General features: G+C 65.6%; 49 protein-coding genes, 1 other RNA gene and 2 pseudogenes (1 of these 52 running past the window's edge). 26 read left to right on the top strand and 26 right to left on the bottom strand.

Annotated elements, in window-relative coordinates; all coding sequences use genetic code 11:
* Window positions 1-345 carry the 3' portion of an ABC transporter permease gene (locus ACYCAX_RS23375; protein ID WP_015477826.1) on the top strand. 435 nt of this gene lie to the left of the window's left edge, so the window shows 345 of its 780 coding nt (coding positions 436-780); the start codon falls outside the window, past its left edge; the stop codon is at window positions 343-345.
* A gap of 174 nt (window positions 346-519) precedes the next feature.
* Here the strand turns inward: ACYCAX_RS23375 and ACYCAX_RS23370 are convergent, their stop codons facing one another.
* On the bottom strand, window positions 520-1,836 hold the full coding sequence (locus ACYCAX_RS23370) for a heavy metal sensor histidine kinase (protein WP_460248942.1): 1,317 nt from the start codon (window positions 1,834-1,836) through the stop codon (window positions 520-522).
* Window positions 1,833-2,513 (bottom strand): heavy metal response regulator transcription factor, encoded by a 681-nt coding sequence (locus tag ACYCAX_RS23365; RefSeq protein ID WP_460248941.1) that lies wholly within the window; start codon window positions 2,511-2,513, stop codon window positions 1,833-1,835. Before ACYCAX_RS23365 ends, ACYCAX_RS23370 begins: the two co-directional genes overlap by 4 nt.
* Window positions 2,514-2,629: 116 nt before the next feature.
* Between ACYCAX_RS23365 and ACYCAX_RS23360 the strand changes: the two genes are divergently transcribed.
* From ACYCAX_RS23360 to queF, 5 genes are all read left to right on the top strand, one after another.
* Window positions 2,630-2,761 (top strand): co-regulatory protein PtrA N-terminal domain-containing protein, encoded by a 132-nt coding sequence (locus ACYCAX_RS23360; RefSeq protein WP_460248940.1) that lies wholly within the window; start codon window positions 2,630-2,632, stop codon window positions 2,759-2,761.
* 172 nt (window positions 2,762-2,933) lie between these two features.
* Window positions 2,934-3,485, top strand: a complete 552-nt coding sequence (copI, locus tag ACYCAX_RS23355; RefSeq protein WP_294974600.1) for a copper-resistant cuproprotein CopI — start codon at window positions 2,934-2,936, stop codon at window positions 3,483-3,485.
* Between the two features lie 15 nt (window positions 3,486-3,500).
* Window positions 3,501-5,219 carry a copper resistance system multicopper oxidase gene (locus ACYCAX_RS23350; protein ID WP_294974597.1) on the top strand — a complete coding sequence of 573 codons (1,719 nt, stop codon included), beginning with the start codon at window positions 3,501-3,503 and terminating at the stop codon, window positions 5,217-5,219.
* 9 nt (window positions 5,220-5,228) lie between these two features.
* On the top strand, window positions 5,229-5,936 hold the full coding sequence (locus ACYCAX_RS23345) for a copper resistance protein B (protein ID WP_015477821.1): 708 nt from the start codon (window positions 5,229-5,231) through the stop codon (window positions 5,934-5,936).
* Window positions 5,937-6,137: 201 nt separating this feature from the next.
* Window positions 6,138-6,968 (top strand): NADPH-dependent 7-cyano-7-deazaguanine reductase QueF, encoded by an 831-nt coding sequence (queF, locus tag ACYCAX_RS23340; protein WP_460248939.1) that lies wholly within the window; start codon window positions 6,138-6,140, stop codon window positions 6,966-6,968.
* 66 nt (window positions 6,969-7,034) lie between these two features.
* Here queF and ACYCAX_RS23335 read toward each other — a convergent pair whose 3' ends face one another.
* From ACYCAX_RS23335 to ACYCAX_RS23325, 3 genes are all read right to left on the bottom strand, one after another.
* A complete protein-coding gene (locus tag ACYCAX_RS23335; RefSeq protein WP_015477819.1) occupies window positions 7,035-7,298 on the bottom strand; it encodes a DUF4404 family protein in 264 nt (87 codons plus the stop codon).
* Between the two features lie 76 nt (window positions 7,299-7,374).
* The gene (locus ACYCAX_RS23330) at window positions 7,375-7,956 is read right to left on the bottom strand and encodes a phosphonate degradation HD-domain oxygenase (RefSeq protein WP_294974590.1); all 582 of its coding nucleotides are present in this window, start codon (window positions 7,954-7,956) and stop codon (window positions 7,375-7,377) included.
* Window positions 7,953-8,696 (bottom strand): HAD family phosphatase, encoded by a 744-nt coding sequence (locus ACYCAX_RS23325; RefSeq protein WP_460248938.1) that lies wholly within the window; start codon window positions 8,694-8,696, stop codon window positions 7,953-7,955. The genes ACYCAX_RS23330 and ACYCAX_RS23325 overlap by 4 nt, the downstream gene beginning before the upstream one ends.
* Window positions 8,697-8,807: 111 nt before the next feature.
* On the opposite strand from ACYCAX_RS23325, the gene ACYCAX_RS23320 reads away from it, so the two are divergent.
* The 4 genes from ACYCAX_RS23320 (at window position 8,808) to rssC (ending at window position 12,257) form a co-directional block, all read left to right on the top strand.
* Complete coding sequence (locus ACYCAX_RS23320; protein WP_294974584.1) at window positions 8,808-9,524, top strand: UTRA domain-containing protein; 717 nt, start codon at window positions 8,808-8,810, stop codon at window positions 9,522-9,524.
* A 180-nt stretch (window positions 9,525-9,704) separates the two neighbouring features.
* Complete coding sequence (locus ACYCAX_RS23315) at window positions 9,705-10,409, top strand: MlaA family lipoprotein (protein WP_015477815.1); 705 nt, start codon at window positions 9,705-9,707, stop codon at window positions 10,407-10,409.
* Between the two features lie 184 nt (window positions 10,410-10,593).
* A complete protein-coding gene (gene rssB, locus ACYCAX_RS23310; protein WP_015477814.1) occupies window positions 10,594-11,778 on the top strand; it encodes a two-component system response regulator RssB in 1,185 nt (394 codons plus the stop codon).
* Window positions 11,775-12,257: an anti-sigma factor antagonist RssC gene (gene rssC / locus ACYCAX_RS23305; protein WP_015477813.1), complete on the top strand. Its 483-nt coding sequence runs from the start codon at window positions 11,775-11,777 to the stop codon at window positions 12,255-12,257. The genes rssB and rssC overlap by 4 nt, the downstream gene beginning before the upstream one ends.
* A 64-nt stretch (window positions 12,258-12,321) precedes the next feature.
* Here rssC and tal read toward each other — a convergent pair whose 3' ends face one another.
* Both tal and dusA read right to left on the bottom strand, forming a co-directional pair.
* On the bottom strand, window positions 12,322-13,242 hold the full coding sequence (tal, locus tag ACYCAX_RS23300) for a transaldolase (protein ID WP_460248937.1): 921 nt from the start codon (window positions 13,240-13,242) through the stop codon (window positions 12,322-12,324).
* 62 nt (window positions 13,243-13,304) lie between these two features.
* Complete coding sequence (gene dusA, locus ACYCAX_RS23295) at window positions 13,305-14,294, bottom strand: tRNA dihydrouridine(20/20a) synthase DusA (RefSeq protein WP_460248951.1); 990 nt, start codon at window positions 14,292-14,294, stop codon at window positions 13,305-13,307.
* 268 nt (window positions 14,295-14,562) lie between these two features.
* On the opposite strand from dusA, the gene ACYCAX_RS23290 reads away from it, so the two are divergent.
* The gene (locus ACYCAX_RS23290) at window positions 14,563-16,122 is read left to right on the top strand and encodes a methyl-accepting chemotaxis protein (RefSeq protein WP_460248936.1); all 1,560 of its coding nucleotides are present in this window, start codon (window positions 14,563-14,565) and stop codon (window positions 16,120-16,122) included.
* A gap of 311 nt (window positions 16,123-16,433) precedes the next feature.
* On the opposite strand, the gene ACYCAX_RS23285 is transcribed toward ACYCAX_RS23290, so the two are convergent.
* From ACYCAX_RS23285 to puuE, 5 genes are all read right to left on the bottom strand, one after another.
* Window positions 16,434-17,780 carry a nucleobase:cation symporter-2 family protein gene (locus tag ACYCAX_RS23285; RefSeq protein WP_015477809.1) on the bottom strand — a complete coding sequence of 449 codons (1,347 nt, stop codon included), beginning with the start codon at window positions 17,778-17,780 and terminating at the stop codon, window positions 16,434-16,436.
* A 435-nt stretch (window positions 17,781-18,215) separates the two neighbouring features.
* A complete protein-coding gene (locus tag ACYCAX_RS23280; RefSeq protein ID WP_460248935.1) occupies window positions 18,216-19,541 on the bottom strand; it encodes a urate hydroxylase PuuD in 1,326 nt (441 codons plus the stop codon).
* Between the two features lie 52 nt (window positions 19,542-19,593).
* Complete coding sequence (locus ACYCAX_RS23275) at window positions 19,594-20,100, bottom strand: ureidoglycolate lyase (protein WP_460248934.1); 507 nt, start codon at window positions 20,098-20,100, stop codon at window positions 19,594-19,596.
* 68 nt (window positions 20,101-20,168) lie between these two features.
* The gene (uraD, locus tag ACYCAX_RS23270) at window positions 20,169-20,684 is read right to left on the bottom strand and encodes a 2-oxo-4-hydroxy-4-carboxy-5-ureidoimidazoline decarboxylase (RefSeq protein ID WP_015477806.1); all 516 of its coding nucleotides are present in this window, start codon (window positions 20,682-20,684) and stop codon (window positions 20,169-20,171) included.
* Complete coding sequence (puuE, locus tag ACYCAX_RS23265) at window positions 20,681-21,616, bottom strand: allantoinase PuuE (protein WP_015477805.1); 936 nt, start codon at window positions 21,614-21,616, stop codon at window positions 20,681-20,683. Before puuE ends, uraD begins: the two co-directional genes overlap by 4 nt.
* A gap of 411 nt (window positions 21,617-22,027) precedes the next feature.
* Between puuE and uraH the strand changes: the two genes are divergently transcribed.
* The 5 genes and pseudogenes from uraH to ACYCAX_RS23240 all read left to right on the top strand — a co-directional run bounded on the left by uraH (window position 22,028) and on the right by ACYCAX_RS23240 (window position 26,189).
* Window positions 22,028-22,381 carry a hydroxyisourate hydrolase gene (gene uraH, locus ACYCAX_RS23260; RefSeq protein WP_015477804.1) on the top strand — a complete coding sequence of 118 codons (354 nt, stop codon included), beginning with the start codon at window positions 22,028-22,030 and terminating at the stop codon, window positions 22,379-22,381.
* Between the two features lie 204 nt (window positions 22,382-22,585).
* Window positions 22,586-23,197: pseudogene (locus ACYCAX_RS23255) on the top strand (response regulator); the annotation flags it as partial.
* A complete protein-coding gene (locus tag ACYCAX_RS23250) occupies window positions 23,195-24,367 on the top strand; it encodes a PAS domain-containing sensor histidine kinase (protein ID WP_460248950.1) in 1,173 nt (390 codons plus the stop codon). The pseudogene ACYCAX_RS23255 and the gene ACYCAX_RS23250, both read left to right, overlap by 3 nt.
* Window positions 24,368-24,407: 40 nt before the next feature.
* Window positions 24,408-25,013: pseudogene (locus ACYCAX_RS23245) on the top strand (response regulator); the annotation flags it as partial.
* Entirely contained in the window at window positions 24,990-26,189 is a 1,200-nt protein-coding gene (locus ACYCAX_RS23240; RefSeq protein ID WP_460248949.1) for a sensor histidine kinase, read from the top strand. The pseudogene ACYCAX_RS23245 and the gene ACYCAX_RS23240, both read left to right, overlap by 24 nt.
* Before the next feature lie 142 nt (window positions 26,190-26,331).
* Here the strand turns inward: ACYCAX_RS23240 and ACYCAX_RS23235 are convergent, their stop codons facing one another.
* Window positions 26,332-27,678, bottom strand: a complete 1,347-nt coding sequence (locus tag ACYCAX_RS23235) for an NCS2 family permease (protein WP_015477801.1) — start codon at window positions 27,676-27,678, stop codon at window positions 26,332-26,334.
* Window positions 27,679-28,064: 386 nt separating this feature from the next.
* On the opposite strand from ACYCAX_RS23235, the gene ACYCAX_RS23230 reads away from it, so the two are divergent.
* Window positions 28,065-28,841: a GntR family transcriptional regulator gene (locus tag ACYCAX_RS23230; RefSeq protein ID WP_015477800.1), complete on the top strand. Its 777-nt coding sequence runs from the start codon at window positions 28,065-28,067 to the stop codon at window positions 28,839-28,841.
* Window positions 28,842-28,895: 54 nt separating this feature from the next.
* On the opposite strand, the gene ACYCAX_RS23225 is transcribed toward ACYCAX_RS23230, so the two are convergent.
* The 6 genes from ACYCAX_RS23225 to ACYCAX_RS23200 all read right to left on the bottom strand — a co-directional run bounded on the left by ACYCAX_RS23225 (window position 28,896) and on the right by ACYCAX_RS23200 (window position 36,195).
* Complete coding sequence (locus tag ACYCAX_RS23225; RefSeq protein WP_460248932.1) at window positions 28,896-30,248, bottom strand: MFS transporter; 1,353 nt, start codon at window positions 30,246-30,248, stop codon at window positions 28,896-28,898.
* A gap of 41 nt (window positions 30,249-30,289) precedes the next feature.
* Entirely contained in the window at window positions 30,290-31,483 is a 1,194-nt protein-coding gene (gene lhgO, locus ACYCAX_RS23220; RefSeq protein ID WP_015477798.1) for an L-2-hydroxyglutarate oxidase, read from the bottom strand.
* Between the two features lie 133 nt (window positions 31,484-31,616).
* The gene (locus ACYCAX_RS23215) at window positions 31,617-32,327 is read right to left on the bottom strand and encodes a FadR/GntR family transcriptional regulator (protein ID WP_294974632.1); all 711 of its coding nucleotides are present in this window, start codon (window positions 32,325-32,327) and stop codon (window positions 31,617-31,619) included.
* Between the two features lie 119 nt (window positions 32,328-32,446).
* Window positions 32,447-33,514, bottom strand: a complete 1,068-nt coding sequence (locus ACYCAX_RS23210; protein WP_460248931.1) for an HlyD family secretion protein — start codon at window positions 33,512-33,514, stop codon at window positions 32,447-32,449.
* Window positions 33,515-33,529: 15 nt separating this feature from the next.
* Entirely contained in the window at window positions 33,530-35,113 is a 1,584-nt protein-coding gene (locus ACYCAX_RS23205) for an MFS transporter (protein WP_460248930.1), read from the bottom strand.
* Between the two features lie 158 nt (window positions 35,114-35,271).
* A complete protein-coding gene (locus ACYCAX_RS23200) occupies window positions 35,272-36,195 on the bottom strand; it encodes a LysR family transcriptional regulator (RefSeq protein WP_294979507.1) in 924 nt (307 codons plus the stop codon).
* 163 nt (window positions 36,196-36,358) lie between these two features.
* Here ACYCAX_RS23200 and ACYCAX_RS23195 point away from each other — a divergent pair, with 163 nt between their 5' ends.
* Window positions 36,359-36,784, top strand: coding sequence for a universal stress protein (locus ACYCAX_RS23195; protein WP_294979509.1), 426 nt, complete (start codon window positions 36,359-36,361; stop codon window positions 36,782-36,784).
* Between the two features lie 257 nt (window positions 36,785-37,041).
* Here ACYCAX_RS23195 and guaD read toward each other — a convergent pair whose 3' ends face one another.
* The 5 genes from guaD to ACYCAX_RS23170 all read right to left on the bottom strand — a co-directional run bounded on the left by guaD (window position 37,042) and on the right by ACYCAX_RS23170 (window position 44,838).
* Window positions 37,042-38,346, bottom strand: coding sequence for a guanine deaminase (guaD, locus tag ACYCAX_RS23190; RefSeq protein ID WP_294979512.1), 1,305 nt, complete (start codon window positions 38,344-38,346; stop codon window positions 37,042-37,044).
* 97 nt (window positions 38,347-38,443) lie between these two features.
* Window positions 38,444-39,295, bottom strand: a complete 852-nt coding sequence (xdhC, locus tag ACYCAX_RS23185) for a xanthine dehydrogenase accessory protein XdhC (protein WP_015477791.1) — start codon at window positions 39,293-39,295, stop codon at window positions 38,444-38,446.
* A gap of 206 nt (window positions 39,296-39,501) precedes the next feature.
* Window positions 39,502-41,892, bottom strand: coding sequence for a xanthine dehydrogenase molybdopterin binding subunit (xdhB, locus tag ACYCAX_RS23180; RefSeq protein WP_460248927.1), 2,391 nt, complete (start codon window positions 41,890-41,892; stop codon window positions 39,502-39,504).
* Entirely contained in the window at window positions 41,885-43,348 is a 1,464-nt protein-coding gene (xdhA, locus tag ACYCAX_RS23175; RefSeq protein WP_460248926.1) for a xanthine dehydrogenase small subunit, read from the bottom strand. The genes xdhB and xdhA overlap by 8 nt, the downstream gene beginning before the upstream one ends.
* Before the next feature lie 356 nt (window positions 43,349-43,704).
* Window positions 43,705-44,838, bottom strand: a complete 1,134-nt coding sequence (locus tag ACYCAX_RS23170; RefSeq protein WP_294979520.1) for an alkane 1-monooxygenase — start codon at window positions 44,836-44,838, stop codon at window positions 43,705-43,707.
* A gap of 183 nt (window positions 44,839-45,021) precedes the next feature.
* Between ACYCAX_RS23170 and ACYCAX_RS23165 the strand changes: the two genes are divergently transcribed.
* The 6 genes from ACYCAX_RS23165 (at window position 45,022) to ACYCAX_RS23140 (ending at window position 53,644) form a co-directional block, all read left to right on the top strand.
* The gene (locus ACYCAX_RS23165) at window positions 45,022-45,681 is read left to right on the top strand and encodes a GntR family transcriptional regulator (protein WP_015477787.1); all 660 of its coding nucleotides are present in this window, start codon (window positions 45,022-45,024) and stop codon (window positions 45,679-45,681) included.
* A gap of 17 nt (window positions 45,682-45,698) precedes the next feature.
* Window positions 45,699-49,187 carry a chromosome segregation protein SMC gene (smc, locus tag ACYCAX_RS23160; RefSeq protein WP_460248924.1) on the top strand — a complete coding sequence of 1,163 codons (3,489 nt, stop codon included), beginning with the start codon at window positions 45,699-45,701 and terminating at the stop codon, window positions 49,185-49,187.
* A 297-nt stretch (window positions 49,188-49,484) separates the two neighbouring features.
* Complete coding sequence (gene zipA, locus ACYCAX_RS23155; protein ID WP_294977132.1) at window positions 49,485-50,372, top strand: cell division protein ZipA; 888 nt, start codon at window positions 49,485-49,487, stop codon at window positions 50,370-50,372.
* 129 nt (window positions 50,373-50,501) lie between these two features.
* Entirely contained in the window at window positions 50,502-52,895 is a 2,394-nt protein-coding gene (gene ligA, locus ACYCAX_RS23150) for an NAD-dependent DNA ligase LigA (protein WP_460248923.1), read from the top strand.
* A 39-nt stretch (window positions 52,896-52,934) separates the two neighbouring features.
* The gene (locus ACYCAX_RS23145) at window positions 52,935-53,213 is read left to right on the top strand and encodes an HU family DNA-binding protein (protein ID WP_015477783.1); all 279 of its coding nucleotides are present in this window, start codon (window positions 52,935-52,937) and stop codon (window positions 53,211-53,213) included.
* A gap of 53 nt (window positions 53,214-53,266) precedes the next feature.
* Complete coding sequence (locus tag ACYCAX_RS23140) at window positions 53,267-53,644, top strand: hypothetical protein (protein WP_015477782.1); 378 nt, start codon at window positions 53,267-53,269, stop codon at window positions 53,642-53,644.
* Window positions 53,645-53,650: 6 nt separating this feature from the next.
* On the opposite strand, the gene ACYCAX_RS23135 is transcribed toward ACYCAX_RS23140, so the two are convergent.
* Window positions 53,651-54,019, bottom strand: coding sequence for a fimbrial protein (locus tag ACYCAX_RS23135; protein ID WP_015477781.1), 369 nt, complete (start codon window positions 54,017-54,019; stop codon window positions 53,651-53,653).
* Window positions 54,020-54,259: 240 nt separating this feature from the next.
* Here ACYCAX_RS23135 and ffs point away from each other — a divergent pair.
* An RNA gene (gene ffs / locus ACYCAX_RS23130) (signal recognition particle sRNA small type) lies at window positions 54,260-54,356 on the top strand.
* Window positions 54,357-54,438: 82 nt separating this feature from the next.
* Here ffs and ACYCAX_RS23125 read toward each other — a convergent pair.
* Window positions 54,439-55,161: a type 2 periplasmic-binding domain-containing protein gene (locus tag ACYCAX_RS23125; protein ID WP_015477777.1), complete on the bottom strand. Its 723-nt coding sequence runs from the start codon at window positions 55,159-55,161 to the stop codon at window positions 54,439-54,441.
* A gap of 153 nt (window positions 55,162-55,314) precedes the next feature.
* On the opposite strand from ACYCAX_RS23125, the gene dnaX reads away from it, so the two are divergent.
* A partial coding sequence (dnaX, locus tag ACYCAX_RS23120) for a DNA polymerase III subunit gamma/tau (RefSeq protein ID WP_460248922.1) occupies window positions 55,315-56,654 on the top strand: 1,340 nt, incomplete at its 3' end.

The following is a 56,654-nucleotide window of genomic DNA, read 5'->3' as shown; positions in this document are numbered from 1 at the left end:
GTGCTGGTGGTGGTGCTGACGGCGGCGATCTTCTCGATGGGCGGCTTCGTCAACGCGGTGTTCGCCCGCAATTTCGACGACATCTCGATCATCCCGACCTTCGTGCTGACGCCGCTGACCTACCTGGGCGGGGTGTTCTACTCGATCACGCTGCTGCCGCCGTTCTGGCAGACCGTGTCGCTGGCCAACCCGATCCTGCACATGGTCAACGCCTTCCGCTACGGCATCCTCGGCGTGTCGGACATCCGCATCGGTACGGCGGTGATCTTCATGCTGGTGGCGACCGTGCTGCTCTACGTGTTCTGCATTCGCCTGCTGGTGAGCGGGCGCGGCATGCGGCAGTGAGCGGCGCGTTGCGTTGATGAAAAAGGCCCCGGTTGGGGCCTTTTCTTTTTCGGAGTATTGGGTGCGTTACCGCCGGGGGCATTTGATCTTGCAGGAGCGAGCTTGCTCGCGAACCGCCCCCCGCCGGAGTTACGGGTGACTCTGTTCGTGAGCAAGCTCGCTCCTACAAAAGCGCTATCGCGGGAATTCGATGACGAACCGCGTCCAGCCATCCGCCGATTCGCAGCGAATATCCCCGCCGTGGGCCCGAACGATGGACCGGCAGATCGCCAGCCCCAGCCCGGCGTGCTCGCCCTGGCCCTCCCGGCGAGCGGGATCGGCACGGTAGAAACGGTCGAACAGGCGTGGCAGGCGCTCGGCGGGAATCTCCCGGCCGGGGTTCTCCACGCTCAGCCGGCCGGGCTCCAGGCGCACACGGACGGTACCGTTCTCGGCGGTGAAGCGCAGGGCGTTGTCGAGCAGGTTGGCCAGCACGCGGCGCAGCAGCGGGCGGTCGCCCTGGATCTGCAGCTCACCCTGGCGCTCCAGGCGGATGCCGCGTTCCTCGGCCAGCGGTGCGTAGAACTCCAGCAACGCGTCCACCTCCCCGGCCAGCGCCAGTTTCTGCCGGTGCGGCGCCAGCAGGCCGTGGTCGGCCTTGGCCAGGAACAGCATGTCGTTGACCATCGCGGTCAGCCGCTCCAGCTCTTCCAGATTGCCGTGCAGCGCCTCGCGATAGTCTTCCAGGCCGCGCGAGCGCGACAGCACCACCTGGGTCTGGGTCAGAAGCCCGGTGAGCGGGGTGCGCAGTTCATGGGCGATATCGGCGGAGAATGCCGACAGGCGCTGGAAGGCCTCTTCCAGGCGGGCCAGCATGGCGTTCAGTTCGCCGGCCAGGCCGCGCAGCTCCTGCGGCATCTGGCTGGCGTCGAGGCGGGTGGTCAGCGAGTGCGCCGAAACCCTGGCGGCGACCTCGCTCATGCGCCGCAACGGGCGCAGGCTGCTGCGCGCCGCCCAGGCGCCGAGCAGTGCGGTGGCCAGCGCGGAAAGGCTCATGGTCAGCCAGATCAACTGCTGCATGCGTTGCAGGAAGTGCTGGTGGTGGGTGATGTCGAGCACCAGGGTCAGTTGCGGGCCGCTCGGCGCCTTGGCGTCCAGCGGCGCCTGCAGTTCGCGGAAAGCGGGTGGGCTGTCGGGCATGACCCGCGCCGGCATCTGTTCGAACCAGGCCCGGCCGTCGGCGCCGTTGAGCCGCAGGCCCAGGTCGGGATGGCGCTCCAGTTCGCGGCGCAGCTCGGCGGTGTGCGGCTGCAGTTGGGCCGGGTCGGTGACGTTGCCGAGGATGTCGCGGAAGATCGCCAGCTTGCCGGCCATCACCTGGAGGTCCAGCTCGACGAAATGCGCCTCGCTGGCACGGCTGAAGACGATGCCCGCCAGCAGCGAGACGGCGGCGGTGCAGGCGGCGAACAGCAGGCTCAGGCGTACGCCCAGGGAGAGGCGGGCGGCCATCATGCGTCGCGCTCTTCCAGCACGTAGCCCATGCCGCGCACGGTGTGGATCAGGCGCTGCGGGAACTCGTCGTCGACCTTGGCGCGTAGGCGGCGAATGGCGACCTCGATGACGTTGGTGTCGCTGTCGAAGTTCATGTCCCAGACCTGCGAGGCGATCAGCGACTTGGGCAGCACTTCGCCGTTGCGGCGCAGCAGCAGTTCCAGCAGGGCGAACTCCTTGGCGGTCAGGTCGATGCGCTTGCCGGCGCGCTGTACCCGGCGGCGCAGCAGGTCCAACTCCAGGTCGGCCAGTTGCAGGGTGGTTTCCTGCAACTGCTGGCCACCGCGGCGCAGCAGGGTGCGTATCCGCGCCAGCAGTTCGACGAAGGCGAAGGGCTTCACCAGGTAGTCGTCGGCGCCTTGCTCCAGCCCGCGCACGCGGTCTTCCACCGCATCGCGCGCGGTGAGGAACAGCACCGGCACCGCGCTGCCGGTCTGGCGCACGGCCTGGAGGATCTGCCAGCCGTCGCGGCCGGGCAGCATGACATCGAGGATCAGCAGGTCGTGTTCGCCGGAGAGCGCCAGTTGCAGGCCTTCGTCGCCGTCCTGGCAGAGGTCCACGGCGAAGCCGGCTTCGTTCAGGCCCTGCCGCAGGTACTGGCCGATGCGGGGTTCGTCTTCGACGATCAGGAGTTTCATTTCGGGGGTATCCATTCAGGCGCCAGCGGCGCAGCTGTCGATAGGGTAATCACTGTGTCAGCGCTCTGACAGCCTGGTCCGCGCAGACTGCGGGTACATCCTCCAGGAGACCCACCATGCACCTGTTCATCGCCACGCTGTTCTCCGTCCTGTTGTTCCCCGTCACCCCGGCGCTGGCCGATGGGGGCGGGGATATCACCTTCCAGCGCATGCAGGAGCGCGCCGCCGACGTCAGTCGTCATTGCTGAAACCTGTTCATCGAGAGGTTCCTCGCCCGCCACCCGGCGGGCTTTTTTTCGTCGTCTTTATAAACCCGCCAGCGGCGAAGGGTGCGAAGCTGACAGAACTGTAATCTTCCTGACAGCCAGGCGGCAGGCGGGGAGGGCGAGGATGAGCCAAACCCAATCGAGGAGTTGCGATATGTCCCTGCGTCATCTGTTCTGCGCTTCCGCCCTGGCCATCGCCGCGAGCTTCAGCCTGCCGGCCCTGGCCGATGCCGGGCATGCCTACGACTTCGGCAAGCCGGGCAAGGCCGCCCAGGCCACCCGCACCGTGGAAATCAAGCTGGGGGAAATGTACTTCGACCCGGAAAACATCGACGTCAAGGCCGGTGAAACCGTGCGCTTCGTCATCCACAACACCGGCAGCCTGTTGCACGAGTTCAACCTCGGCAGCGCGGCGATGCATGCCGGCCACCAGAAGGAAATGCAGCAGATGATGGATGCCGGGATGCTGACTCCCACCGGCATGCAGCACGACATGAGCAAGATGGACCACAGCAAGATGGGCCACGGCAACATGCCGATGGGCCAGATGATGAAGCATGACGACCCCAACAGCGTGCTGGTCGAGCCGGGCAAGACCGCCGAACTCACCTGGACCTTCAGCAAGGCCACCAGCCTGGAGTTCGCCTGCAACATCCCGGGGCACTACCAGGCCGGCATGGTCGGCAAGCTGACCGTCAAGCCCTGAGCCGGGAGTGCCAAGATGATCCGCGCAAGGAATTGGGCGTTGGGCGCGCTGCTGCTGATGCCGCTGGCGGCGCAGGCGGGCGTGTATGAGCTGACCATCGGCGAGGGCAAGCTGAAACTCTCCGACGGCGCGCGCAAGGCGTTGACGGTGAACGGGCAGACACCCGCGCCGGAGCTGCGTTTCAAGGAGGGTGAGGACGTCGAGCTGCGCGTCACCAATACCCTCGACCGCGACACCTCGCTGCACTGGCACGGGCTGATCCTGCCCTACACCCAGGACGGCGTGCCGGGTATCAGCTTCCCCGGCATCAAGCCCGGCGAAACCTTCACCTACCGTTTCACGGTGAAGCAGTCCGGCACCTACTGGTATCACGCCCACAGCGACTTCCAGGAGATCGAGGGGCTCTACGGCCCGCTGGTGATCGAACCCAGGCAGCGCGAGCCGTACCGCTACGACCGCGAATACACCCTGCTGCTGGCCGACTGGCATGACACCCGGCCGGAAACCGTGTTCGCCAACCTGAAGAAGCAGAGCGACTACTACAACCGCAACCAGCGCACCCTCGGTGACTTCATCGCCGACTCCAGCGCCAATGGACTACTCGCGACCCTGCGCGATCGCCTGGACTGGGGCGGCATGCGCATGACGCCGACGGACATCGCCGACATCGCCGGCTTCCGCTTCCTGGTCAACGGCCAGGACGCCGAGCAGAACTGGAGCGGGTTGTTCAAGCCGGGCGAGCGGGTGCGCCTGCGCATCATCAACGGCTCGGGCATGAGCTACTTCGACCTGCGCATCCCCGGCCTGAAGATGACCGTGGTGCAGGCCGACGGCAACGACGTGCAGCCGGTGACGGTGGACGAGTTGCGCATCGCGGTGGCCGAAACCTACGACGTGATCGTGCAGCCGCAGGAAGACCGCGCCTACACCTTCTTCGCTGAAGCGATGGACCGCAGCGGCTACGCCCGCGCGACCCTGGCACCGCGCGCCGGGATGCGGGGCGAGATACCGCCGCTGCGCGAGCGTCCGTTGCTGACAATGGCGGACATGGGCATGGCCCACGGCGACATGGACCACGGCAGCATGGCGATGCCGCAGCAGGACGGGGCGATGGATCACTCCAGCATGGCCGGCATGGACCATTCGGCGATGCAGGGCCAGGAGGCTTCGGGCATGGCCGGCATGGATCATTCGCAGATGGCCGGCATGGATCACGCGTCCATGAGCGCCGCCCCCGCGTCGAAGTCCGACTACGCCCCCGGCAGCGGCCTCACGCCGCAACCGGCCGAACCGGGCAACCGCCTGCTGGTCTACGCGGACCTCAAGGCCATGCGCCCCTTCGCCGATTACCGCGCGCCGGACCGCACCATCGAGTTCCGCCTGACCGGCAACATGGAGCGCTACTTCTGGTCCATCGACGGCAAGAAGTACTCCGAGGCCGAGCCGATCCGCCTGACCTACGGCGAGCGGGTGCGCATCCGCTTCATCAACGACACCATGATGACCCACCCCATGCACCTGCATGGCATGTGGATGCAACTGGACAAGGGCAACGGCCGCTTCAACCCACTCAAGCACGTGGTCAGCGTGGCGCCGGGCAGTACCCTGGACGTCGACGTGCCTGCCGACGCCCTGGGCGAATGGGCCTTCCACTGCCACCTGATCTACCACATGGCCGCCGGCATGATGCGCAAGGTCATCGTCGAGCCGGCACCTGCCGCCGCCAGCCTCTGAGGAGTCGTCATGAAACGCATAGCAACGGTGGCCTGCGCGGCGACCCTGGGCCTGGCATTGCCCGCGCAAAGTGCCGAGATGGACGATATGCCGATGGGATCGCTGCTGATCCAGCGCCTGGAAAGCCGCTTCCACGGCAACGATCAGGCGCTGGGCTGGGAGGCCCAGGGCTGGTACGGCACCGATTACCAGAAACTGCGCCTGAAACTGGAGGGCGAGCGTGACGCCGGTGGCCCGACCACCGACAACGAAGTGCAACTGCTCTACCAGCGCATGGTCGCCGACTTCTGGGACTGGCAGGTGGGCGTGCGCTACGACGACCAGCCGGGACCGTCGCGCACCTACGCCGTACTCGGCATCCAGGGACTGGCGCCGCAGTGGTTCGAAGTGGACGCCAACCTCTTCCTCAGCGAGAACGGCGACCCGTCGCTGCGCCTGGAAACCGAGTACGAACTGCTGCTTACCCAGCAACTGATTCTGGAGCCGTCGCTGGAGTACAACCTGGCGCTGGCCGATGACCGCGACATCGGTGTCGGCGCGGGGGGCAGCGAGCTGGAGGCCGGCCTGCGCCTGCGCTACGAAGTGCGCCGCGAGTTCGCACCGTACTTTGGTTACGTCTGGAACAAGACCTACGGCCGCAGCGGCGACATCGCCCGCGCGGAAGGCGAGGTCGACGAGGAGGGCTACTGGGTTGCCGGCGTGCGGATGTGGTTCTGACGCTTTTCGTAGGAGCGAGCTTGCTCGCGAATGAACTTCCCGGCGGACTCGTGCCTGGGCGGTTCGCGAGCAAGCTCGCTCCTACCGGGGACGTCGTATCGGCACCCGGCTCGTCCGCCGGCTGCTGAAAGGACCGGCGGATTTGTATACACTCGCCGCCTCGCGTCACCGCCCGCATCGCCGATCCAGCAGGTCCTCCTCATGCACCATCCCGCCGAACACTCGCCCCTGGGCAAATCCAGCGAATACGTTTCCACCTATGCGCCGGAGCTGCTGTTCCCGATTTCCCGCACCACCAAGTGGGCCGAGCTGGGCCTGACGGCCGAAACCCTGCCGTACCGGGGCGTGGACATCTGGAACTGCTACGAGCTGTCCTGGCTGACCGCATCGGGCAAGCCGGTGGTGGCCATTGGCGAGTTCGCCATTCCGGCACAGTCGCCGAACATCATCGAGTCCAAGTCGTTCAAGCTCTACCTCAATTCGCTGAACCAGACCGCCTTCGACAGCACCGACGCCGTGCGCGCGCTGATGGAGCGTGACTTGTCCGCTGCCGCCGGCGCGCCGGTGCGCGTGCGCGTGCGCAGCCTGGATGACGTGGCGGGCGAGGGCGTGGCCCTGATCGAAGGCACCTGCATCGACGGCCTGGACCTGGCGGTGGACAGCTACGATCGCCCGCGCCCGGAACTGTTGCGCTGCGACGACACCCGTCGCGTCGACGAAGTGCTCTACAGCCACCTGCTCAAATCCAACTGCCCGGTCACCGGCCAGCCGGACTGGGGCACGCTGGTGGTCGAATACACCGGTCCGGCGCTGGATGCCGCGAGCCTGCTGGCCTACGTGGTGTCCTTCCGGCAGCACCAGGACTTCCACGAACAGTGCGTCGAGCGCATCTACCTCGACCTGCAGCGCCTGCTGCAGCCGGCCCGCCTGACCGTCTACGCGCGCTACGTACGCCGCGGTGGGCTGGACATCAATCCCTACCGCAGCAGCGAGGCCGTACAGCCGGACAATCGCCGGCTGGTGCGCCAGTAAAGCGCGGATACAAAAAACCCGGCCTGGGCCGGGTTTTTTCATGCGTTGGCATCACGAAGCCGGGGCTCAGATGCCCATGTTCGCCAGGCTCTGCATGATCGAGCGCAGGGTGCCGGCCAGGGTCGGGTGGCTCGCCTCGAAACGTTCCACGGCCAGGTTGATGCTGTCGGTCAGGGTTTCGTCGGCCAGCGCCTCTTCGTTGGCCAGCTGCATCTCAATGTCCTTGATCAGGGCCCGCAGCGCGGCGCGGTCATCCTCGGTCAGCGGCGGCTGGCGCTCCAGTTGCTCGCGCAGGGCCTGGAGTTCTTGCTGGAGGCGTTGTGTCGGCATGGTGGTGTCCTTCTGCGGTACGTGCCCAAGATGGACCTGCCCGGTAGGGGAAAGGTCCATCGCCATGTCTTTGAGCTTAACTCGCCGCGCGCACCCCTGCCTGATGCCGATCAACATGCAGCAGGCGTTCGAGCAGCGGGAAGAAGTGTTCCAGCTCCGGCGTGCGCATGGATGGGTCCTTGCCCAGGTCGTCCAGGCGACGCAGGGTGATGGCGTCCTGGGCATAGGGGGCGCTGACGAAGGCGCTGGCGGCGCGCCCGTCGAAGGCGCCGCCCTGTAGCGCCAGGCTCTGCCGCGAGGCCCAGGACAGGCCGGCCTGGTAGGCCGGATCCACGGCGCACAGGTAGCGCTTGGCGGCGACGTGCAGGCGCACCGGCTGCCAGACCGACTCGGGCAGCAGCTCGCGCAGCAGGTTGGCGCCGAACTCTTCGTGGCGCAGGTCCCGGGTTTCCAGCACGGCCGGGTCTTCGTAGAGATGGCCGATGTCGTGGAGCAGGGCGGCGATCACCAGGCTGTCGGCGCAGCCGGCGCGTTCGGCCAGGGTCGCGCATTGCAGGGCGTGCTCGGCCTGGCTGATGGCTTCGCCATACGGCTCCGCGCCGTGGCTGGCGAAGCGTTCGGCCAGTTCGTCGATGAAGCGATGGCGAGCGGGCTTCATGGTTTCTCTCCTTTCAGGCGGCGGCTGGTGATGTCCTGCAGGCAGGAATCCAGCTCGCCCAGGTGATCGATGACCGAATGCACGCCGAGGCGGTACAGGCCGAGGGTCGCCTGGGCGCGCAGGCGGTCGCGCTCCAGGTTCGCCAGGGCGTCCCAGTCGCCCGGGGCATGTCCGCAGAGTGGGCCGCTGGCGGCCAGGCCGATGGTCCAGAGCCCGGCGTTCAGGCCGGCCTGCAGCAACCGTGGCTGGCCGCTGACCAGCACGCAGCCGTCCAGGCGCGGGCTGTCCAGGTGCATCAGCGCTTGCCAGCAGGCATCCGGCGCCGGCCATTGGCGGCCGCCGACTTCCAGTCCGGCGGCCAGTCGTTCGTCCAGCGCGGTGGCCAGGCGAAGCGTGGTGGGGGCGGGCAGTTCATCGAGCCAGGCGCAGGGAACGCCGTGCTCGTGCAACGCCTGCAGGGCATCCAGGGCGCCGGGCGTGGCCTCGGCGTGGGCCTGGGCGGCTTCGTCCAGGGCGGACTGGAAGCGGCTGCGCTCCTGCGCATCGGCACTGCGTCCCAGGGCATGCTCGAGGGCATCCTGCGGGGGCAGGACGAGGGCGTCGGCCAGGCGCTCCGGCGGACAGTCGGGACAGGTGCGCCGCAGGGCCACCGGCAGCGTCCTTGCGCCGAAATCCACCAGATCACCGGACAGCCCGAACAACAGGGTGGTGAAGCGCGGAAGGTCGGCAGTGGCAGGCATGGCGGGCTTTCTGATAATTGGTCTAGGCCAGACTAGCGGGCCAATGTGACGGTCCGATGAAGTCGAGGCGGCTGCCGTTATAATCGCCGCGCATTTTTCGGAGACAGCCGCATGCCGGTCGAACCCATGCCTCATTACCTGCGGATCCGCGACCAACTGGCCCGTGACATCGCCGAGTCGACCCTGGGGCCGCGCCTGCCACCCGAGCGCGAACTGGCCGAGCGCTTCGGCTGCACCCGCGTGACCCTGCGCGAGGCGCTACAGCAGCTGGAAACCGAGGGCGTGCTGTACCGCGAGAACCGTCGCGGCTGGTTCGTTTCACCGCCCCGGATTCGCTACAACCCGACGCGCACCACGGGGTTCATGGACTATGTTCAGGCCCAGGGGCGTACGCCGCGCACCGAGGTGCTGTCGGCCGAGCGTTGCGCCGCCGGCCCCCTGCTGGCCCGGCGGATGGGCCTGGCGGACGACGCCGAGGTGTTTCGGGTCCGTCGCCGCCGCTGGGTCGATGAGCGTCCGGTGATGCTGGAGGAGATCGTGCTGGACGCCGGCTGGTGTCCCGGCCTGCTCGATGAGGCGCTGGACAGGTCCCTGACCCGGGTACTGCGCGAACGCCTGGGGCTGACGCTGTCGCGCTGCGAACTGATGATGCATCCCACGGCGCTGGATGACGTCTGGGCGGCGCCCTTGCAGCTCACGCCGGGGTCGCCGGGGCTGCACGTGGAGCGGGCAAACTACACTGCCGGCGGGCGGCTGGTGGAGTTCGACCGGGAGTTCTGGCGTTCGGATGCGCTGGAAATCGTCATCGACGCACGCTTCCCGGACTGAACTGGCACTATGCTTTGTCCGTGGAGGTCGTCGCGGGCGGCATGCTTGCCCGCGGCGGCGGCCTTTTCGAAACTCCACGATGGCGCTGCCTGTCATCAAAATGCTCGCGGACCTATATACTCCGCCCGCATAGCGGCCTGCTCGGACGGGTCCGAAATGTCATTCACTGGAGAACTACCGATGCGCCCACTAGGCGTCCAATGGACGAAACGCTGCCTCAGCCTGCTCGCCGCTACCTGCCTGGCGACGACTCCCATCCTGGCCCAGGCCGAGAGCGAGGATGATCCGTGGGAGAGCATCAACCGCCCGATCTTCACCTTCAATGACACCCTCGACACTTACGCGCTCAAGCCGCTGGCCCAGGGTTACCAGTACGTCACCCCGAACTTCGTCCAGGACGGCGTGCACAACTTCTTCAGCAACATCGGCGATGTGCGCAACCTGGTCAACGACCTGCTGCAGCTGAAAATGCGCGATGCCGGCGTCGACACCAGCCGCCTGCTGTTCAACACCACCTTTGGCCTCGCCGGCTTCTTCGACGTCGCCACCCACATGGGCCTGCGCCGCAACGACGAAGACTTCGGCCAGACCCTCGGTCACTACGGCGTCGGCAGCGGCCCCTACGTGATGCTGCCGCTGCTGGGCCCGAGCACCCTGCGCGATGCGCCGTCGCTGATTCCGGACGCCTACACCGGCCCGTATCCGTATATCGACAACGTATCGGTGCGTAACAGCATCCGTGGGGTGGACATCGTCGATACCCGCGCCGACCTGCTGAAGTCCGAGAAGCTGATCAGCGGCGACAAGTACACCTTCATTCGCAACGCCTACCTGCAGAACCGCGAGTTCAAGGTCAAGGACGGCCAGGTCGAAGACGACTTCTGATCCTGGCCCTCCCGCTCCGCAGGCACAGCCCCCGCGCCCGGCAGACCCGGTCGCGGGCGGCGCCCGCTTGAACCCTCGGGCGGATGGGAGTAGTGTCTGCGCCTTGTCGCACCCGACCCGCGCCGTTGTTCCCTTGAATGAGCGCCACCACCACTACCTCCGGCGCCGTTTGCCTGGATGACCCATGCACAAACCCAGTGCCTCGCTGCTGATCATCGATGACGACGACGTCGTTCGAGAAAGCCTCGCCGCCTACCTGGAAGACAGCGGATTCACCGTCCAGCAGGCCACCAATGGCCAGCAGGGCCTGCAGGTATTCGAGCACTCGCTGCCCGACCTTGTGATCTGCGACCTGCGCATGCCGCAAATGGATGGCCTGGAGCTGATCCGCCGCGTCAGCGAGATGGCGGTGGAGACTCCCGTCATCGTGCTTTCCGGCGCCGGCGTCATGAGCGATGCGGTCGAGGCCCTGCGCCTGGGCGCCGCCGACTACCTGATCAAGCCGCTGGAAGACCTCGCCGTCCTGGAACATTCGGTCCGCCGCGCCCTGGACCGCGCCTTCCTGCGTTCGGAAAACCGCCGCTACCGCGAGAAGCTCGAAACCGCCAACCGCGAGTTGCAGGCCAGCCTGAACCTGCTCCAGGAAGACCAGAACGCCGGTCGTCAGGTGCAGATGAACATGCTGCCGGAAACCCCGTGGGAGTCCGACGGCCTGGTGTTCTCCCACCAGATCATCCCGTCGCTGTACCTGTCGGGCGATTTCGTCGACTACTTCCGCGTGGATGCCCGCCGCATCGGCTTCTATCTGGCGGATGTGTCCGGCCACGGCGCCTCCTCGGCGTTCGTCACCGTGCTGCTGAAGTTCATGACCACGCGCCTGCTCTACGAATCGCGGCGCAACGGCATGCTGCCGGAGTTCAAACCCTCCGATGTGCTCGGGCATATCAACCGTGGCCTGATCAACTGCAAGCTGGGCAAGCACGTGACCATGCTCGGCGGCGTGATCGACCTGGATACCGACCGCCTGACCTACAGCATCGGTGGCCACCTGCCGTTGCCGGTACTCTATGTCGACGGCGAAGCCCGTTACCTGGAAGGCCGTGGCCTGCCGGTCGGGCTGTTCGACGAAGCGACCTACGAGGACCATGTCCTTGATCTACCCAAGTCCTTCAGTCTTTCGTTGTTCTCCGACGGCATTCTCGATGTGCTGCCGGGAGTTACCCTGAAGGAGAAGGAGACGGCCCTGCCACAGCAGGTCGTCGCCGCCGGCGGAACGCTGGATGGCCTGCGACAGGTCTTCGGGCTGGCCAAGTTGTCCGAGATGCCGGATGATATTGCCTTGCTGGTGTTGAGCAGGAACCTTGCATGAGTACCGGTAAAATCCAGTTCGCCGAGCAGGATGGCTCATTCGTCCTGAAGTTCGTGGGCGAAGTCCGACTGACCCTGTGTTCGGCGCTGGATGCCACCATTGAAAAAATCTTCGCCGCGCTGAATTTCTCGGCGATCATCATCGATCTCACGGAAACCCAGAGCATCGACAGTACCACGCTGGGCCTCCTGGCCAAGCTGTCGATCCTCTCGCGGCAGAAGGTCGGCCTGTTGCCCACGCTGGTCACCACCAACGCGGACATCACCCGGCTGCTGCAGTCGATGGGCTTCGATCAGGTGTTCAACATCGTCGATCGCCCGATTCCGTGCTCGGATTGCCTGACCGATCTGCCTCCCCAGGACCAGTCCGAGGAGGTGGTGCGCGGCAAGGTGCTGGAAGCCCACCGCATCCTGATGGGACTCAACGAGTCCAATCGCGAGGCTTTCCACGATCTGGTGAACGCCCTCGAGCGTCACTGATCCGCTGATCCCCGAATGAGAACCGGCGCCCTGGGGCGCCGGTTTGCGTTCGTGCGCGCCGGGATTATTGGCCGGAAAGCAGCGCCTCGAGCTTTTCCTGGTCGCGGGCGAACAGGCGGATGCCTTCGGCCAGCTTCTCGGTGCCCATCGCATCCTCGTTCATTTGCCAGCGGAAGGCGCTTTCGTCCAGCACCTGGCGCGCTTCGCCGCCGCCGGGTTGCAGTACGCGGGGCAGGTCGCCCTGGGCCTCGGCCAGTTGCTGCAGCAAGTCCGGGCTGATGGTCAGGCGGTCGCAGCCGGCGAGCTGTTCGATCTGGCCGAGGTTGCGGAAGCTGGCACCCATCACCACGGTTTCGTAGCCGTTGGCCTTGTAGTAGCGGTAGATGCGCGAGACGGACTGCACGCCTGGATCTTCCGCGCCCACGTAGTCGCGGCCGTTGGCCTTCTTGTACCAGTCGTAGATGCGGCCGACGAAGGGCGAGATCAGGAATACGCCGGCATCGGCGCAGGCTGCGGCCTGGGCGAAGGAGAACAGCAGGGTCAGGTTGGTCTGGATGCCTTCGCGCTCCAGTTGCTCGGCGGCGCGGATGCCTTCCCAGGTGGAGGCGATCTTGATCAGCACGCGGTCGCGGCCGATGCCTTGCTGGTCGTACAGTTCGATCAGGCGATGGGCGCGCTGCAGCGTGGCTTCGCTATCGAAGGACAGGCGGGCGTCCACTTCGGTGGAGATGCGCCCCGGAATCACGCCGAGAATATCCTTGCCCACGGCGACGGCGAAGCGGTCGCAGGCCAGGCCGGCGTCACCGCGCGCGCCTTCGGTGGCGCGGGCAAGGTGCTCGGCGTAGTGGGGCAGGGCGGCGGCTTTCAGCAGAAGCGAAGGGTTGGTGGTAGCATCCACCGGCCTCAGGCGGGCAATGGCGTCGAAATCGCCGGTATCAGCGACGACCGTGGTGTACTGCTTGAGTTGTTCGAGCTTGGAAGTCATGGCGAGTTTTCCGTGGAGGATGCATCGACCTTACCCGAGGCCGATGCATCGCTCAACGGGACTCAATGACCCGCGAGAAGTTCGTCCGCCTGGTCGAGCAAGGCCAGCGGATCGGCGGCCTTGTGCACGTCCACCGACAGCAGTTGGCGGAAGCGCCGCGCGCCGGGGAAACCCTGGGCCAGGCCGAGGATATGGCGGGTCACGTGGTGCATCGCGCCGCCTTCGGCGATGTGCCGCTCGATATAGGGACGCAGGCGCGCCAGGGCGTCGGCGCGGCTGATCGCGGGTACGTCCGAGCCGTACAGCGCCGCGTCCACCTGGGCCAGCAGATAGGGGTTGTGATACGCCTCGCGGCCGAGCATCACGCCGTCGAACACCTGCAGGTGCTCGCGGCATTCCTGCAGGGTCTTGATGCCGCCGTTGAGGATGATCTCGAGGTTGGAGAAGTCGCGCTTGAGTTGCGCGGCGATGTCGTAGCGCAGCGGCGGAACCTCGCGGTTCTCCTTCGGCGACAGGCCTTCGAGGATGGCGATGCGGGCGTGCACGGTGAAGCTGCGGCAGCCGGCATCGCGCACCTGAGCGACGAAGTCGCAGAGCTGTTCATAGCTGTCGCGGCCATTGATGCCGATGCGGTGCTTGACCGTCACCGGGATCGACACGGCGTCGCGCATGGCCTTCACGCAGTCCGCCACCAGTGCCGGATGTCCCATCAGGCAGGCGCCGATCATGTTGTTCTGCACGCGGTCGCTGGGGCAGCCGACGTTCAGGTTGACTTCGTCGTAGCCGGCGGCCTCGGCCAGCTTCGCCGCCGCCGCCAGGTCCGCCGGATTGCTGCCGCCCAATTGCAGCGCCAGCGGATGCTCGCACTCGTGGTGGCGCAGGAAGCGCGCGGTGTCGCCATGCAGCAGTGCGCCGGTGGTGACCATCTCGGTATAGAGCAGGGCATGGCTGGACAGCTGGCGCAGGAAAAAACGACAGTGACGGTCAGTCCAGTCCATCATCGGGGCCACGCTGAAGCGGCGGGAAGGCTCGGGACGGGTGGTGGCGGTCATCGTGGCAGTGGTCATCGGTGCGTCGGATCAGGGGTCGCTGGGTGGCGCGAAATCGATCGCGCCGGCGGAAAGGGCGGAGATTTTACCGGTCTTGCCGGCCGAGCGCACGGAAACCGGCGGGCGGTCGATGCATGTGCCTGGCGTGCTACTAAGGAACGATAGCCGCAGCCCGCCGCAGGCTGCCTAATGGCCCCGACAAGAATAATCAGGGCTCCCGGCGGGGTCGCACGAGTCCCGGCCGAGCGCCTGCCAGAAGAGAGCTGCCGCCATGGATACCGCGCGTCCGCGTATCGTCCTCACCCTTTCCCTGCAGACTTCCGGTCTGGTGCTATTGTTCATCGCCCAGTCCCTGGGTGGCTGGCCCTTGTCGTTGTGCCTGTTGCTGGGAGCGGCGCTGCTCTGGGTGCCCTGGTTCCTCCACTGGTACTCATCCTCGCCCAGCGAGCCGGCGACGCTGCCGGACATCGCCGAGCTGACCCGCGAACTGTCGCGGGGGACCAGCCGCAACGCGCTGTCCGCCGCGGGTGTGTCCTATTCGGTGCAGCGGCTGGTGGAGAAGCTCGAATCCCAACTGGTGGCCGCCGAGCAGATCGTCGGCAGCGCCGAAGTGATGATCCATACCGAGCGCGCCACTTCCAGTCTGGCCCGCCAGGCGAAGGAGGCTGCGACGCGCGCGCGGGCCGGCAGCGACCAGGGACGTGGCGAATTGCAGGCGGCCATCGATTGCATGCATCAACTCAGCGAGCGTGCCAATGCCAGCCGGGCGCTGATCGAGACCCTGAACCAGCGCAGCGAGGACATCCAGCGGGTAACCCAGGTGATCCAGTCCATTGCCAGCCAGACCAACCTGCTGGCGCTCAACGCCGCCATCGAGGCGGCGCGCGCTGGGGCGCATGGGCGTGGTTTCGCAGTGGTGGCGGAGGAGGTGCGCGGGCTGGCCGGACGCACCGCCGAGGCGACCGATGAAGTGGGGCAGATGGTCGAGGACATCCAGCGCCAGACCAGCGAGGTGGTGGAGCAGATCCGCCAGTTGGCCGACGATCTGGTACAGGGCGTCGGCCAGGTGGAAGGCACCGGGCGGCAGTTGCAGGACATCGCCGGCCTGGCCGCCACGGTGGAAACCCAGATCACCGAGATCGCCGAAGGCGCGGAGATCAACCGCAGCCAGCTGGACAGCCTGTTCGCCGCCGTCGAGCAGGTGCGTGGCGACCTGCGCGTGAGCGACGAGCAGACCCATCGCCTGGCGGAAGCGGCGGTGCAGCTGGAAACCCAGGCCGAGATGGTCAGCGAGCGCCTGGCCCAGGTCGCCCTGGACGATTATCACCAGCGCGCCTATGACCTGGCCCGTGAAGGCGCGCAGGCCATCGCCGCGCGTTTCGAGACGGACCTCGATGCGGGCCGCATCGGGCTCGACGACCTGTTCGACCGCGATTACCAGCCGCTTCCCGGCACCCGTCCGCAGAAGTACCGCACGCGCTTCGACCGCTATACCGACGAAGTCCTGCCGCGCATCCAGGAGAACCTGTTGCAGCGTCACGAAGGGCTGGTCTTCGCGATTGCCTGCACCGCCGAAGGCTACGTGCCCACGCACAACCAGGCGTTCAATCATCCGTCGAGCGGCGACCTGCAGGTCGACATGCTCAAGAGCCGAAGCAAGCGCTTGTTCAACGATCGCACCGGCCTGCGCTGCGGCAGCCATAGCCAGCCGATGCTGTTGCAGACCTACTGCCGCGACACCGGCGAGCTGATGCATGACCTGTCGGTGCCGATCTTCATCGGCGGCCGGCAGTGGGGTGGCCTACGCCTGGGCTATCGCCCGGAGGCTTGAGCGTGTGCTGCGCTTTGGCATGTCTGCGTTAAGGCGGGCGCCCCCGGAGGGTTGCCTGTGGCAGATGACGGGGCCTGTGCCAGGCTCGGTTTCTACCGAACTGCCGAGTTGGAGCCCCGTGCGGGGGGCGGCTTGCCGTGTAGGAGCGAGCTTGCTCGCGAACCGCCCAAACAATCGGAGTCATCGGTAAACACCGTTCGCGAGCAGGCTCGCTCCTACGAGACAGAGAGATCCTGCGCAGACGAAAAAAAGCCGCGCAGGAGTAGGCGCGGCTTTGAAACGGGCGCCCGGGAAGCACCCGCGAAAGCGCCTCAGTGATGCCCGCAGAGGGCATCCCGGCCATGTTCGCCCAGGATGTTGAACAGAATGTTCAGCACCACGGCCCAGATCGAGGTCATGGCGATGCCGCTGTGGGTGATCGGCTCCATCCACTGGGGCAGGGCGGCGAAGAAGTCCGGGCGGACCACCGGGACCATGCCCATGCCGATGCTCACCGCCACCAGCAGCTGGTTGCGGCGGTCAACGATATCCGCTTCATGCAGGATGCGGATGCCGCTGGCGGCGACCATGCCGAACATGGCGATACCGGCGCCACCCAGCACCGCCGGCGGAATCGAGGCGACCAGGAAGGCGGCCTTGGGCAGCAGGCTCAGGATGATCAGGAAGACGGCGGCGGCCGCGGTGACGTAGCGGCTGCGCACCCCGGTCATCTGCACCAGGCCGATGTTCTGGGCGAACGAGGAGTGGGTGAAGGTGTTCATGAAGCCGGCGAAGAACGACGCGCTGGCGTCGCACAGCAGGCCGCGGCGCAGGCGGTTGGGGCAGATCTCGGTTTCGGTGACCTTGCCCAGGGCGAGGAACATGCCGGTGGACTCGACGAAGATGATCACCACCACCAGGCACATGGAGAGCACGGGGGCCAGGTGGAACTCCGGCGTGCCGAAGTGCAGCGGGGTGACCACGTCGAACCAGGGGCGCTGTTCGATGCCGTCCAGGCTGACCATGCCCATGCTGGCGCCGATGATGTAGCCCAGCAGCATGCCGATCAGTACCGAGACGTTGACCCAGAAGCCTTTCAGGAAGCGGTTGATCAGCAGGATCACCGCCAGCACGAAGGAGGACAGGCCGAGGTATTCGAGCGCGCCGAAGTTGGCCGCGCCTTCGCCGCCACCGGCCCAGTTGATCGCCACCGGGAACAGGCACATGCCGATGGAGGTGATCACGGTACCGGTCACCAGCGGCGGGAAGAAGCGCACGATACGGCTCATGAACGGCGCGATGATCATGCCGAAGAAACCGCCGGCGATGGTCGCGCCGAAGATGCCGTTGAGGCCCACGCCGGGCATGCCGGCCATAGCGACCATGCTGCCCACGGCGGCGAAGCTGGCACCCATCATCACCGGCATGCGGATGCCCACCGGACCGATGCCGAGGGATTGTACGAGCGTGGCGATACCGGCGACCAGCAGGTCGGCGTTGATCAGGAAGGCGATTTCTTCACGGGAGAGACCGGCGGCCTGGCCGACGATCAGGGGAACGGCGACGGCGCCGCCATACATCAGGAGAACGTGCTGGAACCCGACCAGCAGCAGCTGCAGCAAGGGCAAACGCTGATCGACAGGCGAGCCGGGAATGCGGCGTTCAGATACCACGGACATGCAACACCTCGGTTTTTATTGTTGTCAGTCACAGGCTGCCGGACGGGCGCGGCAGCTGGGAGATACTGGCCATCATTCACCCCCGGGGCCGAGCGGGTGAAGCGGTGCGGCACTTTATACTTGCGATATGTATTAGGTTCAATCGATTTTTGTATACAACTCATCGGTCACGTTCTGTCTCGGTGGTGTTGGATGCCTCTAGGTCGCGTGTTTCCTGGCTTCGCGATTTATGTAGCCATTGGTCGAGTGGACTACATTTTTTGCTTTATTGGCTTTTCGTAGGAGCGAGCTTGCTCGCGAACCGGGCCGCAGCCTATTGATCCGGCGTGCACTGATGGTTTGTTCGCGAGCAAGCTCGCTCCTACAGGTTTGCTTTATTCGCAGGCATAAAAAAACCGCACCCGAAGGTGCGGTTTTCCTGGCCGTGCCGCAGGCTCAATTAACCTGGGCACCCTTGGCGATCCAGTCGCCAACGAGCTTGCGCTCTTCCGGGGTCATCTGGGTGATGTTGCCCAGCGGCATCACCTGCGAAGCCACGGCCTGCGCCTGGATGCGCGGGGCGAGCTGCTGGATCTGCTGCGGGGTGTCGAACATCACGCCAGCCGGAGCGGCACTGAACATGTTGCTGGTCGGCTTGGACGAGTGGCAGACAGTGCAGCGTTCCTGGATCACGTGGTGGACCTTGTCGAAGCCGGCATCGACGCCCGTGGAGGCTTGCGCCTGGGCGGGAGCCTGCTCGGCAATGGCGGGTTTCGCGGCGTCATCCTTGGCGCGCTCGGCCGGGGTCTTGCCACCGATGGCGGTTTCCGGCAGCGGCTGGTACTCCACCTTCGCAGGCTGGGCGCTGGCGGCGCTGTCGCTGCTGGGGAGGTTCGGGCCGGTGACAAAGGCCAGGGCGATCATGCCGACGGCGCCGGCGGGCAGGGCCCAGGCCATGCCGTTGCCTTCGTGGCGGGTGTTGAAGTAGTGGCGCACGATCACTGCCAGACCCGCGATGCCCGCCAGGATCAGCCAGTTGTACTGGCTGCCGTAGGTGCTCGGGAAGTGGTTGCTGATCATGATGAACAGCACCGGCAGGGTGAAGTAGTTGTTGTGGCGCGAACGCAGCAGGCCCTTGGCCGGCAGCACCGGGTCGGGCTGGCGGTTTTCCTCGATGGCCTTAACCAGCGCGCGCTGGGCCGGCATGATCACGCGGAATACGTTACCCACCATGATGGTGCCGATGATGGCGCCCACGTGCAGGTATGCGCCGCGGCCGCTGAACACCTGGCTGAGCAGGTAGGCGGCGAGGACGATCAGGGCGAACAGGATGGCGCCGAGCAGGGCAGGGGTCTTGCCCAGCGGGGAGTCGCACAGGGTGCTGTAGATGAACCAGCCGGCGATCAGCGAGCCGATGCCGATGGCGATGGCGGCGGCCGGGGCCAGGTCACTGCCCGGAGCGATCAGGTACAGGGTCGGGTTCAGGTAGAACACGATGGTCAGCAGGCAGACGCCCGAGAGCCAGGTGGAGTAGGCCTCCCATTTGAACCAGTGCAGGTTGTCCGGCATTTTCGGCGGGGCGAGCTTGTACTTCTCCAGGTGGTAGATACCGCCACCGTGGATCGCCCATAGATCACCGGAGAGCCCTTCGCGCGGGTTGGCGCGATTGAGGTTGTTTTCCAGCCAGACGAAATAGAACGAGGCACCGATCCAGGCGATACCGACGATCATGTGTACCCAGCGAACCAGCAGGTTCGCCCATTCGATGAGATGTGCTTCCACTGTTATTACCTCTTGCCCGGACGCCGCCGTCGCGGTGAATGGGCCACTCTTATTAGTTTAGTTGGGGGTCGAGGAGGAGCTGTTCGTCCTCGGTGAAGAAATGCTCGTCGCAGTTGTTGCCAGAACCGCTGCGATCGACCACCAGGAAGTCATCCCGCTTTTCGATCGTCAGCACCGGGTGGTGCCAGACGCCGCGGTGGTAATTGACGCCCTGCTTGCCGTTGGACAGGAAAGCGCGGACGAGGCCCGATACAGGTACGTCGCCAACCGGCGCGACCACGATCAGAAATTGGTTGCCGAGCAGCGGAATGAACGCCTGGCTGCCCAGCGGATGGCGCTCCAGCATGCGGATGCGCAACGGCATCTCCAGGGATTCGGCGCTGAAGATGCTGATGATAGCCTTGTCATCGGGCTGCGCCGTTTCGACGGTGGCGAGCTTGTGATAACGGCAGGTGGAACCGTTGTTGATCATGAAGAAGTCGCTGCCTTCGGTTTCGATGACATCACCGAACGGTGCGAAGGCTTCCTTAGTCAACGGCTCGATCTTCAGGGTACGCATGGCTGGTCTTCTTATCTCGTTGTTCGCATGGGCCCCTTCGTACGGAAGGGGAGTGAAGGTCCGCTCGCTCAGAGCTGCTGCAGGCGGAACATCGCGATCTTGTTGATCTCCGCCAGGGCGGTCTGGAACTCCTGCTCCGGCGTGTTGTGGATGCGCTCTTCGAACGCGGCCAGGATCTGGTGACGGTTGCTGCCCTTCACCGCCTTGATGAAGGGGAAGCCGAACTTGGCCTTGTAGGCGTCGTTGAGTTCGGTGAAACGGGCGAACTCCTCGGCGGTGCAGTCCTGGATGCCGGCGCCGGCCTGTTCGGCGGTGCTCGATGCGGTCAGTTCGCCGCGGATCGCGGCCTTGCCGGCGAGGTCCGGGTGGGCGTTGATCAGTGCCAGCTGGGCTTCATGACTGGCGGACAGGAGGATGTCGGCCATGCGCTGCTGCAGCAGCTCGATGTCGTTCAGGCTGTCGTCGACGCCCAGGTCATAGGCCTTCTCGGCGACCCACGGGGAGTGCTCGTAGATGTCGGCGAAGGTGGCGACGAACGCGGCGCGGTCGAGGCTGGCCGGAGTCAGGGTCTGGAAACGGCTCATGCCTGGTTCTCCTGGGCTTTGAACGGGTGGTTCTCGTGCCAGTGCTTGGCGATGTCGACACGGCGGGTGATCCACACCTTCTCGTGACCCTTAACGTACTGGATGAAGCGCTCCAGCGAGGCCATACGCGCCGGACGGCCCAGCAGGCGGCAGTGCATGCCGATGGAAAGCATCTTCGGCGCGCCCTCGGCACCCTCGGCGTAGAGCACGTCGAAGGCATCCTTGAGGTATTCGAAGAAGTCGTCGCCCTTGTTGAAGCCCTGCACCTGGGTGAAGCGCATGTCGTTGGTGTCCAGGGTGTAGGGGATCACCAGGTGCGGCTTCTCGGCGGTGCTCGCCGGGTCCCAGTAGGGCAGGTCGTCGTCGTAGGTGTCGGAGTCGTAGAGGAAGTTGCCGTCCTCGCGGACGATGCGTCGGGTGTTCGGGCCCAGGCGGCCGGTGTACCAGCCCTGCGGGCGCTGGCCGGTCAGTTCGGTGAGGATGCGCACGGCCTCGAACATGTGCTCGCGCTCCTGTTCCGGATCCATGTACTGGTAGTCGATCCAGCGGTAGCCGTGGCTGCAGATCTCGTGGCCGTCGGCGACCATCTGGCGGATCGCCTCGGGGTGGCGCTGGGCGGCCATCGCCACGGCGAAGATGGTCATCGGCAGGTCGTATTTCTTGAACAGCTTGAGCAGGCGCCATACGCCAGCGCGGCTACCGTATTCGTACAGCGACTCCATGCACATGTTGCGCTCGCCCTTGAGCGGCTGTGCGGCCACCATCTCGGAGAGGAAGGCTTCGGATTCCTTGTCTCCGTGCAGGATGCAACGCTCGCCGCCTTCCTCGTAGTTGAGGACGAAGGAGAGAGCGATGCGGGCATCGTTCGGCCAATGCGGATGGGGGATGTTGTTGCCGTAACCGATCAGGTCGCGTGGGTAGTCGGCGCTCACTGCAGTGTTCCTTCTTGTGGTTGGCGGTCTGCGCGGAGTCGGTGGACCGGGCGCTGCCGTTGATGGGTGCATTGTATACAAAATGTTTGGCGATCTGTAAATACAATCCGCACAACGGTCATTTCTCTTCCGTATACGCGCGGGAGTCGCCGCAAGAACCCCGCCTGACCACGTTCCATGCTGTCTGCGACGCCCATTCTCAGGCATTTGGTACACCCGTGCAGGCGGCTGTCCTGGTGGCTTTTTGCAAGGTTGAATTACTTTTTTGTATACAATTGAACGCGTCGCTGGGTATATTCGATTCCGCACAAACGCACTTGCCGGCTGTCCGTGCGGCAGCCCGCCGAATTTGAATCAACGAGACAGAGGAGGAAGGTGTCCGCCGGCGGCGCCGGAGACATCGATAAGCCAATGGGACGCTTGACCACTCACGTACTGGATTCCGCCCACGGCTGCCCTGGCCACGGCATCAAGATCGAGCTGTACCGCGTCGAAGGCCAGCAGCTGGAGTTGATCACCACCCGTGTGACCAATGACGACGGCCGTGTCGACGAGCCGCTGCTGCAGGGCGACGATTTACGCGCCGGCGTCTACCAGTTGCTGTTCAATGCCGGCGATTACTACCGCGCCCGTGGTGTGGAACTGCCGACCCCGGCCTTCCTCGACCAGGTTGTACTGCGCTTCGGCATCGCTTCCGAGAAAGATCACTACCATGTGCCGCTGCTGATTTCGCCTTACAGCTATTCCACCTATCGCGGCAGCTAGCAGGCGCTTCTTCGACGGCCTGCCGCCGGCCCGGACATTACCCCCGACTCTTCGTGGAGTCTCCTTCAGCCCGCCGATTGGCGGGCTTTTTTATCCTCCTCCTGAGTACGTCTGCCTCATGGTTGGCGCACCGTTGCCTGCGCGGTCGCTGCCCGGGGCATAGCCATCTATTCTTTCTGTCCTGAGTATTCGATGGAGTTCTGGATGAGCAGGATCCTGATCGCCGACGCGCAGCCGGTGACCCGGCACGCGATCCGGCTATTGATGGAAGCAGATGGCCATGAGGTGGTGGGCGAAGCCGACAATGGCCCGAAGACATTGCAACTCGCGCGCTCCCTGCGCCCCGATCTGACCATCCTCGAACTTTCCATTCCCGGTCTGGGCGGGCTCGAAGTGCTCCAGCGCCTGATTGCCGCCGAGCCGGATGCGCGAGTGCTGGTGCTGACCACCCAGGATTCCGAGTACTTCGCCGGGCGCTGCCTGCAGACGGGCGCCGGTGGCTTCGTCAGCAAGCAGGACGATCCCCTGAATCTGCGGCGTGCGACGAACGCCATACTGCGGGGGCACAGCTATTTCCCGGATGGCGCACTGACTGGCGCCGCCCCCGCGCTGGTGGGCTGCCAGCAGCCGTCGCTTTCCGCGCGCGAGGTTTCGGTCCTGCAACTGCTCGCCCGTGGCTTCAGCAACATCGCCATCGCCGAGCAACTGGCGATCAGCGACAAGACCGTCAGCACCTACAAGGCGCGTCTGCTGCAGAAGCTGCACGCATCATCGCTGGTGGAGCTGATCGACATCGCCCGCCGCAATGACCTGTTGGGCTCGTCCAGCGGCGACGCGAAAGCCGCTGACCTCGACCCCGGACAGGGCGAGCAGCTCGAACTGCTGCAGAAGATGATCGACGCCGTGCCCGGAACCCTTGCGGTGCGCGATATCGACGGGCGAGTGATGATCTGCAACCAGGCCTTCCTCGAGATCTCGGGATTGTCCAGCGACGAGGTCATCGGTAGCCGCTACGCCGATATCATGACCTATTCGCTGGAGGATGCCCGGGCGGTTCAGGGCAACTACCTGCAAGCGGTTGCGCAGAACGCGCCGATGACCTTCGAGCGGGTATTTACCGACAAGCGCGATGGACGTCGGGTGCTGACGCTATGGGCCAAGCCTCTGCATGACGCGGGTGGGCGACTGATAGGCATGCTGTGCGGATCGCAGAACCAGACCGAGCGCGATGGTCTGCTGCGCGAGTTGCGCGATACCTCCCGGCGCATGGAAGCCGGGAATCGTGTCAGGGATGCCTTCATACAAGCCATGAGCCGGGAAGTGGGCGCGGTATTTCGCGGGATCTCGGCGATGATCGATCTGACGCTGTCGCAACCGCGCATCGGCGACGCCCAGCGCGAGCCGTTGAAAGTGGCCCATGAGATGACGGCAAGTCTGAGCAGCGTGTTCGCCGATCTGCAGGACTTCGGCCTGTTGCAGGCCGGAAGGCTGACCCTGGATCCGCAGCCCCATGACCTGCGCGAGCTGGCCGAGAGCTGTATTGCCGGGCAACGGGATCAGGCCCAGGCCAGGGGACTGGCGCTGGAGCTGCAGTGTGGCCGGTTGCAGGAGCCCAGGGTGTGGGTGGATGCCGGGCGACTGCGCCAGGTGCTGGACAACCTCCTCGGCAATGCCGTGAAGTTCACCGACGACGGCGGCGTGTTGATGCGCCTGAGTGCGGTGGCGGGGGGCAAGGGGCAGGTCGAGGTCATGCTGGCCGTGGAGGACAGCGGCCCCGGCATCGACGATGGAGAGCTGGAGCGGCTGTTCGAGCCATTCCGCCAGTTGCCGGACGCCGGGCACATTCTGCGCGGCGGCTCGGGCCTTGGCCTGACGCTGTGCCGCATGTTGCTTGAACTGATGCACGGCAGCATCGAGCTGAAAAGCCATCCCGGCGCGGGTACGCAGGCGCTGGTGCGGTTGTCGTTGCCGGTAGCGGAGGGTTGATGCGGATGTCGAAGTCTGTGGTGATTCCGGGAGGCCGCGGGTGAGCAGGATCCTGATTGTCGATCCGGAGCCGGTAATCCGGCATGCGATCCGTCTGCTGATGGAAGCGGAAGGGCATGAAGTCGTGGGCGAAACCGACAGCGGTCCGCAGGCGCTGCAACTGGCGCGCAGGCTGTTGCCCGACCTGGTGGTGATGGAGCTTTCCATTCACGGGCTGGGAGGGCTGGAAGTGATCCAGCGCCTGGTTGCGATGGAGCTGGGCTGCAGGATTCTGGTGCTGACGGCCCAGAATTCGGAGTATTTCGCCGGCCGCTGCCTGCAGTCTGGGGCGCGGGGTTTCGTCAGCAAGCAGCAGGACCCGCGTGAACTGAAGGCCGCCGTACATGCCCTGCTCGCCGGTCAGAACTATTTCCCCAGCCACATACTACTTGGCGCAAGCCAGCATAGCGCGGTGCTGCAGGACCTGTCGGTACGCGAACTGGCGGTGTTGCAACTGCTGGCGCGCGGGTTCAGCAACGTCGCGATCAGTGAACAGCTGGTGATCAGCGACAAGACCGTGAGCACCTACAAGGTCCGCCTGATGCAGAAACTGCGTGCGGCGTCGCTGGTGGAACTGATCGACATCGCCCGGCAGCAGGGGCTGGTCGAAGCCACCGGGAGCGAGCCGGCGCCTCAGGCTGGCGGCCCGGGGCTGAAACAGCGGGAAAGGCTCGAAATCCTGCAGAAACTGATCGATGCCATGCCGACTCCGCTCACCCTGCGCGACCCCGAAGGGCGGCTGATGGTCTGCAACCAGGTCTACTTGGATTCGATCGATATGCCGCGCGAAGAGGTGATCGGCAGTCAATTCAGCGAGGTGTCCAGATTCACCGATCCGGAAGACAGGCGGGTCATCCGGGAGGCTTACCTGAAGGCGGTGGCCGAACGGAAACCGCTGTTCATCGATCGCGTGGTGGAAACCAGGGAGGGGCGGCGCACGCTCTCCACCTGGACGAAGCCCATGTTCGACGCCGATGGCTCGTTGCTCGGCATGTTCTCCGGCTCCGAGGATCATACCGAACGGGAAGAGCTGCTGCGCCAGTTGCGTCATTCCAGTCTGCAGGCGCGGTCGACCGAACGCATGCGCAGTCACTTCCGCGGCGCGGTGACGCGCGAGATCGGTGTGGCCTTGCGCGGAATCTCGAAAACGCTGGAGCAGGTACTGGCCGGGACGGAAATCGGCGAGGGGCAGCGTGACCTGCTGACGGCCGTTGGACAGATCGCGGAGAACCTGCAGGGCGTGTTCGCCGACGTGGACGATTTCGTCCAGCTGGATACCGGCACTCTGCTTCTAGAGCCCCGGCGCCATGATCTGCGTGAGCTGATCGACGCCTGCCTGCCGGACTACCGCACCGAGGCTTCGACGAAAGGGCTGGATTTCAAGGTGCGGCTGGAGCGGCTGCAGGCTAAGCCGGTGTGGATCGATGCCCCGCGTCTGCGCCAGGTACTGGACAATCTGATGGGCAATGCCCTCAAGTTCACCGATCGTGGCGAGGTACTGCTGCGCGTCGAGACCAGCGAGAGTGCCGGTGGTCAGGTCGAGTTCGTGCTGGATGTCGAGGATAGTGGCCCGGGGATGGCCGACGAGGAGCTGGCGCACCTGTTCGAGCCGTTCCGCAGGCTGCCCGACTCGGAGCACCTGGTGAGTGGTGGGATCGGTTTCGGCCTGGTGCTGTGCGAAGGGCTGGTGACGCGGATGGGGGGCAGTATCGACGTCAGCAGCGAGCAGGGCGTCGGCACAAAAGTGCGTGTGCGCCTGCTGCTGCCCGTTGCCAGTGACTGAGCCTCGGCGGCTCGGCAGGGAAGCTCCGTCTGCGGCGGCGAACAGTGCGGCGTTGCTGTAGAGCAGCCAGGTATCCGGGATCATCGACGGTGTTTCGCCGAAAGTGAAAGCCCCGGCGCAGTTGCGCCGGGGCCCCAGGGTCTTACAGGAAGATGAACTTGGCCACGAAGATGGCGCACAGCGCATACAGGCTGACGGTAACGTCCTTGTGGCGGCCGGTGAAGACCTTCATCGCCACGTAGGTCACGAAGCCCAGGGCGATGCCGTCGGCGACCGAGAAGGTCAGCGGCATCATGATCACGGTAACGATGGCCGGAATGGTTTCGGTGTGCTCGTTCCAGTCGATGTGGGCCATGCCGCCCATCATCAGCATGGCGACATAGATCAGCGCGCCGGCGGTGGCGTAGGCGGGGATCATGCCGGCCAGCGGAGCGAAGAACATCGCGGCGACGAACAGCAGGCCCACCACCACGGCGGTCAGGCCGGTACGGCCACCGGCGGCGACGCCCGCGGCGCTTTCCACGTAGCTGGTCACCGGCGGTACGCCGAGCACCGCGCCGAAGGCGCTGGAGGTGCTGTCGGCCTTCATCGCCTTGGACAGGTTCTCGATGCGGCCGTCCTCACGTACCAGGTGCGCACGCTGGGCCACCCCCATCAGGGTGCCGGCGGTGTCGAACATGTGCACGAAGAGGAACGCCAGGATCACGCTGATCATGGTCACGTTGAAGGCACCGGTGATGTCCATCGCCATGAAGGTCGGCGCCAGGCTCGGGGGCATGGAGAACACGCCGCCGAACTGGACGATGCCCAGGGCGATGCCGGCCACGGTGACGGTGAGGATGCTGATCAGGATGCCGCCGAACACGCGACGGTACTCCAGCACCGCGATCATCAGGAAGCAGAGGGCGGCCAGCAGCGGCCCGGGGCTGGTCAGGTCACCCAGGTGTACCAGGGTGGCGGGGCTGGCGACCACGATACCGGCGGTCTTCAGGCCGATCAGCCCGAGGAACAGGCCGACGCCGGCGCCCATCGCGAAGCGCAGGCTCACCGGGATGCTGTTGAGCAGCCATTCGCGCACGCGGGAGAAGGTCAGGATCATGAAGGCGATGCCGGAGATGAACACCGCGCCCAGCGCGATCTCCCAGCTGTAGTTCATGGTCTTGACCACGGTGTAGGTGAAGAAGGCGTTGAGGCCCATGCCCGGCGCCAGGCCCACCGGCCAGTTGGCGTACAGGCCCATCAGGAAGCAGCCGAGCGCCGCGGCAAGGCAAGTCGCGACGAATGCGGCGCCGTGGTCGATGCCGGCGTCGGCCATGATGTTGGGGTTGACGAAGATGATGTACGCCATGGTGATGAAGGTCGTGAGGCCCGCGGCGAGTTCGGTCTTCACGGTGGTGCCATGCTGGCTGAGCTTGAACAGACGTTCGAGCAGGCCGGTAGCAGGCGGGCTTGAAGCAAAGGCTTGTTGTTCTTGTTTGGTGCTTTCCACAGCGGTACTCCTCAACGCTCTTGTTGTTGGTCCCTTGCCGTCGGCTGGTTCACCTGCGTCCCTTGCGCAAACGGAAAGAGTTGTGAGGGTGTGATTTGTTGACTCTTAGGTCAGGAAGTCACGCCGCGATTATGCAGTTGTGTACAAAAAGTTCAAATAATGTTTGGTGCATTTTTGAAAGATTTTTACAAGCAAAGGCATGGATTGGTCGCAGGATGGTGCCGGAACCCCTTCCTATTGGCGCCAATCGTGACTCGCTTGGGACGGCTGCACGATGCTGGCCATTTTGTGTACACTGTTGCCCAATACCTGGCCGACGCCAGCTCTCCGCTCGCTCCAACGGATTTCGCGCCGGCCCCACGCCGGCTGATCAGGGTTCGACACCAATGACCGACCAGTTGCAACAGATCAGGAAGCAGCCGCGCAATGGCAAGAGCCGCAGCGGTACTCAGGACGAGATCGTCTACGCGCACATCTTCGATGCGATCCTTGAGCAGCGCCTCGCTCCCGGCACCAAGCTGAGCGAAGAGGCTCTCGGCGAAATCTTCGGCGTCAGCCGCACCATCATCCGTCGCGCGCTGTCGCGCCTGGCCCATGAGCAGGTCGTGCTGCTGCGCCCGAACCGTGGCGCGGTGGTGGCGAGCCCGAGCATCGACGAAGCCCGGCAGATCCTCTTTGCCCGCCGCACCGTCGAGCGCGCGATCACCGAGCTGGCCGTGGACAACGCCAGCAGCGATACCCTCGCCGAGCTGCGCGACATGGTGAAACAGGAGCAATCCAGCTTCGCCCGTGGCGACCGTGGCGCCGGCATCCGCCTCTCCGGGGAATTCCACCTCAAGCTCGCCGAGATGGCGAAGAATGCGCCGCTGGTGGTCTTCCAGCGCAGCCTGGTGTCGCAGACCTCGCTGATCATCGCCCAGTACGAAAGCGGCGGTCGCTCGCACTGCTCGTTCGACGAGCACAACGAGATCCTCGACGCCATCGAACGGGGCGACAAGGAAAAGGCCGTGATGCTGATGATGCACCACATGGCGCACATCGATGACAAGCTGAACCTGGACGTGGATGGCGCATCCGGCGACCTGCACGCGGTGTTCTCGCACCTGCTGGCCGGCAAGAAGAAGCCGCGCCGCAGCAAGGCGGATGCCGATTCGGCGGCCTGATCGCCAGGCAGAAAAAAGCCCCGCAAACGCGGGGCTTTTTTCGTTCTGGCGGCGTCAGTTCTTGAATGCCGAGTGCTTGCTGCCCTGGTCGAACGACGCGGCGATCACCAGGATCACGGCGGCAACGAACAGGATCGCGACCACCCCGGCCGTGGAGTGGGTCGGCGACGACGCCACCAGCGACAGCGCACCCAGCGGTGCCAGGCCGCCTGCCACCGCGGTGCCGATCTCGCGGCCGGTACCCACGCCGGAGGAGCGGGTGTGGGTGGGGAACTGGCGGCTGAGGAAGGAGCCCTGCGGAGCGAACATCATCGGCGCGAGGAGGCCGGTGCCGATACCCAGCGCCACGTAGATCCACAGGCTCTCGCCGGTTTCCAGCAGCGCCATGAACGGGTACGCGCAGATCGCCGAGAGTACGCCGCCGGCGATCAGCACCTGCTTGCTGCTGTAACGGTCGCACAGGCGGCCGAACAGTGGCACGGCGAAGATGGCGATGAGGCTGGCGATGGTTACCGACAGCGAGGTGACGTTGGCCGTGACGTGCTTGTACTGGGTCAGATAGGCCAGGGAGAAGGTCTTGAAGATGTAGCTCAGCGCGTTGTAGCCGATGGCCACGAAGAACACCACCAGCAGGCCTTTCAGGTCGTTGCGAAATAGCGCCAGCAGCGGGACTTTCTGCACGCTGTGCTCGTCGTGGCTGACCAGTTCGCCGGCCTTGGCTTCGTGCAGTTCGCTGTATTCCGGGGTTTCCGGGATGCTGCTGCGCACCCACAGGCCCACGCCCACCAGCACGATGCTGGCGATGAACGGGATGCGCCAGCAGCCATCGAGCAGGAACTGGTCGCCATGCAGGGTCAGCGCGTACACGGTGAGGGACGACAGCAGCAGGCCCAGGTTCAGGCCCAGCGCCGGCCAGGCGCCCTGGCTGCCGCGCTTGCCTTCGGAGGCGTGTTCGTAGGAAGTCACCGCGGCGGCGGCCAGTTCGGCGCCGGCGCCCAGGCCCTGGATGATGCGGATCGCCACCAGCAGGATCGGTGCCCAGATGCCGATAGTGTCGTAGTTGGGAATCAGGCCGATCAGCGTGGTGCACACGCCCATCAGCACGAAGGTCACCACCAGCATCTGCTTGCGGCCGAACCTGTCGCCCATGTGGCCGAACAGCATGCCGCCGAAGGGACGGGCGATGAAGCCGATGGCGAAGGTGGAGAATGCCAGCAGCGTCGCGGTTTGCGGGTCGCTCGGGTCGAAGAAGATCTTGGCGAAGACGATCGCCGCCATCGTCGCGTAGAGGTAGAAGTCATACCACTCGAGCATGGAACCGACGATGGTGGCGGCGGCCACCTTGCGCAGACGGGTCTTTTCCTGGGCAGGCGTTTCCCGCAAGGACGCGGGCCTTGTTGCGGTCATCTGTTGTTTTCCTTGTGTGAATGACGAGGTCGGGCGTTGGCTCAGGCCTGTTGCAGCAGGCGGTCGGCGATCATTTCGCCGATGGGGATGGCCGAGGTGGCGGCCGGCGAGGGCGCGTTGCAGACGTGCAACATGCGCGGCGTTTCGAGGAACAGGAAATCATGCACCAGCGTGCCGTCGCGCATCACCGCCTGGGCACGGATGCCGGCCTCGATGGGTTGCAGGTCGTCCAGTTGCAGGGACGGGCAGTACTTGCGGCACTGCTCCAGGTAACCGGCCTTGAACAGCGAGTTCTTCATCTCTGCCAGGCCCGAGCGCAGGTTGGCGCCGATGGTTTTCCAGAAGCCGGGGAAGCGCGCGTACTCCAGTACGTCGGCGAGGTGCGTGGAGAACTTCGGATAACCCTCGCGGGCGAAACCGAGCACCGCGTTGGGGCCGACGGTGACGCTGCCATCGATCATCCGCGTCAGGTGGATGCCGAGGAACGGCAGTTCCGGGTCCGGGATCGGGTAGATCAGGTGCTTGACGATGTCGTTCTTGCTCGCCGGCAGGCGGTAGTACTCGCCGCGGAACGGAATGATCTGATGCTGCGTTTCGATGCCCGCCAGGCGCGCCAGGCGGTCGGACTGCAGGCCGGCGCAGGCCACCAGTTGCCGTGCCGTCCAGCCTTCGTCGCCAGCACGGATGTGGACGTTGTCGCCGCCCTCGCGGATCGCATCGACCTTCACGCCCAGGCGGACTTCGCCACCGCTGCGTTCGATGACTTTCGCCATCGCCTGGCAGACCTGGCGGTAGTCGACGATGCCGGTGGAGGAGAGGAACAGGCCGCCGAGGCCGACGATGTTCGGCTCGCGCTCGCGCAATTCGCCGGCCTCCACGCGCTTGACGTCCAGGCCGTTGAGCTTCGAGCGCTCCAGCAGGGCGTCCATGCGTTGCAGTTCGAGGGCGCTGGACGCCACCAGCAGCTTGCCGCAGACGTCGTAGGCGATGCCGTGCTCGTCGCAGAAGTCCTGGGTGGCCTGGGCGCCACGCTTGCACAGGTCTGCCTTCAGGCTGCCCGGCGCGTAGTAGATGCCGGCGTGTATCACGCCGCTGTTGTGGCCGGTCTGGTGGCGGGCCAGGCTGTCTTCCTTTTCCAGCAGGAGCAGCGACGCACCGGGGCGCACCTGCAGCAGGCGCATGGCCGTGGCCAGGCCGACGATGCCGCCACCGATGATGCAGAAGTCGTAAGTCATTGTTGTTTCTCTTGTACCGCGGTCGGGTTGTCAGACTTTGTTGATCAGGTCAGGTTGTCAGACAAATTCAGCTGGCGGCGATTAAATCAGGTTGTCAGACAAATTTCGAGTCCGACTTACAGATGAATATGTTTCAGTGGGGCAGGGGCGCCAGTTCGATGCCCAGGCGCTTGGCTGAGGCGCGCAGGTGGCTCTCGGCGCTGTTCGCGGCGGCGTCCGCATCGCCGGCGGCGATGGCTTCGTAGAGCGCGCGGTGCTCGTTCTGCGCAGGAGACGAGCCGCCCTTGAGGCCGGCGGAGTTCTCCCAGGCGGTGCGCCGGGTGTGTGCCAACTGGCCGCCGAGGAAGTCGTGGAAGGCCACGAAATAGTCGTTCTTGCAGGCGGCGGCGATGGCCTTGTGGAACTCCACGTCGGCCCCGCCGGAGCGGTCGAAGTCGGCGCGGTGCTCGTCCATCACCTTCAGCGCCTCGGCCATGCGCGCAAGGTCGGCGGCGCTGCGGCGCTGGGCGGCGATGCGGGCGGCCTGAATCTCGATCCACAGGCGCATCTCGAACAGTTGCGCCAGCCCCTGGCCGCCATCGTTGCGGCCAGGCAGACGAAACACCGTACCGCCGGGTGTGCCGGAGATGAACGAACCGCTGCCCCGGCGGCTGACCAGTACGCCGTCGGCCTTGAGCTGCGCCACCGCCTCGCGCACCACCGAACGGCTGACGTTCAGCTGTTCGGAAAGCTGGAATTCCGTGGGCAGGCGCGAACCTGCGGGCAGGCGACCGGAATCGATTTCACGGCGCAGGGAGGCGACCACGCGCTCCACCAGGGAGTCGGGGCGTTCGAGTTCGATCATGGGATTCGTCAGGTTGTCGGACTGGATGGCGCATAGCGTGGCTGATCGACGCGCGCCAGGCAACCGCCGCGTCAGACGCGGCGGGTGCCGTGCAGCCTGTCCGAGGTGCCGGCGGGGGATCATTGCACCGCCACTTGCCGCTCATCCGCGGCGTGCTTGCCGGTGTCGATGCGCGCGATCACCGACATGCCCACGCGCAGCTTCTCGCGCAGCGGCTGGTCGGCGTCGAGGACGATCTTCACCGGGATGCGCTGGACGATCTTGGTGAAGTTGCCGGTGGCGTTGTCCGGAGCGATGGGGGCGAAGCTCAGGCCGGTGGCCGGGGCGATGCTGTCGACGTGGCCGTGCAGGGTTTCGCCGGGGAAGGTGTCGATGCTGATCTCGACGCGCTGCCCGGGCTGCACTTCGGTCAGCTGGGTTTCCTGGAAGTTGCCGACCACGTAGGCGTCCTGCAGCGGCACCACCGCCAGCAGGGCATTGCCCGGCGTGGTGTAGGCGCCCACGCGCACAGCGCGGCGGCCGACCATGCCGTCGAAGGGCGCACGAATCTCGGTGTACGACAGGTTCAGTTGCGCCTGCTGCAATTGCGCCTGGCCACGCTTCAGTGCGCCGAGGGCTTCGGCCTGCTGGGCCAGCAGGACGTCGAGCTGCTTGCGCGCGGCGAGGGCGGCGGCCTTGTCCTTGTCCAGCACGGCCCTGGCCGAGTCGATGCGGGAGCGCGCCTGCTGGGCGTTCTGCAGGGTACCGGCGCCCCGGCTGACGAGGTGCTCGTAACGCTTGAGCTCCTGCGAGGCGAAGACCAGCGCGGCCTGGTCGGCCTGTACCTGGGCGGCGCTCTGGGCGATCACCGCCTGCTGGCGTTCGAGGTCGGCGGCGACATGATGATGGCGCGCCTCGGCAGCCAGCACGTCGGCCTCGGCGGCCTCCAGCGCGGCACGGTAGTCGCGGGCGTCGATGCGCGCCAGGACCTGGCCGGCCTTCACCGATTGGTTGTCTTCCACCAGCACTTCTGCGATGAAGCCGGCGACCTTCGGCGCCACCAGGGTGAAATCGGCATGGACGTAGGCGTCGTCGGTGCTCTGCTCGCGGGCGGGACCCAGCAGGCGCAGCAGCAGGTAGACGACCAGGGCGAACAGCAGCACGGCGACCAGGGCCAGGCTGCCGCGACGGGAGTTCAGTTTCGACATGGGCAGACCTTCGGATCAGGGAGTGGGAACGACAGGACGCGGCGGGTAGACCCGCAGCGGCATCAGCGGAATCAGGACGAGCAGGGCGGCGGCCAGGCCGGCCATCGCCAGCAGGGTGTCGGAGGCGGCGAGCACGCCGGCCTGGCCACGTACCTGGCCGGCCAGGCGGTCGATGTTCTCGACGCCGCCCAGTTGCTCCAGGCGCAGGCCGAGGGCATGCGGGACGTTGCCCAGATGATCGACCAGGCGGTTGGAGTGGTAGTGCTCGCGCCAGGTCATCAGGATCGACACCACGGCGCTGCCGAGCACCGCCGAGAAGCCGCGCACGCTGTTGAACCAGGCCGAGGCGAACGGCCCTTCGATGGGCGCGACCACACTGGTGGCGGACATCAGCAGCGGCACCACGGCCATCGGCTGGCCGATGATCTGCAGCGCCAGCAGCCAATAGAAGTTCTCCCGCGTCCACTCGCTGGTCAGTTGGCTCATGCCGAAGGCCGACAGCCCGCACAGGCTGATGCCGATGGCCAGCACCCAGCGGCAGTCGACGCGGGGGATGTTGCACAGTCCGGCGACCAGCGGCAGCGAGATCAATTGCGGCAGTGCCACCAGCAGCGCCATCGGTGCCGATTGCAGTGGGCGATAGCCGTGGGCCGAGGCAAGGTAGGACGCCGGCACCCCGGCGCATGCGCCGAGCACCACCAGCACGCCGGCGAGGGTGATCAGCGAGTGGGTGAAGTTGCGCCGCTTGAGAATGTCCAGACGGTAGAAGGGCAGCGGGTGCGTCCATTCGTTGATGAAAAAAGCCACCAGCAGCCCGGCCCCACCGATCACCAATAGGATGATCAGGTCGGATTCGAACCAGTCCAGGCGTTCGCCCTGTAGCAGGCCCATCACCAGCATCAGGATGCCCGGCAGGCCGAGGGCGAGGCCCAGGTAATCGAACTGGCGCAGGCGCTCCAGGCGCAGCGGGTCCTGTGGGATGCCCCAGGCGACGGCGGCCAGCGCCACCGCGCAGAGCGGGATGACCTGCCAGAACACCCACTGCCAGCCGACGAACTCGGTCCACAGCGCCGCCAGCGGCATGCCCAGGTTGGGCGCGAAGGTGGCGGTCAGCGCGTAGGCGCCCAGGCCGTAGAGCTTGATGCCCGGCGGCAGGAAGCGCAGCGCCACGGTCATCAGCATCGGTGGCATGCAGCCGCCGGCGAAGCCCTGCAGCAGGCGCAGCAGGTAGAGCGTCTCGACGTTCGGCGCGAACGGGCAGAGCAACGCCAGCAGCGCGAAGCAGGCGATGGCGCCGAGGGTGAAGCGGCGCAGCGAGACGGTGACCGAGAACCAGGGCGCGAAGGCCATCGCCGCCACCTGCGCCGCCGAATACAGGGCGAGCAGCCAGGTGCCCTCGTCGTGTCCGATGGCCAGCGCGCCGCGCACGTCGGTCATGGCCAGGTCGGTGACCTTCTCGTTGAGCCCGGCGCTGAGGGACGCGATCAGCACGCCGAGCATGCCGACCACGATGCGCGGACCGAACGTCTGGGCGACGGGCCGGGCGGGTTGCGCGGCCTGCTGTGGAGCGGTGCCGGAAAGCGGGGCGAACGCAGTCACGGACGGCCTCCGCGAAGAGGGCCGCCGCCGCGCCGGGGCGGAGGTGTGCAAGGCATGGGAATGGACTCGGTTGTTTGCGTCGAGTCTAGGGAAGGGCGATAGCTGTGAAAATTGAAATGATTACAATTAATCAGTGCGTCTGGCGCACTGATTGGCGCTCAACTCAGGAGCCCCGAGCTTTCGCGCAGCTCGGTGCACACCCGCTTCACCGTCTGCCGCAGCCAGCAGTGCGCCGGGTCGTTGTCGAAGCGCGGGTGCCAGGCCTGGAGGATCACCACGGACTTCAGCGGCAGCGGAATATCGAACTTGCGCAGGGAAAGGCCCAGGCGGTCGAGGCGCCACAGCGAATGCTCGGCGATGGGCAGCAGCAGGTCGGTTTCCAGCAGGGCGAAGATCGAGGAATGGAAGGTCGGCGCGATCAGGCGGATGTCGCGCTTGAGGCCGAGATTCGCCAGCTCTTCGTCGATCGGGCCGATGGCGCGGCCACGGCGCGAGACGCTGATCTGTGGAAAGGCGGCGAAGCGCTCGGCGGTGATCTCGCCGTCGAAGATCGGGTGGTCGCGCCGTGCCAGGCCGACGAAGCTGGTGGTGAACAGCGTCTGCGTGCGGATTTCCGGCTCCAGGGTCGAGGTGGCGCCGATGTACAGGTCGATGCGGTTCTGCCGCAGGGCTTCGTCGTCGAAGTCCGCTTCCGGTGCGATCCGCAGGCTGCAGCGTGGTGCCTCGTCGCGCATCACCGCCAGCATGCGCGAGGCGAAACCGCCCACCAGCACGTTGTTGGAGCGCAGCACGAAGCAGCGTTCGAGCTGGTCCATCTGCAGGTTTTCCTTGGCGTTGAACAGACGCATGGCCTGTTCCACCAGCTCGCTGACTTCCTCGCGCAACTGCAGGGCGCGCGGCGTGGGCACCAGATTGCGGCCGGCGCGGACCATGATCGGATCGCCTACCGCCTCGCGGATACGCGACAGCGTGCGGCTCATCGCCGGTGGGCTCAGGTGCATGCGCCGCGCGGCGCCGACCACGCTGCCTTCCTCCAGCAGGATGTTGAGGGCGACCAGCAGGTTCAGATCGGGCAGGGCCATGACGACTCCGAAGGGGCAGGGCGGTCCGGACATGTTCCATTTCGACGGGCCTGCCTGGCAAGCGTGCGTTTCATGCAAGGGTCCATTACGTTTTGCGTGTCTTTACGGGGCCCGGCGAGGCCCGAAGAATGCCCCTGGGTTCTTGTTTCGGAAGGAGAGCGGCATGTTCAAACGGATTCTGCTGGCCATCGATGGCGCGGCGCAGTCACCACGGATCATCGCCACGGCGGGGGAGCTGGCGCGTTGCAACGGCGCGGAGCTGCACGTGGTCTGCGCGGTGGACCGCGCCTTCGCCATGCCCCGCCAGGACGTGCTGGAGTACCCGCCGGCGGAGCTGGAGCAACATGAGGCGCAGGTGCTGGTGGATGAGGCGGTGGCGCAGTTGCAGCCGTGCGCCGCTTCCGCTGCCGTGGTGGCGGGCGACCCGGCGCGGGCGATCCTGCGCGAGGCGGAGCGGCTGGCGTGCGACCTGATCGTGATCGGTCATCGGCACCTGGGGCGTATCGAGCGGCTGCTGGACCCGTCGGTGGGGCAGCGGGTGATCGAGCGGGCGCCTTGCCCGGTGCTGGTTGAGGTGCGGGGGGAGTAGAGGCTTTCGCAGGAGCGGACTTCGTCCGCTATCCAGTGCCGTGCTGTTCGCGAGCAAGTTCGCTCCTACAAGTCAGCTCCGGTGCGCTCTTCGTAGGAGCGAGCTTGCTCGCGAACCAACACCCGCACCGTGCTACGGCCCGGAAATCCAGGTGTTGGGTGGGAGCGGTCGCGTGCAAGGCGCGCGAGGGGGGAATGAAAAGCGGCCGCAGCGCCGGGTTGGTCCTGAGCGAGGCCCCGGCGCTGCGACCGTAAGGGTCAACCGCGGCGATGAACGGAACGGCCGTGCGCGAAGGTTTCCTTCACGGTACGGTCGTCGCCGAGGATGACCAGTGCGAAGAGTTTCTCCTCCAGGGTCCTGGCCTGCTGCAGGCGATAGTCCAGCAGCGGGGTGGCCTTGTAGTCGAGGACCACGAAGTCGGCCTCGTTGCCCTGGGCGAAGCTGCCGACCTTGTCCTCCAGCTCCAACGCGCGGGCGCCGCCGAGGGTGGCCAGGTACAGCGACTTGAACGGGTCGAGCTTGATGCCCTGCAACTGCATCACCTTGTACGCCTCGTTCAACGACTGCAGCTGGGAGAAGCTGGTGCCGGCGCCGACGTCGGTGCCCAGGCCGACCTTGACCTTGTGCTTCTCCAGTTTGGCCAGGTCGAACAGGCCGCTACCGAGGAACAGGTTGGAGGTCGGGCAGAAGGCCACGGCCGAACCGGTTTCCGACAGGCGCTGGCATTCGCCGTCGCACAGGTGCACGCCGTGGGCGAACACCGAGCGCGGGCCGAGCAGGCCGTGGTGGTCATAGACGTCCAGGTAGCCCTTGCGCTCCGGGAACAGCTCCTTGACCCACTCGATTTCCTTGAGGTTCTCCGACAGGTGCGTGTGCAGGTACACGCCGGGGTGCTCCTTGAGCAGGCGGCCGGCGGCGTCCAGCTGCTCCGGGGTACTTGTGGGAGCAAAGCGCGGAGTTACCGCGTAGAGCAGGCGGCCCTTGCCGTGCCAGCGCTCGATCAGCGCCTTGCTGTCGATGTAGCTGCTTTCGGCGGTGTCGGTCAGGTAGTCCGGTGCGTTGCGGTCCATCATTACCTTGCCGGCGATCAGGCGCAGGTCGAGCTTCTGCGCAGCGCCGAACAGCGCGTCCACCGACTGCGGGTGCACGGTGCCGAACACCAGCGCGGTGGTGGTGCCGGCGCGCAGCAGTTCCTTGAGGAAGATGCCGGCGACATCGGCGGCATGGGCCGGGTCGGCGAACTGCTTCTCGGTGGGGAAGGTGTAGGTGTTCAGCCAGTCCAGCAGTTGCTCGCCGTAGGAGGCGATCATGCCGGTCTGCGGGTAGTGGATGTGGGTGTCGATGAAGCCGGGGGTGATCAGCGCGTCGCGGTATTCCAGCACGTCGACACCGCCCAGTTGCGGCAGCAGCTCGGCGGCGTGGCCGACGCGGGCGACCTTGCCGTCTTCCACCAGCAGGATGCCGTCCTCGAAGTACTGGTAGGATTTCTCCACACCGACTTCGGCCGGGTCGGCGACGCTGTGCAGGATGCTGGCGCGGTAGGCTTTGGCTTGAGTGCTCATCGATCTCTCTTCAGTCGGGTTTCGGGGCCGGGGCGCTCGCAGGCGCCGGGGCGGGATGGGCGGCGCGGAATAGAGATGCGCCCATGCTACGGAAATTTCAGGCGCCGCTTTCGGCGGTGCGTGCGCGACGGCTCGTGGGTAACAGTTTGGCCACAGTGTTCTCGCCCTTGCCGGTCTGCTGACCGAAGGTGGCGTTGTAGGTGGCGATCACCTCGCCGGCGATGGACACGGCGATCTCCACCGGCAGCTTGCCCTTCACCTCGCCGATGCCCATCGGGCAGCGCATGCGTTGCACGGTGTCGGCGGCGAAACCGCGGTCGCGCAGGCGGTGTTCGAACTTGGCGCGCTTGGTGTCGGAGCCGATCAGGCCGAAGTAGGCGAAGTCGTTGCGTTCGAGGATCCTGGCGGTCAGCTCCAGGTCCAGCGCGTGGTTGTGGGTCATGACGATGAAGTAACTGCCGGCGGGCATCTCGTCGATCTCGTCGATCACGTCCTCGTTGATTACTCGGGTCACGCCTTCGGGGATGCGGTCGGGGAACTCGGCCTCCCGCGAGTCGATCCAGCGCACCTTGCACGGCAGGCTGGCGAGCAGCGGCACCAGGGCGCGGCCGACGTGGCCGGCGCCGAATACGGCGATGTGCGCCTGGGGCTGGCCCATCGGCTCGAACAGCAGCACCGTGGCGCCACCGCAGCACTGGCCGAGGCTGGCGCCGAGGCTGAAGCGCTCCAGTTTCGGCTCGCGCTCGCGGGCCAGGAGCATCTCGCGGGCGATCTGCATGGCCTTGAACTCGAGGTGGCCGCCGCCGATGGTGTCGTAGGCCTTGTCGGCACTGATGACCATCTTCGAACCAGCATTGCGCGGGGTCGAGCCGCGCTCTTCGATGATGGTCACCAACACGCTGGCTTCGGCGCGTTGTTGCAGGTCGGCGAGGGCACTGATCCAGTTCATCGTTGCGAACCTCAAGGGTGGCTTTTCGTAGGAGCGAGCTTGCTCGCGAATGGGCTCCCCGGCGGCTACGTCGCTGGGGCGGTTCGCGAGCAAGGACTAGGCGTCCCCCTCGCTCCTACAGGTTCTTGAAAGGGTGGGGCGCCGCTGACCCGGGGGAGGACGGGATTGGGGACGTCTTCCCGTGCCAGCGGCACCCCATGGTCACATCACGCCGGCTCGACCTGAGCCGGTGCCTTCTCCGCCTGGGCCAGCTTCAGCTTGCGCATCTGCTCCACGCCCCAGAGTACGCGCTCAGGGGTGGCCGGGGCGTCGATCTGCGGCTGGGCGCGATAGTCGGCCAGGCTGGCCACGGCGTCCTTGATCGCGCAGAACACCGAGATGCCCAGCATGAACGGCGGTTCGCCGACGGCCTTGGAATGGAACACCGTCTGCTCCGGGTTCTTGCGGTTCTCCACCAGCTTCACCCGCAGGTCGATGGGCATGTCGGCGATGGCCGGGATCTTGTAGCTCGCCGGGCCGCTGGTCATCAGCTTGCCCTTGGCGTTCCAGACCAGCTCTTCCATGGTCAGCCAACCCATGCCCTGGACGAAGCCGCCTTCCACCTGGCCGATGTCGATGGCCGGGTTCAGCGAGGCGCCTACATCGTGGAGGATGTCGCTGCGCAGCATCTTGTACTCGCCGGTGAGGGTGTCGACGATCACCTCCGAGCAGGACACGCCATAGGCGAAGTAGTAGAACGGTCGGCCGCGCGCCTGGCTGCGGTCGTAGTAGATCTTCGGCGTGCGGTAGAAGCCGGTGGAGGAGAGCGATACCTGGCCGAAGTAGGCCTGCTGGATCAGTTCCTCGAACGGCAGGATAAGGTCGCGCACGCGCACCTGGTTGTTGCGGAACTCGATGTCTTCCTCGGTCACCTTCCAGTGCTTGGCGGCGAATTCCACCAGGCGCTGCTTGATGGTCTCGGCGGCGTTCTGCGCGGCCTTGCCGTTCAGGTCGGCGCCCGACGAAGCGGCGGTCGGCGAGGTGTTGGGCACCTTGTCGGTGTTGGTCGCGGTGATCTGCACGCGGTCGATATCGACCTGGAAGACCTCGGCCACCACCTGGGCGACCTTGGTGTTCAGGCCCTGGCCCATCTCGGTGCCGCCGTGGTTCAGGTGGATGCTGCCGTCGGTGTAGATGTGGATCAGCGCGCCGGCCTGGTTGAGGAAGGTGGCGGTGAAGCTGATGCCGAATTTCACCGGGGTCAGCGACAGGCCTTTCTTCAGCACCGGACTGCTGGCGTTGAACTCGCGGATTTCGGCGCGGCGCTTGGCGTACTCGGCGCTGGCTTCCAGCTCCTCGGTCATCTCCTGCAGCAGGTTGTGTTCCACCTGCTGGTAGTAGTGGGTGACGTTGCGCTCGTCCTTGCCGTAGTAGTTGCGCTTGCGCACTTCCAGCGGGTCCTTGCCGAGGTGGCGCGCGACCGCGTCCATGATCTCCTCGATGGCGACCATGCCCTGCGGACCACCGAAGCCGCGGTAGGCGGTGTTCGACGCGGTGTTGGTCTTGCAGCGGTGACCGTTCACCGTGGCGTTGCCGAGGAAGTAGGCGTTGTCGGAGTGGAACATCGCGCGGTCGACGATGGAGCCGGAGAGGTCCGGCGAGTAGCCGCAGTTGCCGGCCAGCTCGATGTTGATGCCGTGCAGCAGGCCGTCGTCCTCGAAGCCCACGTCGTACTCGACGTAGAATGGGTGGCGCTTGCCGGTCATCTGCATGTCTTCGACGCGCGGCAGGCGCATCTTCGCCGGGCGACCGGTGAGGCGCGCGATCACCGCGCACAGGCACGCCGGGGCGGCCGCCTGGGTTTCCTTGCCGCCGAAGCCGCCGCCCATGCGGCGCATGTCGATGACCACCTTGTTGAAGGAGATGCCCAGCACTTCGGCCACCAGCTTCTGCACTTCGGTGGGGTTCTGCGTGGAGGTGTAGACGATCACGCCACCGTCTTCGGTGGGCATCACCGAGGAAATCTGCGTCTCCAGGTAGAAGTGCTCCTGGCCGCCGATGTGCAGGGTGCCCTGGATACGGTTCGGCGCGGTGGCGAGCTGGCCTTCCGAGTCGCCGATCTTGTGCTGGTGGCTGTCGAGCACGAAGTGTTTCTTGCGCAGCGCTTCGACCACGTCGAGTACCGGCTCCAGGTCTTCGTACTCGATGATCGCGGCCATGGCCGCCTTGCGTGCGGTTTCCAGGCTGTCGGCGGCGACGGCGATGACCATCTGGCCGACGTATTCGACCTTGCCGTCGGCCAGCAGTGGATCGCCCGCGACCACCGGACCGATGTCCAACTGACCGGGCACGTCATCCTTGGTGATGGCGATGGCGACACCGGGGAAGGCGTAGCACGGCGCGGTGTCGATCTTCAGGATGCGCGCATGGGCGCGGTCGCTCATGCGGGCATAGACGTGCAGCTGGTTGGGGAATTCCAGGCGATCGTCGATGTACTGCGCCTCGCCGCTGACGTGCTTGGGCGCGCTCTCGTGCTTGACGCTGCGGCCCACGCCGGTGGTGAGGTCGGCGCGGAACAGTTCGGCGAGTTCTTCCTGGCTCTTCTGGGGCTTATGCATAGTGGGTCACCCGGGTTACGGCCTGAGGGGCTTCCAGTTCCAGGAAGCACTTGCGCAGCAGGTTCTGTGCGGTGAGCAGGCGGTATTCCTTGCTCGCACGGAAGTCGGTGAGCGGGGCGAAGTCCTCGCTCAGAGCCTGCGCGGCACGTTCGAAGGTGGCGCTGTTGAAGGCCTGGCCCAGCAGCGCGGCCTCGCAGGCCTTGGCGCGTTTCGGGATGGCGGCCATGCCGCCGAAGCCAGTGCGCACGGCGGTGATCCTGCCGTCTGCCACGGTGATCTGGATCGCGGCGCAGACGGCGGAGATGTCGTCGTCCAGGCGCTTGGAAACCTTGTAGGCGCGGAACGCCTGGTTGGCCTGCGGACGCGGGATGATCACCTGCTCGATGAACTCGCCTTCCTGGCGCGCGGTGACCTTGTAGTCGATGAAGTATTCATCGATGGGCAGTTCGCGGCGCTCGGAACCCTTGCGCAGCACCAGGCGTGCGCCGAGGGCGATCAGCAGCGGCGGCGAGTCGCCGATGGGCGAGGCGTTGCCGATGTTGCCGCCCAGGGTGCCCTGGTTGCGGATCTGCAGGGAGGCGAAGCGGTGCAGCAGCTCGCCGAAGTCCGGGTAGTCGCGGGCCAGGGTTTCGTAGCAATCGGTCAGCGGGGTGGCGGCGCCGATCTCGATGCGGTCGTCGAAGACTTCGACGCGCTTCATTTCCTCGACGTGGCCGACGTAGATCATCACCGGCAGTTCGCGGTGGAACTGGGTGACTTCCAGGGCCAGGTCGGTACCGCCGGCCAGCAGGCGCGCCTGCGGGTTGGCGGTGTAGATGTCGGCCAGGTCGGCGATGGTCAGCGGCAGCAGGCAGCGCTTGTCGCCGCTGTTGAGCTCTGCGGTTTCGCGCGGGGCGATGGCTTTCAGCTGGGCGATGGTCTCGGCTTCGGCGGCGTCGAACTGGTCCGGCTGCTTCTGGCAGCAGGACTGCTCGGCGGCATCCAGGATCGGACGGTAGCCGGTGCAGCGGCACAGGTTGCCGGCCAGTGCTTCATGGGCTTCGGCCTTGCGTTCCTCGACGCTTTCGCCGGCGCTGTTTTTCTGCAGGGCAAACAGCGACATGACGAAACCCGGGGTGCAGAAGCCGCATTGCGAGCCGTGGCAATCGACCATCGCCTGTTGCACGCCGTGCAGTTCGCCACGGTGCTTCAAGTCATCGACGCTGATCAGCTGCTTGCCGTGCAACGAGGATACGAAGGTGAGACAGGAGTTGAGGGTGCGGTAGCGAATGCGCTCGGCGCCATCTTCGCCCACCAGCTCGCCGACCACGACGGTGCAGGCGCCGCAGTCACCGGAGGCGCAGCCCTCCTTGGTGCCGGTCTTGCCCAGGGTCTGGCGCAGGTAGTTGAGCACGGTGAGATTGGGGTCGAGGCGGTCTTCGACGCGCAGCTCGCGGTTGAGCAGGAACCTGATCAAGGCTTGCCTCCAGGCTGGTTCTTGTTTTTGGTAGGGCACTGGAGGGTGAATCTATGAAAAGCTGACTTTTGAGTCAATAAAAATTCTGTCCAAATGGTCAGAAATTTTTTCGCAGGCGATAAATGGTGCTTTTTGTAGGAGCGAGCTTGCTCGCGAACAGCCGGAATTGCCGGCGAGCGCGGTGCTGGTCGGGCAGGCCAATGCACTCCCTCTGCCTTTGCGAGAGAGTAGGGGGGAGGTGATTCCAGGTAGAAGAGCTTCGCGAGCAAGCTCGCTCCTACCAAAAGCCAAAGCCAATAGCAAAAAAGGCGGCAAGCCGGGGTAAGGGCTTGCCGCCAAGGCGTGGAACGCGCGGATCAGGCTTGTTGGGTGGCGCTCAGCTGGTACTCCTCGCCGGCGTAGTAGGCGCGTACCCGCGGATCCATCACCGCGCGCCAGAGCGGCGGGAACAGCGCGAGGACGATCATCCCGGCATAACCATTGGGCAACTGCGGACTCTCGTCGAAGTGGCGCAGCACCTGATAGCGGCGCTTGGCATTGGCGTGGTGGTCGGAATGCCGCTGCAGGTGGAAGAGGAACAGGTTGGTCAGCAGGAAGTTGCTGTTCCAGGAGTGCTCGTGGGTGGTCCGCTCGTAGCGTCCGGACTCCAGGCGACGACGGTGCAGGCCGTAGTGCTCGACGTAGTTGACGATCTCCAGCAGGGTGAAGGCCATCACCGACTGGCCGATGAAGTACAGCGCGCCGATCCAGCCGAAGGCGACGCTGAAGCCGAGCAGAAACAGCGCGCTGATCGCGTACCACCAGATCAGTTCGTTGCGCCAGTGCAGCGCCGGCAGGCCCTTGCGCTTCAAGCGCTCACTCTCCAGTCTCCAGGCGTTGAGGAAGTTGTGCCTGTAGGCGTGGGGCAGGAAGGCATAGAGGCTCTGGCCGTAGCGCGACGACGAGGCGTCTTCCGGTGTGGAGACGTTGACGTGGTGCCCGCGCACATGCTCGACCTTGAAGCCGGCGTAGCACACCGCCGCCAGCAGCAGGCCGCCGGCGTTCTGTTCCAGTTGTGGGTCCTTGTGGATCAGTTCATGGGACACGGTGATGCCGATGGCCCCCATCACCGTGCCGACGGAGAGAATCCAGCCCAGTTGGCCGATCCAGTTCCACGCGTCATAAGTGGCCAGCACCCAGCCGCCGTAGACCAGCATGCCCAGCAGCAGCGGTACGGTGGCCAGGCTCAGCAGGCGGTAGTAGCCCTCGCGCTCCAGCCGCGGGACGTCCTCCGCCTCATCGGGGTTGGCCGGGTCGCGGCCGACCACGAAATCCAGCAGCGGGATCACTCCGAAGACCACGGTGATCACCAGCCAGGGCCAGGCGTTGGGATACTCGCTGCCGTAGGACCACCAATAACTGACGGGAATGCCGAAGACCGGCACCAGCCAGATCCAGTAACCGGCTTTCTTCAGGCGCAGCGTCCAGGCGGGGGAAAGGAGGGCGAACATGGGCGACTCCCGGTATGTCTTTGTGTAGGATTGTCCGACAATCCTGCGCCTGTTCTGCCCGTCGGGCGCACCAACCTTTGTTCTGTCGCCCACCCGCCAGAGGAGATGGCGCGGTAACACCCTGTGTTACACTTCGCGCCCGCGTCACCCCCTCGAAAAGCGCCCAGATTCTTAAGGACAACCATGACGTTCAAGGCCCCGGACAGCCTGGCTGAGCAGATCGCGCACCACCTTGCCGAACGCATCATCCGGGGCGAACTCAAGGAGCGCGAGCGCATCCAGGAACAGAAGGTCACCCAGACCCTCAACGTCAGCCGCGGCTCGGTGCGCGAGGCGCTGCTGATCCTCGAGCGCCGCCATCTGGTGGTGATCCTGCCGCGCCGGGGTGCGCAGGTGTCCGAGCTCTCCGCCAGCCATGTGGAAAGCCTCTACTCGCTGGTCACCGAGCTCTACATCATGCTCGCCAGCAGCGTGGCCCGGCGCTGGCGCGAAGAGGGCGACCTGCAACCCTTCCTGGCCATCCAGCAGCGCCTGCTGGACAACCTCGAGCGCGGCGATATCAATGCCTTCGTCGAATCCAGCTTCGACATCATGCGCGTCGCCTTCCCGTTCGCCGCCAACCCCTACCTGCAGGAAACCGTGGAAAACCTCCTGCCGGCCATCAGCCGCACCTATCATCTGGCCCTGGAACGCCGCAAAGGCGAAATGAGCCAGTTCATCGGCAGCTTCGAGCAATTGCTCCGCGCCGTGGTCGGACGTGACGAGGCGGCGATCCGCGAGGTGCTGCTCGACTACAGTCGGCGCAACAGCCAACTGGTCCTGGCCGCGCTGGCTGAACGATAAGAGATAGGGGGAGGCGCATGCGGCTCAAGTGCATCAAGCTGGCGGGCTTCAAGTCCTTCGTCGATCCGACGACGGTCAGTTTCCCGAGCAACATGGCGGCCGTGGTCGGCCCCAACGGATGCGGCAAGTCCAACATCATCGACGCCGTTCGCTGGGTAATGGGCGAGAGTTCGGCGAAGAACCTCCGTGGCGAGTCGATGACCGACGTCATCTTCAACGGCTCCAACACGCGCAAGCCGGTAACCCAGGCGTCCATCGAACTGGTGTTCGACAACTCCGACCAGACCCTGCTGGGCGAGTACGCCAGCTACACCGAGATTTCCATTCGCCGCCGCGTCACCCGCGACGGCCAGAACACCTACTTCCTCAACGGCACCAAATGCCGGCGCCGCGATATCACCGACATTTTCCTCGGCACCGGCCTGGGCCCGCGCAGCTACTCGATCATCGAGCAGGGCATGATCTCCAAGCTGATCGAGGCCAAGCCGGAGGACCTGCGCAACTTCATCGAGGAAGCCGCCGGCATCTCCAAGTACAAGGAGCGCCGCCGCGAGACCGAGAACCGCATCCGTCGCACCCAGGAAAACCTCGCGCGCCTGACCGACCTGCGCGAAGAACTGGAGCGTCAGCTGGAACGCCTGCACCGCCAGGCCCAGTCGGCGGAGAAATACCAGGAGTTCAAGGCCGAGGAGCGCACCCTCAAGGCCCAGCTCGGCGCCCTGCGCTGGCGCGACCTGAACGAGCAGGTCGGGCAGAAGGAAAAGGTGATCGGCGACCAGGAAGTGGCCTTCGAGGCGCTGGTCGCCGAGCAGCGCAGCGCCGACGCCAGCATCGAGCGCCTGCGCGACGGCCACCACGAGCTGTCGGAAACCTTCAACCAGGTGCAGGGTCGCTTCTATTCCGTGGGCGGCGACATCGCCCGCGTAGAGCAGAGCATCCAGCACGGCCAGCAGCGCCTGCGCCAGTTGCAGGACGACCTGCGCGAGGCCCAGAAGTCCCGCCAGGAGACCGAATCCCACCTTGGCCACGACCGTACCCTGCTGGCCACCCTGTCCGAGGAACTGGAACGCCTGGCCCCGGAGCAGGAAATCAGCGCCGCCGCCGCCGAGGAAGCCACCGTTGGCCTGGAAGAATCCGAGCTGCGCATGCAGGACTGGCAGCAGCGCTGGGATGCCTTCAACCAGCAGAGCGCCGAGCCGCGCCGCGAGGCGGAGGTGCAGCAGTCGCGCATCCAGCACCTGGAGCAGAGCCTGGAGCGCCAGGGTGAACGCCAGCGCCGCCTGAACGACGAGCGCGCGCAACTGGCCGCCGACCCGGAAGACGCCGCGATCCTCGAGTTGAGCGAACAGGTCGCCGCTATCGAGCTGCTGCTGGACGAGTCACAGATTGAAGAGCAGGAACTGGCCGAACGCCTGGAGCGTGTGCGCCAGTCCTTGCAGGAAAGTTCCGCCGCGCAGCACCAGGCGCAAGGCGAGTTGCAGCGCCTGAATGGCCGCATCGCCTCGCTGGAAGCCTTGCAGCAGGCCGCGCTCGATCCGGGCGACGGCACTGCGCAATGGCTGCGCGATCAGGGGCTGGAGCAGCGTCCGCGCCTCGCCGAAGGGCTGCGTGTGCAGCCGGGCTGGGAGCAGGCGGTGGAAACGGTGCTCGGCGCCGACCTGCACGGCGTACTGCTGGATGATGTGAAGGGGCTGCCGTTCGATGCGCTGGAGAAGGGCGAGCTGCGCCTGCTCGACCTGGCCGCCGGTGCGGTTTCCCGTCCCGGTAGCCTGCTGGACAAGGTCGAGACGAATGTCGACCTGAGCTACTGGCTGGGCCGCGTGCGCCCGGTGGAAACCCTCGACCAGGCGCTGGCGCAACGTGCTTCGCTGGGCGACGGCGAAAGCCTGATCAGCCGCGAAGGCTACTGGGTCGGGCGGAATTTCCTCCGCGTGCGCCGTGGCGAGTCTGCCGATGGCGGTGTGCTGGCACGTGGTCAGGAGCTGGAACGTCTGTATGTCGAGCGCGAAACGCGGGAGCAGCGCCTCGCCGAAATCGACGAACAACTGATGCGCCTGCGCGATGAGCAGCGCCAGGCCGAAGAGGGTCGCGACCAGGTCCGCCGTCGTCTGCAGGACGAAGGTCGTCGCCAGGGCGAGCTGAAGGCACAGCTGTCCGCGCAGCAGGCCAAGGTCGAGCAGTTGACCCTGCGCCGCCGCCGACTGGACGAAGAACTGGCGGAACTGGCCGAACAGCACGCCATCGAGCAGGAACAGCTGGGCGAAGCGCGCCTGAGTTTGCAGGAAGCACTGGATGCGATGGCGGTGGACACCGAGCACCGCGAGTCGCTGCTGGCCGAGCGCGACGGCATGCGCGAGAAGCTCGACCGTATTCGCCAGGAATCCCGCCAGCACAAGGATCATGCTCATCAACTGGCCGTGCGTGTCGGCTCGCTGCGCGCCCAGTACGAGTCCACCCGCCAGGCGCTGGAGCGCCTGGACAGCCAGGCGGTGCGTCTGGTCGAGCGCTGCGAGCAGCTCAACCTCAACCTGGAGGAGGGTGCCGCGCCGCTGGAAGAGCTGCGCATGCGCCTGGAGGAGTTGCTCGACCGGCGCATGGCGGTGGAGGACGAACTCAAGCACGCGCGTCTGGCCCTGGAGGACGCCGACCGCCAGTTGCGCGATGCCGAGAAGCGCCGCACCCAGGCCGAACAGCAGTCGCAACTGCTGCGCGGCCAGCTGGAGCAGCAGCGCATGGAGTGGCAGGCCCTGAGCGTGCGGCGCAAGTCGCTGCAGGAGCAGCTCCACGAGGACGGCTACGACCTGCACGGCGTGCTCGGCACGCTGCCGCACGATGCCGCCGAGAAGGTCTGGGAAACCCGCCTGGAAGAACTGGCCGCGCGCATCGGGCGCCTGGGCCCGATCAACCTGGCGGCCATCGAGGAATACCAGCAGCAATCCGAGCGTAAACGCTACCTGGACGACCAGAACGACGACCTGGTGGAAGCGCTGGATACCCTGGAAAACGTGATCCGCAAGATCGACAAGGAAACCCGCAACCGCTTCAAGGAAACCTTCGACCAGATCAATGCTGGCCTTCAGGCATTGTTCCCCAAGGTTTTCGGCGGCGGTCACGCTTATCTGGAACTTACCGGCGAGGATCTACTCGATACCGGAGTGGCGATCATGGCGCGCCCGCCGGGCAAGAAGAACAGCACCATCCATCTGCTGTCCGGCGGCGAGAAGGCCCTGACCGCCCTGGCACTGGTATTCGCGATCTTCCAGCTGAACCCGGCACCGTTCTGCATGCTCGACGAAGTCGATGCGCCGCTGGACGATGCCAACGTCGGCCGCTATGCGCGGTTGGTGAAGGAAATGTCGGAGAAAGTGCAATTCATCTATATCACCCACAACAAGATCGCGATGGAGATGGCCGATCAATTGATGGGGGTGACGATGCACGAACCGGGATGTTCGCGACTGGTGGCCGTGGATGTCGAGGCGGCGGTGGCGCTGGCCGAAGCCTGATGTGGATACAACTTGCAAGGCGCTATCGGAATACTACGCTACGCTTGTAAGACGTTGATTATATTGAGGTAGCCATCGCGCCAAGGATGAACTCGCGATAGGCTATGAAAAGTTGCAAAGACCAGGGCGGAGTGTCGCCACAAGCAGTGTAAAGTTGTGTGCGAGCGTGTTAGCTTAATGCCCACTTTTGTATCGCGTGGAAAACATCAGTCAGAACATGAAGTTGGCTCCACGTTTTCAAGGGATAGGATGTCCTTTTCTTCATCATCATTTTTTGTTCAGGGGCTACGGGATTAGATGGATATCGGTCTGCGCGAATGGCTGATCGTCATTGGGCTTATCGTGATCGCCGGCATTCTGTTCGACGGCTGGCGTCGTATGCGGGGTGGCAAGGGCAAGTTGCGCTTCAAACTGGATCGCCACTTCGCCAACCAGCCTGACGATGGGGATGATAGCAACCCCGAACTGCTCGGGCCGTCCCGCGTGGTCGAGCACCGCGAGCCGGCGCTCGACGAGGAAGACCTGCCCAAGGTCAGCGCCAGGGAGTCGCGCGGCAAGCGCCGCGGCGAGCCGCGCCAGGGCGATCTGAACCTGGACGATCCGGCGCCGAACCTGCTCGGCCCGCTGGACGAGGAGGATTTCCCCAACCCGCTGGCCGAAGCGCCGCAGGAGAAGGAAAAGCCCAGGAAGGAGCGCAAGAAGGACAAGGAGCGCGCCGCCGCACCGGCTGCTGCCTCCGCGCCTCTCGCCCCGGTCGAGGAAGTGCTGATCATCAACGTCATCAGCCGCGACGAGAACGGCTTCAAGGGCCCGGCGCTGCTGCAGAACATCCTCGAAAGCGGCCTGCGCTACGGCGAGATGGATATCTTCCACCGTCACGAGAGCATGGCCGGCAACGGTGAAGTGCTGTTCTCGATGGCCAACGCGGTCAAGCCGGGCACCTTCGATCTGGACAACATCGACCAGTTCAGCACCCGCGCGGTGAGTTTCTTCCTCGGCCTGCCGGGCCCGCGCCATCCCAAGCAGGCGTTCGACGTGATGATCGCCGCCGCCCGCAAGCTGGCCCAGGAACTCAACGGCGAGCTGAAGGACGAGCAGCGCAGCGTGATGACCGCTCAGACCATCGAGCACTACCGCCAGCGGATCATCGACTTCGAGCGGCGCGCGCTGACCCAGAAGCGCTGATCCTGATACGAAAACCGCAGCGACAAGCAACAGGCCCCAAGCTGCAAGCCCTAGCGCTTGGCTTGGGGCTTTGCTTTTCTTTAGGGCTCCTGTCCTGCCGCTTACAGCTTGCAGCTTGAGGCTTCCCCAATGACCGATTCCCAGACCGCTGCCGAACGCATCGCCCAGTTGCGCAGCGAGCTCGACGACCACAACTACCGTTACTACGTGCTCGACGAACCGAGCGTGCCGGACGCCGAATACGACCGCCTGTTCCGCGAGCTGAAAGAACTGGAAGCCGAGCATCCCGAGCTGATCACCGCGGAGTCGCCGACCCAGCGCGTTGGCGGTGCGGCCGCCTCGGCCTTCGGTGAGGTGCGCCACGAAGTGCCGATGCTCAGTCTGGGCAACGCCTTCGAGGAGCAGGACCTGAGCGACTTCGACCGCCGCGTGCGCGAAGGCCTGGCCGACCAGTTGCCGTCCTCTGACCTGTTCGGCGGTGGCGTCGACGTGGAATACAGCTGCGAGCCCAAGCTCGACGGCCTGGCGGTCAGCCTGCTGTACGAGAATGGCCTGCTCACCCGTGGCGCCACCCGTGGCGACGGCACCACCGGCGAAGACATCAGCACCAACGTGCGCACCATCCGCAATGTGCCGCTGCGCCTGAAGGGCGACGGCTGGCCGGCAGTGCTGGAAGTGCGCGGCGAGGTGTTCATGTCCAGGGCTGGCTTCGACGCGCTCAACGCGCGGCAGATGGAAGCCGGCGGCAAGACCTTCGCCAACCCGCGCAATGCCGCCGCCGGCAGTCTGCGCCAGCTGGATTCGAAGATCACCGCCAGCCGTCCGCTGGAATTCTGCTGCTACGGCTTCGGCCGGGTCGAGGGCGGTGTGCTGCCGGATACCCAGGTCGGTATCCTCGAAGCACTCAAGGGCTGGGGGATCCCGATCAGTCGCGAGCTGAAGCTGGCCAAGGGTGTCGAGGGCTGCCGCGCCTACTACGAAGACATCGGCAGCCGCCGCGACAGCCTCGCCTACGAGATCGACGGCGTGGTGTTCAAGGTCAACCGCATCGACTTCCAGCGCGAACTGGGCTTCCGCGCCCGCGAGCCGCGCTGGGCCATTGCCCACAAGTTCACGGCCCGCGAGGAGCTGACCGAACTGCTTGACGTGGAGTTCCAGGTCGGTCGCACCGGCGCGGTGACGCCCGTGGCGCGCCTGAAACCGGTGCAGGTGGCTGGCGTGACCGTATCCAACGCCACCCTGCACAACATGGACGAGGTCGCCCGCCTGGGCCTGATGATCGGCGACACCGTAATCATCCGCCGCGCCGGCGACGTGATCCCGCAGGTGATGCAGGTGGTGACCGAGCGCCGCCCGGCGGACGCCCGCCCGGTGGAAATCCCCACCCAGTGCCCGGTGTGTGGCTCGCAGGTCGAGCGCACCCAACTGGTCAAGCGCAGCAAGGGCAAGGAATCGGTCAGCGAGGGCGCCATCTACCGCTGCGTCGGCCGGCTGTTCTGCCAGGCGCAGCTCAAGCAGGCGATCATCCACTTCGTCTCGCGCCGCGCGATGGACATCGACGGCCTCGGCGACAAGATCGTCGAGCAACTGGTGGACAAGGGCCTGGTGAAGTCCCCGGCCGACCTCTACACCCTGACATTCGAGCAGGTCATCGAGCTGGAAGGCTTCGCCGAAGTTTCCACGCGCAACCTGCTCGCCGCTATTGCCGACAGCCGCAAGCCCACCCTGGCGCGCTTCGTCTTCGCCCTGGGCATTCCGGACGTGGGCGAGGAGACCGCCAAGCTGCTGGCGCGCTCCCTGGGCTCGCTGGCGCGCATCCAGAAGGCTTTGCCGGAAGTGCTCACCTATCTGCCGGACGTCGGCGGCGAGGTGGCCTACGAGATCCATAACTTCTTCGATGACGAGCACAACCGCAGCGTCATCGCCGAGCTGCTCGCCCCCGAGCATGGCGTGCAGTTGCAGGACGAGGGCGAGGTCTCCGCCGAGTTCGCTGCCGTTGCCACGCTGGCGGGCTTCATCGACAAGCTGAATATCCCCTTCATTGCCGCCACCGGCGCCGAGAAGCTGGCTGACCGGACCGGCAGCCTCGACGCGCTCGTCACCCTCAGCCAGGACTGGCTGGACCTCAGCACCCTCAAGGGGGTGAACGAGAAGGCCAGGCAGTCGGTGCGCGAGTATTTCGCCAACGCTGTGCGTGTGGAGCGTGCCAAGGCTGTCGAAGCGCAGCTGGTAGAGTTCGGCATGCACTGGCGCAGCGAGCGCAAGGTGGTCGAAGGTCTGCCACTGGCCGGCCAGACCTGGGTGCTCACCGGCACGCTGGAGGCCATGAGTCGCGACGTCGCCAAGGAAAAGCTCGAAAGCCTGGGCGCCAAGGTGGCCGGTTCGGTCTCGGCCAAGACCCATTGCGTCGTTGCCGGACCGGGAGCGGGTTCGAAGTTGGTCAAGGCCCAGGAACTTGGCGTCGCCGTGATGGACGAAGAGCAACTGATCAGGCTGCTGGCCGATCACGGTATCGGCGTCTGACAAGCATTCATCAAGATCAACGTATCAAGGAGTCAATCCATGCCCATGACCAAGGACCAACTGGTTCGCGATATCGCCGAATCCCTCGACCTGACCCAGGCCGCCGTGCGCGGCGTGTTCGAGCAGTTGGCGCAGATCGCCCAGGACGCCCTGGAAAATGACGGCGAGCTGACCCTGCCGGGTATCGGCAAGCTCAAGGTCAGCGAGCGCGCTGCCCGTACCGGCCGCAACCCGCAGACCGGCAAGACCATCCAGATCGCCGCGAAGAAGTCGGTGCGCCTGGTGCCCGCCAAGGCCCTGGTCGACAGCCTGAACTGATCGGCAGGCCCGTTCCGCACAATGGGGCGGGCTGTCCGCTAGCGGAGAGCGAGATGGACAAGGCAAGAAAACAGCGCCTGCTCGGCGTGGCGGCACTGGTGCTGCTGTTCGGGGCCTACGTGGCCTGGACCGAGCGCCCGCAGATCGTCCTTCACTACGAGGGGCAGGGCGGGCCGGCGGTGAGCTACAGCTTCAAGGAAAATGGTGAGGAACGCCTGGCAGGAGAGATCAAGCCGGGCGAGGCGCGCGCATTCCCGCTGCGCCTGTGGCGCTCGGGCGAGTACCGCGTGGCCTTCCAGTTCCACCAGGGCGCGGAGCGCTATTCCACGTTCAGCACCCGTCCGGGCTACAGCAAGATGGACCTGTTCATCGGGCCGAACCTGGAAGTCTCCACCCAGCCCCGGCCCGAAGGATTGCTGCAGGCGCAGTGAGTCCCGTTACAGGTACTCGGCCACCAGCACCAGGTTGCGTTCGGCGCCAGCGGCGGCGCCTGCCGTCATGGCGCGAATGACCCTGTCGGTGCCGCCAGTGGTGGTGACCGCCGGGCCCAGTGCGCGCCCTTTCGTGTCCGTCAGCTGATAGTGCTTGCTGGGCAGTGCGCCCCGTGGCTCGTTGAGTTGCAGGAACATTGTCTGGTTGCATTGGCGTACCTGCACCTGGGCACTGCTGGCGGTCGAGCTCCCCAACTGGAGCTGGCAGCCGTCCTCGACGACGGCACCGGTGAACCGGACCATGCCATCGGCGGCCAGGAGCTGGCCACTGAAAAGCGTGGCCAGGAGCGTGGTGGATCGCAGGGCAATAGACATATCGGCATTCCTCGCTCGGTATTGGCCGCCCCTCATGGGCGGCCATGTTCCTAAGCGTCGGCCTAGTCGGGTGTTTCTCAATGAGTTGTAGGGTGATTCCCTTACTTTTCAGGGCGATTCGTGATGCTGATCGGGAATTGCTTGAAGGACGCACCTAAGTGCTTGAAGTACTTGTAACTTGCGAACAAGCCGCTACAATGGCGCGGCTCGCCGAACTGGCGAGATTCGCGATGGTGGCCCTGTCGGTCCCCCCGCAACGATTACTCGCTTACCTGGTCAGGTCCGGAAGGAAGCAGCCAAGGCGGGGACATTGTGTGCCGGGGTGTGGCTGACGGGGCCGCCTCCATTTCAGGGTCAGGAAAATCGCTCCGCCGTCCCGGGTGTCGAGCTTTTGCCTTGCCCTTGATGGTGCGGCCCCCTCAACGATAGTGGCTGAGGATGCGCTCGATCTCTCCGGAAGCCTTCAGCGCCGCCAACGCCGCCAGCACCTCGTCCGTGGACGTTTCCGGGCTGTCCAGCACCATGCACGACAGCGGGGTTTCCTCGATGATGCTGGCGGGTGTCAGCCGCTGGCTCTGCGGCAACGAGCGGTTGAACCAGTCCAGGGCGATTTCGCTGCTGATCGCGTACTGGTAACGGCCAATCTGCAGCTTCTTCAGTACCAGTTCCTGATTGCGCGCTTCATCGCGGGTTGCTCGGCCGCTTTCCAGCAGCGGCTGCAGGCGCGGGTAGTGGTAGCCGAGCACGGTGCCAACGGCCTGGCCGGATAGGCTCTGCAGGTCGCCCTTGAGGCCGGCGCGACTGACCAGCACGTCGCGCTGCATCATCAGCGGCACGCTCCAGCGGTAATCGTGGAAGTCGTGTTCGGTCCAGGCCGGTGCGACGTAGCAGCGCACGTCCACCGCGTGGCTGAGCAGCGCCTGCTCCACGCGGGCGCGGGGCAGGATATGGAAGACCGGCGTCCGATGCACCTGGCGGGCGGTTTCGGTGAACAACTCGAAGAGAATACCGCCGGTCAGCTTGTCGTCTTCGATTCGCGCCAGGGGCATCGCCCAGCTGTCGACCACCGAGAAGCGCAGGGGGCGGTCCTCGGCAAGGGTGACGGCAGAGCTCAACAGCAGGACGATGGCGAGCAGGCGCATCTAGACTCCGATGGCGGCGTAGTGGCGACACAATGCCTGTACGGGTCGGGCCTTGCCAAGATGTACCAAAGGCCAGAGCGGACATCGGGTGCAATTTACGGTCCGCTTCGCTAGGATTAGCCCACTTCTGCTCACCTGTCGCGATGGATATCAATGAGTTATCAGGTTCTTGCCCGCAAATGGCGTCCGCGTTCGTTCCGCGAAATGGTCGGCCAGACCCATGTGCTCAAGGCCCTGATCAACGCGCTGGACAACCAGCGCCTGCACCACGCCTACCTGTTCACCGGTACCCGCGGGGTGGGCAAGACCACCATCGCGCGGATCCTGGCCAAGTGCCTGAACTGCGAGAACGGTGTCAGCTCGACCCCGTGCGGGCAGTGTTCGGTGTGCCGCGAGATCGATGAGGGGCGCTTCGTCGACCTGATCGAAGTGGACGCCGCCAGCCGTACCAAGGTCGAGGACACCCGCGAGCTGCTCGACAACGTGCAGTATTCGCCGACCCGCGGGCGCTACAAGGTGTACCTGATCGACGAAGTGCACATGCTCTCCAGCCACAGCTTCAACGCCCTGTTGAAGACCCTGGAGGAGCCACCGCCCCACGTGAAGTTCCTGCTCGCCACCACCGACCCGCAGAAGCTGCCGGTGACCATCCTCTCGCGCTGCCTGCAGTTCTCCCTGAAGAACATGCCGCCGGAGCGGGTGGTGGAGCACCTGACCCATGTGCTGGGCGCCGAGAACGTGCCGTTCGAGGACGATGCGCTGTGGCTGCTCGGTCGTGCCGCCGACGGCTCCATGCGTGACGCCATGAGCCTCACCGACCAGGCCATCGCCTTCGGTGAAGGCAAGGTGCTGGCCGCCGACGTGCGCGCCATGCTCGGTACCCTGGATCATGGGCAGGTCTACGGCGTGCTCCATGCGTTGCTCGAAGGCGATGCCCGCGCACTGCTGGAAGCCGTCCGCCACCTGGCCGAGCAAGGCCCGGACTGGGGCGGTGTGCTGGCCGAAATGCTCAACGTGCTGCATCGCGTGGCCATCGCCCAGGCGCTGCCCGAGGCGGTGGACAATGGCCAGGGCGACCGCGACCGCGTGCTGGCGCTGGCCCAGGCGCTGCCCGCCGAGGACGTGCAGTTCTACTACCAGATGGGCCTGATCGGCCGCCGCGATTTGCCGCTGGCGCCCGATCCCCGTGGCGGCTTCGAGATGGTGCTGCTGCGCATGCTGGCGTTCCGCCCGGCCGATGCCGACGGCGCGCCCAGGTCGCCACTAAAGGATCTGGGGATCAGCAAGGCCACGGCTGATTCCAACCCGAACCCAGTGGCCGGCGCCGCCGTTGCAGCGCCGGTTGCATCCATTGCTCCGCCGCCTGTTGCGCCTGCGCCGGTCGCTCCCGTAGCTCCGGTCGCCGAGGTTGCGCCGGTCGTTGCCGCGCCGCAGCCTCAAACGGCTCCGGCTCCGGCTCCGGCTCCGGCTCCGGCTCCGGCTCCGGCTCCGGC

This window comes from Pseudomonas sp. MT3 (genome assembly GCF_054720805.1).
Note: the sequence above shows the minus strand (reverse complement) of the source record. Positions and strands in the feature narration are given on the sequence as shown.

Bases quoted from the DNA above. Each gene is read 5' to 3' on its own strand.
- ACYCAX_RS23370 (WP_460248942.1), bottom strand. From the start codon at position 1,836: ATGATGGCCGCCCGCCTCTCCCTGGGCGTACGCCTGAGCCTGCTGTTC.
- ACYCAX_RS23365 (WP_460248941.1), bottom strand. From the start codon at position 2,513: ATGAAACTCCTGATCGTCGAAGACGAACCCCGCATCGGCCAGTACCTG.
- ACYCAX_RS23360 (WP_460248940.1), top strand. From the start codon at position 2,630: ATGCACCTGTTCATCGCCACGCTGTTCTCCGTCCTGTTGTTCCCCGTC.
- copI (WP_294974600.1), top strand. From the start codon at position 2,934: ATGTCCCTGCGTCATCTGTTCTGCGCTTCCGCCCTGGCCATCGCCGCG.
- ACYCAX_RS23350 (WP_294974597.1), top strand. From the start codon at position 3,501: ATGATCCGCGCAAGGAATTGGGCGTTGGGCGCGCTGCTGCTGATGCCG.
- ACYCAX_RS23345 (WP_015477821.1), top strand. From the start codon at position 5,229: ATGAAACGCATAGCAACGGTGGCCTGCGCGGCGACCCTGGGCCTGGCA.
- queF (WP_460248939.1), top strand. From the start codon at position 6,138: ATGCACCATCCCGCCGAACACTCGCCCCTGGGCAAATCCAGCGAATAC.
- ACYCAX_RS23335 (WP_015477819.1), bottom strand. From the start codon at position 7,298: ATGCCGACACAACGCCTCCAGCAAGAACTCCAGGCCCTGCGCGAGCAA.
- ACYCAX_RS23330 (WP_294974590.1), bottom strand. From the start codon at position 7,956: ATGAAGCCCGCTCGCCATCGCTTCATCGACGAACTGGCCGAACGCTTC.
- ACYCAX_RS23325 (WP_460248938.1), bottom strand. From the start codon at position 8,696: ATGCCTGCCACTGCCGACCTTCCGCGCTTCACCACCCTGTTGTTCGGG.
- ACYCAX_RS23320 (WP_294974584.1), top strand. From the start codon at position 8,808: ATGCCGGTCGAACCCATGCCTCATTACCTGCGGATCCGCGACCAACTG.
- ACYCAX_RS23315 (WP_015477815.1), top strand. From the start codon at position 9,705: ATGCGCCCACTAGGCGTCCAATGGACGAAACGCTGCCTCAGCCTGCTC.
- rssB (WP_015477814.1), top strand. From the start codon at position 10,594: ATGCACAAACCCAGTGCCTCGCTGCTGATCATCGATGACGACGACGTC.
- rssC (WP_015477813.1), top strand. From the start codon at position 11,775: ATGAGTACCGGTAAAATCCAGTTCGCCGAGCAGGATGGCTCATTCGTC.
- tal (WP_460248937.1), bottom strand. From the start codon at position 13,242: ATGACTTCCAAGCTCGAACAACTCAAGCAGTACACCACGGTCGTCGCT.
- dusA (WP_460248951.1), bottom strand. From the start codon at position 14,294: ATGACCGCCACCACCCGTCCCGAGCCTTCCCGCCGCTTCAGCGTGGCC.
- ACYCAX_RS23290 (WP_460248936.1), top strand. From the start codon at position 14,563: ATGGATACCGCGCGTCCGCGTATCGTCCTCACCCTTTCCCTGCAGACT.
- ACYCAX_RS23285 (WP_015477809.1), bottom strand. From the start codon at position 17,780: ATGTCCGTGGTATCTGAACGCCGCATTCCCGGCTCGCCTGTCGATCAG.
- ACYCAX_RS23275 (WP_460248934.1), bottom strand. From the start codon at position 20,100: ATGCGTACCCTGAAGATCGAGCCGTTGACTAAGGAAGCCTTCGCACCG.
- uraD (WP_015477806.1), bottom strand. From the start codon at position 20,684: ATGAGCCGTTTCCAGACCCTGACTCCGGCCAGCCTCGACCGCGCCGCG.
- uraH (WP_015477804.1), top strand. From the start codon at position 22,028: ATGGGACGCTTGACCACTCACGTACTGGATTCCGCCCACGGCTGCCCT.
- ACYCAX_RS23230 (WP_015477800.1), top strand. From the start codon at position 28,065: ATGACCGACCAGTTGCAACAGATCAGGAAGCAGCCGCGCAATGGCAAG.
- ACYCAX_RS23225 (WP_460248932.1), bottom strand. From the start codon at position 30,248: ATGACCGCAACAAGGCCCGCGTCCTTGCGGGAAACGCCTGCCCAGGAA.
- lhgO (WP_015477798.1), bottom strand. From the start codon at position 31,483: ATGACTTACGACTTCTGCATCATCGGTGGCGGCATCGTCGGCCTGGCC.
- ACYCAX_RS23215 (WP_294974632.1), bottom strand. From the start codon at position 32,327: ATGATCGAACTCGAACGCCCCGACTCCCTGGTGGAGCGCGTGGTCGCC.
- ACYCAX_RS23210 (WP_460248931.1), bottom strand. From the start codon at position 33,514: ATGTCGAAACTGAACTCCCGTCGCGGCAGCCTGGCCCTGGTCGCCGTG.
- ACYCAX_RS23200 (WP_294979507.1), bottom strand. From the start codon at position 36,195: ATGGCCCTGCCCGATCTGAACCTGCTGGTCGCCCTCAACATCCTGCTG.
- ACYCAX_RS23195 (WP_294979509.1), top strand. From the start codon at position 36,359: ATGTTCAAACGGATTCTGCTGGCCATCGATGGCGCGGCGCAGTCACCA.
- guaD (WP_294979512.1), bottom strand. From the start codon at position 38,346: ATGAGCACTCAAGCCAAAGCCTACCGCGCCAGCATCCTGCACAGCGTC.
- xdhC (WP_015477791.1), bottom strand. From the start codon at position 39,295: ATGAACTGGATCAGTGCCCTCGCCGACCTGCAACAACGCGCCGAAGCC.
- xdhB (WP_460248927.1), bottom strand. From the start codon at position 41,892: ATGCATAAGCCCCAGAAGAGCCAGGAAGAACTCGCCGAACTGTTCCGC.
- ACYCAX_RS23170 (WP_294979520.1), bottom strand. From the start codon at position 44,838: ATGTTCGCCCTCCTTTCCCCCGCCTGGACGCTGCGCCTGAAGAAAGCC.
- ACYCAX_RS23165 (WP_015477787.1), top strand. From the start codon at position 45,022: ATGACGTTCAAGGCCCCGGACAGCCTGGCTGAGCAGATCGCGCACCAC.
- smc (WP_460248924.1), top strand. From the start codon at position 45,699: ATGCGGCTCAAGTGCATCAAGCTGGCGGGCTTCAAGTCCTTCGTCGAT.
- zipA (WP_294977132.1), top strand. From the start codon at position 49,485: ATGGATATCGGTCTGCGCGAATGGCTGATCGTCATTGGGCTTATCGTG.
- ligA (WP_460248923.1), top strand. From the start codon at position 50,502: ATGACCGATTCCCAGACCGCTGCCGAACGCATCGCCCAGTTGCGCAGC.
- ACYCAX_RS23145 (WP_015477783.1), top strand. From the start codon at position 52,935: ATGCCCATGACCAAGGACCAACTGGTTCGCGATATCGCCGAATCCCTC.
- ACYCAX_RS23140 (WP_015477782.1), top strand. From the start codon at position 53,267: ATGGACAAGGCAAGAAAACAGCGCCTGCTCGGCGTGGCGGCACTGGTG.
- ACYCAX_RS23135 (WP_015477781.1), bottom strand. From the start codon at position 54,019: ATGTCTATTGCCCTGCGATCCACCACGCTCCTGGCCACGCTTTTCAGT.
- ACYCAX_RS23125 (WP_015477777.1), bottom strand. From the start codon at position 55,161: ATGCGCCTGCTCGCCATCGTCCTGCTGTTGAGCTCTGCCGTCACCCTT.